Origin of the sequence: Terrisporobacter othiniensis, assembly GCF_000808015.1 — a bacterium.
Taxonomy (GTDB): domain Bacteria; phylum Bacillota; class Clostridia; order Peptostreptococcales; family Peptostreptococcaceae; genus Terrisporobacter; species Terrisporobacter muris.
In genome coordinates this window covers 1-57,671 of record NZ_JWHR01000050.1, presented here as the reverse complement: position 1 = coordinate 57,671, position 57,671 = coordinate 1, and the positions used below count along the sequence as shown (strand labels likewise).

55 protein-coding genes and 2 pseudogenes (1 of these 57 running past the window's edge) are annotated in these 57,671 nt (G+C 28.5%); 47 read left to right on the top strand and 10 right to left on the bottom strand.

Annotated elements, in window-relative coordinates; all coding sequences use genetic code 11:
* Positions 1-12 carry part of the coding region annotated (locus tag QX51_RS19865) for an IS3 family transposase (protein WP_039678777.1) on the bottom strand (this coding region is incomplete at its 3' end). 784 nt of the annotated region lie to the left of the window's left edge, so 12 of the 796 annotated nt are shown.
* A gap of 206 nt (positions 13-218) precedes the next feature.
* Here QX51_RS19865 and sfsA point away from each other — a divergent pair.
* The 5 genes and pseudogenes from sfsA to QX51_RS21895 all read left to right on the top strand — a co-directional run.
* On the top strand, positions 219-914 hold the full coding sequence (sfsA, locus tag QX51_RS04890) for a DNA/RNA nuclease SfsA (RefSeq protein ID WP_039678776.1): 696 nt from the start codon (positions 219-221) through the stop codon (positions 912-914).
* 206 nt (positions 915-1,120) lie between these two features.
* A complete protein-coding gene (locus QX51_RS04885; protein WP_039678775.1) occupies positions 1,121-2,386 on the top strand; it encodes a 30S ribosomal protein S1 in 1,266 nt (421 codons plus the stop codon).
* An 81-nt stretch (positions 2,387-2,467) separates the two neighbouring features.
* On the top strand, positions 2,468-3,181 hold the full coding sequence (locus QX51_RS04880; RefSeq protein WP_039678774.1) for a phosphatase: 714 nt from the start codon (positions 2,468-2,470) through the stop codon (positions 3,179-3,181).
* Between the two features lie 167 nt (positions 3,182-3,348).
* Positions 3,349-3,987 (top strand): annotated as a pseudogene (locus QX51_RS04875) (M15 family metallopeptidase); the annotation flags it as partial.
* Positions 3,964-4,051: pseudogene (locus tag QX51_RS21895) on the top strand (D-alanyl-D-alanine carboxypeptidase family protein); the annotation flags it as partial. The pseudogenes QX51_RS04875 and QX51_RS21895, both read left to right, overlap by 24 nt.
* 107 nt (positions 4,052-4,158) lie before the next feature.
* On the opposite strand, the gene QX51_RS04870 reads toward QX51_RS21895, so the two are convergent.
* Positions 4,159-5,034: a CPBP family intramembrane glutamic endopeptidase gene (locus QX51_RS04870; RefSeq protein WP_039678773.1), complete on the bottom strand. Its 876-nt coding sequence runs from the start codon at positions 5,032-5,034 to the stop codon at positions 4,159-4,161.
* A 266-nt stretch (positions 5,035-5,300) separates the two neighbouring features.
* On the opposite strand from QX51_RS04870, the gene ftsH reads away from it, so the two are divergent.
* The 5 genes from ftsH (at position 5,301) to QX51_RS04845 (ending at position 12,844) form a co-directional block, all read left to right on the top strand.
* Entirely contained in the window at positions 5,301-7,325 is a 2,025-nt protein-coding gene (gene ftsH, locus QX51_RS04865; RefSeq protein WP_039678772.1) for an ATP-dependent zinc metalloprotease FtsH, read from the top strand.
* A gap of 647 nt (positions 7,326-7,972) precedes the next feature.
* Positions 7,973-9,121, top strand: a complete 1,149-nt coding sequence (locus QX51_RS04860; RefSeq protein ID WP_039678771.1) for an AI-2E family transporter — start codon at positions 7,973-7,975, stop codon at positions 9,119-9,121.
* A gap of 186 nt (positions 9,122-9,307) precedes the next feature.
* Positions 9,308-10,378, top strand: a complete 1,071-nt coding sequence (locus tag QX51_RS04855) for a pyridoxal-phosphate-dependent aminotransferase family protein (protein WP_039678770.1) — start codon at positions 9,308-9,310, stop codon at positions 10,376-10,378.
* 213 nt (positions 10,379-10,591) lie between these two features.
* The gene (locus QX51_RS04850) at positions 10,592-11,542 is read left to right on the top strand and encodes a D-2-hydroxyacid dehydrogenase (RefSeq protein ID WP_039678769.1); all 951 of its coding nucleotides are present in this window, start codon (positions 10,592-10,594) and stop codon (positions 11,540-11,542) included.
* Positions 11,543-11,602: 60 nt separating this feature from the next.
* Positions 11,603-12,844 carry a DUF1015 domain-containing protein gene (locus QX51_RS04845; protein WP_039678768.1) on the top strand — a complete coding sequence of 414 codons (1,242 nt, stop codon included), beginning with the start codon at positions 11,603-11,605 and terminating at the stop codon, positions 12,842-12,844.
* Positions 12,845-13,068: 224 nt separating this feature from the next.
* On the opposite strand, the gene QX51_RS04840 is transcribed toward QX51_RS04845, so the two are convergent.
* Positions 13,069-13,998: a LysR family transcriptional regulator gene (locus tag QX51_RS04840; protein WP_039678767.1), complete on the bottom strand. Its 930-nt coding sequence runs from the start codon at positions 13,996-13,998 to the stop codon at positions 13,069-13,071.
* Positions 13,999-14,278: 280 nt separating this feature from the next.
* Here QX51_RS04840 and citD point away from each other — a divergent pair, with 280 nt between their 5' ends.
* From citD to citG, 7 genes are all read left to right on the top strand, one after another.
* Entirely contained in the window at positions 14,279-14,566 is a 288-nt protein-coding gene (gene citD, locus QX51_RS04835; RefSeq protein ID WP_039678766.1) for a citrate lyase acyl carrier protein, read from the top strand.
* Between the two features lie 11 nt (positions 14,567-14,577).
* Entirely contained in the window at positions 14,578-15,480 is a 903-nt protein-coding gene (locus QX51_RS04830) for an aldolase/citrate lyase family protein (protein WP_039678765.1), read from the top strand.
* Between the two features lies 1 nt (position 15,481).
* Positions 15,482-17,029 (top strand): citrate lyase subunit alpha, encoded by a 1,548-nt coding sequence (gene citF, locus QX51_RS04825; RefSeq protein WP_039678764.1) that lies wholly within the window; start codon positions 15,482-15,484, stop codon positions 17,027-17,029.
* Positions 17,030-17,236: 207 nt separating this feature from the next.
* Positions 17,237-18,592, top strand: coding sequence for a citrate/sodium symporter CitS (gene citS / locus QX51_RS04820; RefSeq protein ID WP_052232881.1), 1,356 nt, complete (start codon positions 17,237-17,239; stop codon positions 18,590-18,592).
* 116 nt (positions 18,593-18,708) lie between these two features.
* Complete coding sequence (locus tag QX51_RS04815) at positions 18,709-18,918, top strand: hypothetical protein (protein ID WP_039678763.1); 210 nt, start codon at positions 18,709-18,711, stop codon at positions 18,916-18,918.
* A 20-nt stretch (positions 18,919-18,938) separates the two neighbouring features.
* A complete protein-coding gene (gene citC / locus QX51_RS04810; RefSeq protein ID WP_039678762.1) occupies positions 18,939-19,955 on the top strand; it encodes a [citrate (pro-3S)-lyase] ligase in 1,017 nt (338 codons plus the stop codon).
* A gap of 28 nt (positions 19,956-19,983) precedes the next feature.
* Positions 19,984-21,339, top strand: coding sequence for a triphosphoribosyl-dephospho-CoA synthase CitG (gene citG, locus QX51_RS04805; protein WP_039678761.1), 1,356 nt, complete (start codon positions 19,984-19,986; stop codon positions 21,337-21,339).
* A gap of 98 nt (positions 21,340-21,437) precedes the next feature.
* Here the strand turns inward: citG and QX51_RS04800 are convergent, their stop codons facing one another.
* Complete coding sequence (locus QX51_RS04800) at positions 21,438-22,121, bottom strand: GntR family transcriptional regulator (protein ID WP_039678760.1); 684 nt, start codon at positions 22,119-22,121, stop codon at positions 21,438-21,440.
* A 678-nt stretch (positions 22,122-22,799) separates the two neighbouring features.
* On the opposite strand from QX51_RS04800, the gene QX51_RS04795 reads away from it, so the two are divergent.
* From QX51_RS04795 to QX51_RS04755, 10 genes are all read left to right on the top strand, one after another.
* Positions 22,800-24,203 carry an oxaloacetate decarboxylase subunit alpha gene (locus QX51_RS04795; protein ID WP_039678759.1) on the top strand — a complete coding sequence of 468 codons (1,404 nt, stop codon included), beginning with the start codon at positions 22,800-22,802 and terminating at the stop codon, positions 24,201-24,203.
* Positions 24,204-24,219: 16 nt separating this feature from the next.
* Positions 24,220-24,492: an OadG family protein gene (locus QX51_RS04790; protein ID WP_039678758.1), complete on the top strand. Its 273-nt coding sequence runs from the start codon at positions 24,220-24,222 to the stop codon at positions 24,490-24,492.
* A gap of 48 nt (positions 24,493-24,540) precedes the next feature.
* Positions 24,541-24,891, top strand: coding sequence for a biotin/lipoyl-containing protein (locus QX51_RS04785; protein WP_302466945.1), 351 nt, complete (start codon positions 24,541-24,543; stop codon positions 24,889-24,891).
* 28 nt (positions 24,892-24,919) lie between these two features.
* The gene (locus QX51_RS04780) at positions 24,920-26,053 is read left to right on the top strand and encodes a sodium ion-translocating decarboxylase subunit beta (RefSeq protein WP_039678757.1); all 1,134 of its coding nucleotides are present in this window, start codon (positions 24,920-24,922) and stop codon (positions 26,051-26,053) included.
* Positions 26,054-26,135: 82 nt separating this feature from the next.
* Positions 26,136-26,621 (top strand): phosphate-starvation-inducible PsiE family protein, encoded by a 486-nt coding sequence (locus QX51_RS04775; RefSeq protein WP_039678756.1) that lies wholly within the window; start codon positions 26,136-26,138, stop codon positions 26,619-26,621.
* A 232-nt stretch (positions 26,622-26,853) separates the two neighbouring features.
* The gene (locus tag QX51_RS04770; RefSeq protein ID WP_052232880.1) at positions 26,854-27,705 is read left to right on the top strand and encodes an isocitrate/isopropylmalate family dehydrogenase; all 852 of its coding nucleotides are present in this window, start codon (positions 26,854-26,856) and stop codon (positions 27,703-27,705) included.
* A gap of 5 nt (positions 27,706-27,710) precedes the next feature.
* On the top strand, positions 27,711-27,950 hold the full coding sequence (locus QX51_RS21420) for an isocitrate/isopropylmalate family dehydrogenase (RefSeq protein WP_052232879.1): 240 nt from the start codon (positions 27,711-27,713) through the stop codon (positions 27,948-27,950).
* Between the two features lie 165 nt (positions 27,951-28,115).
* On the top strand, positions 28,116-28,445 hold the full coding sequence (locus tag QX51_RS04765) for a PadR family transcriptional regulator (RefSeq protein ID WP_039678755.1): 330 nt from the start codon (positions 28,116-28,118) through the stop codon (positions 28,443-28,445).
* Between the two features lie 3 nt (positions 28,446-28,448).
* A complete protein-coding gene (locus QX51_RS04760) occupies positions 28,449-28,892 on the top strand; it encodes a permease prefix domain 1-containing protein (protein WP_039678754.1) in 444 nt (147 codons plus the stop codon).
* 26 nt (positions 28,893-28,918) lie between these two features.
* Positions 28,919-29,293, top strand: a complete 375-nt coding sequence (locus QX51_RS04755; protein ID WP_039678753.1) for a hypothetical protein — start codon at positions 28,919-28,921, stop codon at positions 29,291-29,293.
* A 109-nt stretch (positions 29,294-29,402) separates the two neighbouring features.
* Here the strand turns inward: QX51_RS04755 and QX51_RS04750 are convergent, their stop codons facing one another.
* Complete coding sequence (locus QX51_RS04750) at positions 29,403-30,332, bottom strand: DMT family transporter (protein ID WP_039678752.1); 930 nt, start codon at positions 30,330-30,332, stop codon at positions 29,403-29,405.
* 214 nt (positions 30,333-30,546) lie between these two features.
* On the opposite strand from QX51_RS04750, the gene QX51_RS04745 reads away from it, so the two are divergent.
* Positions 30,547-31,929 carry a GntP family permease gene (locus QX51_RS04745; RefSeq protein ID WP_039678751.1) on the top strand — a complete coding sequence of 461 codons (1,383 nt, stop codon included), beginning with the start codon at positions 30,547-30,549 and terminating at the stop codon, positions 31,927-31,929.
* Between the two features lie 316 nt (positions 31,930-32,245).
* Positions 32,246-33,037 carry an epoxyqueuosine reductase gene (locus QX51_RS04740; protein WP_039678750.1) on the top strand — a complete coding sequence of 264 codons (792 nt, stop codon included), beginning with the start codon at positions 32,246-32,248 and terminating at the stop codon, positions 33,035-33,037.
* Between the two features lie 101 nt (positions 33,038-33,138).
* On the opposite strand, the gene QX51_RS04735 is transcribed toward QX51_RS04740, so the two are convergent.
* Positions 33,139-34,641: an alanine/glycine:cation symporter family protein gene (locus tag QX51_RS04735; RefSeq protein ID WP_039678749.1), complete on the bottom strand. Its 1,503-nt coding sequence runs from the start codon at positions 34,639-34,641 to the stop codon at positions 33,139-33,141.
* 377 nt (positions 34,642-35,018) lie between these two features.
* Here QX51_RS04735 and QX51_RS04730 point away from each other — a divergent pair, with 377 nt between their 5' ends.
* Both QX51_RS04730 and QX51_RS19860 read left to right on the top strand, forming a co-directional pair.
* The gene (locus tag QX51_RS04730; protein ID WP_039678748.1) at positions 35,019-37,013 is read left to right on the top strand and encodes a YgiQ family radical SAM protein; all 1,995 of its coding nucleotides are present in this window, start codon (positions 35,019-35,021) and stop codon (positions 37,011-37,013) included.
* 90 nt (positions 37,014-37,103) lie between these two features.
* Complete coding sequence (locus tag QX51_RS19860) at positions 37,104-37,292, top strand: tyrosine-protein phosphatase (protein ID WP_320649308.1); 189 nt, start codon at positions 37,104-37,106, stop codon at positions 37,290-37,292.
* A gap of 77 nt (positions 37,293-37,369) precedes the next feature.
* Here the strand turns inward: QX51_RS19860 and gltS are convergent, their stop codons facing one another.
* Positions 37,370-38,572 carry a sodium/glutamate symporter gene (gene gltS, locus QX51_RS04725; protein ID WP_039678747.1) on the bottom strand — a complete coding sequence of 401 codons (1,203 nt, stop codon included), beginning with the start codon at positions 38,570-38,572 and terminating at the stop codon, positions 37,370-37,372.
* A gap of 197 nt (positions 38,573-38,769) precedes the next feature.
* Here gltS and QX51_RS04720 point away from each other — a divergent pair, with 197 nt between their 5' ends.
* The gene (locus tag QX51_RS04720; protein ID WP_039678746.1) at positions 38,770-39,432 is read left to right on the top strand and encodes a Bax inhibitor-1/YccA family protein; all 663 of its coding nucleotides are present in this window, start codon (positions 38,770-38,772) and stop codon (positions 39,430-39,432) included.
* A 165-nt stretch (positions 39,433-39,597) separates the two neighbouring features.
* A complete protein-coding gene (locus tag QX51_RS04715) occupies positions 39,598-40,773 on the top strand; it encodes a sensor domain-containing diguanylate cyclase (protein WP_039678745.1) in 1,176 nt (391 codons plus the stop codon).
* A gap of 28 nt (positions 40,774-40,801) precedes the next feature.
* Here QX51_RS04715 and QX51_RS20300 read toward each other — a convergent pair whose 3' ends face one another.
* Together QX51_RS20300 and QX51_RS04710 are read right to left on the bottom strand one after the other, a co-directional pair.
* The gene (locus QX51_RS20300; protein ID WP_139045056.1) at positions 40,802-41,011 is read right to left on the bottom strand and encodes a hypothetical protein; all 210 of its coding nucleotides are present in this window, start codon (positions 41,009-41,011) and stop codon (positions 40,802-40,804) included.
* Positions 40,990-41,295 (bottom strand): cyclic nucleotide-binding domain-containing protein, encoded by a 306-nt coding sequence (locus QX51_RS04710; protein ID WP_039678782.1) that lies wholly within the window; start codon positions 41,293-41,295, stop codon positions 40,990-40,992. Before QX51_RS04710 ends, QX51_RS20300 begins: the two co-directional genes overlap by 22 nt.
* Before the next feature lie 120 nt (positions 41,296-41,415).
* On the opposite strand from QX51_RS04710, the gene QX51_RS04705 reads away from it, so the two are divergent.
* From QX51_RS04705 to QX51_RS04640, 14 genes are all read left to right on the top strand, one after another.
* On the top strand, positions 41,416-42,411 hold the full coding sequence (locus QX51_RS04705; protein WP_302466944.1) for a BMP family lipoprotein: 996 nt from the start codon (positions 41,416-41,418) through the stop codon (positions 42,409-42,411).
* A gap of 363 nt (positions 42,412-42,774) precedes the next feature.
* Positions 42,775-43,353: a C40 family peptidase gene (locus QX51_RS04700; protein WP_242842692.1), complete on the top strand. Its 579-nt coding sequence runs from the start codon at positions 42,775-42,777 to the stop codon at positions 43,351-43,353.
* Between the two features lie 46 nt (positions 43,354-43,399).
* Positions 43,400-44,092 (top strand): ATP-binding cassette domain-containing protein, encoded by a 693-nt coding sequence (locus QX51_RS04695; protein WP_039678742.1) that lies wholly within the window; start codon positions 43,400-43,402, stop codon positions 44,090-44,092.
* Positions 44,085-44,912, top strand: a complete 828-nt coding sequence (locus QX51_RS04690) for a hypothetical protein (protein ID WP_039678741.1) — start codon at positions 44,085-44,087, stop codon at positions 44,910-44,912. Before QX51_RS04695 ends, QX51_RS04690 begins: the two co-directional genes overlap by 8 nt.
* Positions 44,913-44,922: 10 nt before the next feature.
* Positions 44,923-46,146 carry a hypothetical protein gene (locus tag QX51_RS04685; protein ID WP_039678740.1) on the top strand — a complete coding sequence of 408 codons (1,224 nt, stop codon included), beginning with the start codon at positions 44,923-44,925 and terminating at the stop codon, positions 46,144-46,146.
* 280 nt (positions 46,147-46,426) lie between these two features.
* A complete protein-coding gene (locus QX51_RS19350; RefSeq protein WP_052232878.1) occupies positions 46,427-47,020 on the top strand; it encodes a hypothetical protein in 594 nt (197 codons plus the stop codon).
* Between the two features lie 223 nt (positions 47,021-47,243).
* The gene (locus QX51_RS04675; RefSeq protein ID WP_039678739.1) at positions 47,244-48,956 is read left to right on the top strand and encodes a [Fe-Fe] hydrogenase large subunit C-terminal domain-containing protein; all 1,713 of its coding nucleotides are present in this window, start codon (positions 47,244-47,246) and stop codon (positions 48,954-48,956) included.
* Entirely contained in the window at positions 48,956-50,119 is a 1,164-nt protein-coding gene (locus QX51_RS04670; protein WP_039678738.1) for a SpoIIE family protein phosphatase, read from the top strand. Before QX51_RS04675 ends, QX51_RS04670 begins: the two co-directional genes overlap by 1 nt.
* A gap of 366 nt (positions 50,120-50,485) precedes the next feature.
* Positions 50,486-52,264 carry a hypothetical protein gene (locus tag QX51_RS04665; RefSeq protein WP_152607210.1) on the top strand — a complete coding sequence of 593 codons (1,779 nt, stop codon included), beginning with the start codon at positions 50,486-50,488 and terminating at the stop codon, positions 52,262-52,264.
* Between the two features lie 5 nt (positions 52,265-52,269).
* Positions 52,270-52,911, top strand: coding sequence for a hypothetical protein (locus QX51_RS04660; RefSeq protein ID WP_039678736.1), 642 nt, complete (start codon positions 52,270-52,272; stop codon positions 52,909-52,911).
* 12 nt (positions 52,912-52,923) lie between these two features.
* Entirely contained in the window at positions 52,924-53,583 is a 660-nt protein-coding gene (locus QX51_RS04655) for a hypothetical protein (protein WP_039678735.1), read from the top strand.
* A 115-nt stretch (positions 53,584-53,698) separates the two neighbouring features.
* Positions 53,699-54,661, top strand: a complete 963-nt coding sequence (locus QX51_RS04650; RefSeq protein WP_052232877.1) for an ABC transporter substrate-binding protein — start codon at positions 53,699-53,701, stop codon at positions 54,659-54,661.
* Positions 54,639-55,421, top strand: a complete 783-nt coding sequence (locus tag QX51_RS04645; protein WP_052232876.1) for an ABC transporter permease — start codon at positions 54,639-54,641, stop codon at positions 55,419-55,421. Before QX51_RS04650 ends, QX51_RS04645 begins: the two co-directional genes overlap by 23 nt.
* A complete protein-coding gene (locus tag QX51_RS04640; RefSeq protein WP_139045053.1) occupies positions 55,409-56,095 on the top strand; it encodes an ABC transporter ATP-binding protein in 687 nt (228 codons plus the stop codon). Before QX51_RS04645 ends, QX51_RS04640 begins: the two co-directional genes overlap by 13 nt.
* 85 nt (positions 56,096-56,180) lie before the next feature.
* Here QX51_RS04640 and QX51_RS04635 read toward each other — a convergent pair whose 3' ends face one another.
* Complete coding sequence (locus QX51_RS04635; protein ID WP_039678734.1) at positions 56,181-57,632, bottom strand: NlpC/P60 family protein; 1,452 nt, start codon at positions 57,630-57,632, stop codon at positions 56,181-56,183.
* Positions 57,633-57,671 lie beyond the last annotated feature (39 nt).

Below are 57,671 nucleotides of genomic sequence, written 5' to 3'. Positions count from 1 at the left end.
TTTTTTACTCATAATAATTCAACTCCTTTATAACTATTTTACATAAAAATAAATCCTATACAAGTAGACACGTTTTTTTCTCTTGTCCACTGTATAGTATCCACTTTAAATTATAGGATAGTTTTTATTTTATGCTTTAATAAAATTCACTTTAAATTAGGAATAAAGGGTATAATATTTTTAAATAGAAAAATTAATCAGAAAAATAGGAGAAATAAATGAAATATAATAAGATGATTAAAGCTAAGTTTATAGAAAGGCCTAATAGATTTGTAGCTTATTGTGATATAAATGGGGAAGTTGAAAAGATTCATGTGAAAAATACAGGTAAATGTAAAGAGTTACTAGTACCTGGATATGAAGTATACTTAGAAGAAAGTAATAATCCTGCTAGATCAACGAAATATTCTTTAATAGCTGTAAAAAAGGGAGACAGGCTAATTAATATGGATTCACAAGTAACAAATAAAATTGTCTATGAATCATTAGAAGACAAATCATTAATACTGCCAGGATTTGATGAAGATATAACTTTGATAAAGCCAGAAAAAACTTATGGCAATTCTAGGTTTGATGTTTATATAGAAGGAAAAACTAAAAAAGCATTTATTGAAGTTAAAGGATGTACTCTAGAAATAGATGGAGTAGTAAAATTTCCAGATGCAAAAACAGAAAGAGGAGTAAAACATGTTAAAGAATTAATTAAAGCTAGAGAAGAAGGATATTTAGCTTATATAATTCTTGTTATTCAAATGGAAGATGTACTTTACTTTACTCCAAATGTAGATATGCACAAAGAGTTTGGAGATGTATTAAAGGAAGCTGACGAAAAAGGAGTAAAAGTTTTAGCATATGATTCAAAAGTAGAAATAGATAATATAGTACTTAATAACCCTGTAAAAGTAATACTATAAAAAGAACGCTAATCTTACTAAAATAAACAAAAATCATAATAATACAATTGATAAATTTACTAAATAAAGTTAAGATACTATTATAAAGAAAAAAATTTGAAAATAATTGAAAAATACTGATAAAATATTGTATAAATCTGTAAGTATTTGAAATTTTAATGGTATAATATAAAAAGTAAGATTATTAGGTGAAAGGATGTAGAACAATGACTAAAGAACTATCTATGCAAGAGCTGTTAGACCAACAAGAACAACTACTTAGTTCAATAAAAGTTGGAGAGACTATAACAGGAGCTATAACTAAAATAAATAATGATGAAGTAACTGTGGGCCTTAATGTAGGTTTTGACGGAGTAATTCCAACAAGTGAATTAAACTTACAAAAAAATCAAGAAGTTTCTGATGTATATAAAGTAGGAGATGAAATATCTGCTGTCATAACTAAAGTATCAGAAAAAGACTGTACATTAAAACTATCTAAGTTAAGATTAGATATGGTAAGTGATAAAAAAGAATTAGAGCAAGCACATGCTGATCATAAAATAATAACAGTAAATGTAGTAAAAACTATACAAAGAGGAGTATTTGCTGCATATAAATCAGTTGAAATATTTATACCAATATCTCAACTAAACACTAAATTTGTAAACGATACAAAAGAATACCAAGATGCTAACTTAGAAGTTTATATAATAGAATTCAATGAAAAAGCTAATAAAATAGTAGGTTCTCACAGAGAAGTATTACAAGAACGTTTAGACCAAGAAAGAAAAGCTAGAAAAGAAAGAATTCAAGCTGAAAGAGATGCAGAGAGACAAAGAGTAAGAGAAGAAAGAGCAGCTGAAAAAGCTAGAGTTAAAGCTGAAAAAGAAGCTTTAATAGATTCTTTAGAAGTTGGACAAAAAAGACATGGTAAAGTAACTAACATAGTAAGTTACGGAGCTTTCATCGATTTAGGTGGAGTAGAAGGTTTAGCTCACATAAACAACTTATCTTGGAAGAGAGTAGAATCTGTAGAAGATATGTTACAATCTGGACAAGAAGTTGATGTTTATGTATTAGATGTAAATAAAGAAACTGGAAGAATAGGATTAGCTTTAAAAGACATAAACAACGATCCATGGGACTTAATAGCTAAAGAAGTAAATGTTGATGATATAATAACTGGCAAAGTTGTTAGAATAATAGACAGAGGTGCTTTTGTTGAAATAAAAGAAGGTGTAGAAGCATACTTACCAATATCTCACTTAAAAGAAGAAAGAGTTGCTAACGTAAGTAGTGTTGTAAACCCTGGAGATGAAATAACAGTTAGAGTATTAACTTTCGATCCATCTCACAAAAGAATGTCTGTATCTATAAAAGACGTTAATAAAGAGCCAGAAGAAGATTACAGTGAATTCTTAAATAAAGAAGAAGATTTAGGAGCGACTATAGGAGATTTATTAAGAGGAAAATTAAATAATCAAGAATAATAAATAAATTTTTAAGCCATATTGCCAAAGCTCTATGGCTTTTAACATATTATAAATTTAGCAATAAAGGAGAAGACATATATGAAAGCTATAATAGATTTACACACACACGCCTTAGCTAGTGGGCACGCATATAGTACAGTAAAAGAAAATATAGAATATGCTAAAATTAATGGGCTAAAATATTATGGTCTATCAGATCATGGTATAGATATGCCAGGGGGACCACATTTATTTTATTTCCACAATTTAAAAGTAATACCTAATGAAGTTGATGGTGTTAGAATATTAAAAGGAATGGAAGCTAATATTATAGATTACGATGGAAATATAGATGTAGAAGTAGATAAATATATAAGTGGACTAGATTATGTAATAGCAAGTCTTCACACTGTATGTTTAGAACCTGGAACCAAGGAAGAAAATACAAGGGCAACTCTAAATGCAATGGATCATAAATTAGTAAAAATTATAGGACATCCAGATGATGGTAGATATGAATTAGATTATGAAGCTGTTGTTAAAAAAGCTAAAGAAAAAAACATCTTATTAGAATTAAATAATTCATCATTAAACTCAGGTTCATTTAGACCAAATGCTCGTGAAAACTATATAGAGTTATTGAGTTTATGTAAAGAGCATAAGGTAAGAATTATTTTAGGTAGTGATGCTCATATTTGTTATCAGGTTGGTATATTTGACAATGCTCAAAGCTTACTTGAAGAGCTAGATTTCCCAAAAGAGCTAGTTATTAACTACCATGAAGATGATATAATAGAATTTTTCCAACTTTAAAAATTAAATTTGCACTTAAATTCAAACCATATTATAAAATAATATGGTTTTTTATGTTGCATTTTTGACACATAAATAAAAAGGTAAAAAATATAAAATAATACAAAAAATAGTCGAAAAATGTTATAATATAAAATGATTTTGAGAATTAATATTAAGAGGGAGTTATGGCAATGAATCAAAAGAAAGTATATAGTACGATTGGAGTTATACTTTTATTTGGTGGTTTTTTATTATTTTGTGGGGCAAAAAATTTAACACAGGCTAAAGAGCTAGCTGCCAAAAATCAAGTATTAGACTATGATATGTCTAACTATAGTGATGATACTGAAGTAGACAGTCAATTAAAAAATGTTCAAGAGTTGGTATATAAATACAAAAATGGAATAGCAAAATTAGTGAATAAAGAAAATGGACTAAAATCAAGTTATGAACCAGATGATTTAGTTATACCAAAAGTTAATACTATAAAAAGCGATATTTATTTAAGTGAGTGTGCTTCTAATAATTTGGAAAAAATGTTTAAGGATGCAAAAGAAGAAGGGATAAATCTTTATTTAATAAGTGGATATAGATCTAGTAGTTACCAGGAAGAATTATATTCAAATTCTTTAATACGCAAAGGAAAAGAATATACCCAAAAATATGTGGCTAAAGCTAATCAAAGTGAACATCAAACTGGTTTAGCAGTTGATATATCTTCAAAATCCATAGGATATAAATTAATACAGTCTTTTGAAATGACAGAAGAAGGCAAGTGGTTGGAAAAAAATGCTCATAAATATGGATTTATATTAAGATATAAAAAAGATAGAGTAGAGGATACAGGTTATGGTTTTGAGCCATGGCATTTTAGATATGTGGGACATAATATAGCTAAATATATTTATGAGAATGATTTGATACTTGAAGATTTATATAAATTGCCTTAGCGCAAAGAGCATCTAAATAAATAGATGCTTTTATGCTAGGCAATTTTAATTTTTATTTTCTATTATAAACCTAGTGTCAATTCTAGGAGAAAATCCGCTCTTTAGATGTTTCTTATTTTTTAGTATAAACTTAATAAAAAAGAACATTCCTATTAAAAATAATAGTAAACCAAAGGATAAAGAAACTATGGCATCAGTATTAGTAATTGGAGAAGTATTAACAGATGCATTAATATCTAACTGAGGCAAAAATGCAATTAAGTTATTTAAAAAATGAACAGTCATTGGAATTAGTATATTTTTATACTTGATGTATAAGATACAACAAGCAATACCAAAAATAAAAGCACCTATAACTGCTAATTCAATATGTAAAAGTCCAAATACTAAAGAGGAAATTACAATTCCTATGTAGATATTGAATTTTCTACTAATTCTTTTAAATATGATGGCTCTAAAAAATAATTCTTCCATGATAGGGGCACTAACAACGGTAATTAGCATGGATATGAATAGTCCACCATAAGTAGAAACTTCTGATACAGATGATTCGGATAAAAGATTATTTAGCATATTTGGTAAAGTAAAATAAACTATACCTATTAATAATAGACTGATGCCCATAGAAAGGCATAGCTGAGTAGCAACAACACCGCCTAATTCTTTTATATTTATTTTTTTTATATAATCCTTAATCATTAATAATAACTTATTTTTATTAACCCTAAATTTATATAAAAGTATTATAATAAATAAAACTGTTGATATTAAAGATAATAAATTATCATTATCTATTAAATTAATATCACTACTTAAGTAAATAATAAATGCTCCTAAAATCACAATAATCATAGTGAAAATATACCAAAATACTGCTGGTATAATTTTAACTTCTTTAAACTCTTTTGTAAAATCCAACATATTAAACCTCCTCATATTTGCATACTAATAATTCATAATAAATTCATATTAACACTATATAATTATTTATTATAAAAATGTGAAAAATACACAAAATCAATATAAGTATAAAAATATAGTATCAGAAACATTGACAAAATACCTTATTAAATTTACTATTTTATATAAGTCATTTTATAACTTTATAACATTATATTTAATGTTAAAGACATATATGATGGGTATATATAGTAATAAATACAGAATAATTATTTAGGAGATATCTTATGAAGGAAAAAAAACCTCAAAAAAAATCATGGTTATATTATTATGGGATAATACTTCTTTTACTAGTAGTACTTAATTCGTTTATTTTTCCAGCTCTATATAATATGAGTGGAAAAGTAGAGAATGTGGACTATGGAACATTCCTTACAATGGTTGATGAAGGAAAAGTAAACCAAGTAGACATTGACAACTCAAAACAAATTACTTTTACTGTTAAAGATGAAAAAGAAAAAGTTTATGTAACTGGTCAAATGAATGATGATGATTTAGTAAATCGTTTATATAAAGCAGGCGTAAAAAAATTCAACCAAGAAATACCAAAGCAAGATTCACCAATAGTTGAGTTTATTCTTTATTGGGTTTTACCAACAATATTAATGATTGCTTTACTAAACTTTATGATGAAAAAAATGACAAATAGAATGGGTGGCAGAGGCGGCCCAATGCAATTTGGTAAGAGTAATGCAAAAATATATGTAGAAGCACAAACAGGAAAGACTTTTGAAGATGTGGCAGGACAAGACGAAGCCAAAGAATCATTAACTGAAATAGTTGATTTCTTACACAATCCTAAAAAGTACGAAGAAATAGGTGCATCAATGCCAAAAGGTGCATTGCTTGTTGGACCTCCGGGTACAGGAAAAACTTTACTTGCAAAAGCAGTTGCAGGGGAAGCAAAAGTACCATTCTTCTCAATCTCAGGCTCTGAGTTTGTGGAAATGTTTGTTGGTATGGGTGCTGCAAAAGTTAGAGATTTATTCAAACAAGCTCAAGAAAAAGCTCCATGTATCGTATTTATAGATGAGATAGACACTATAGGTAAAAAACGTGATGGCGGAGGAATGGGTGGTAATGACGAAAGAGAACAAACGCTTAATCAGTTACTTACTGAAATGGATGGATTTGATGGTAAAAAAGGTGTTGTAATACTTGCAGCAACTAATAGACCAGAATCTCTAGACAAAGCACTACTTAGACCAGGACGTTTTGACAGAAGAGTACCAGTAGAACTTCCTGACTTAAAAGGTCGTGAAGATATACTAAAAGTTCATGCTAAAAAAGTTAAAATGGACGAAGATGTTGATTTCAACGGAATAGCAAGAGCAACAGCTGGAGCTAGTGGTGCAGAACTTGCAAATATAGTAAATGAAGCAGCACTTAGAGCAGTTAGACTAGGAAGACATAAAGCTACACAAGCTGACTTAGAAGAATCTGTAGAAGTAATAATAGCAGGATACCAAAGAAAAGCTGCAGTTATTTCTCCAAGAGAAAAGAAAATAGTAGCATATCACGAAATAGGTCATGCATTAGTTGCAGCTAAACAAACAGAATCTGCACCAGTGCACAAGATTACGATTATCCCTCGTACATCTGGGGCTCTAGGGTACACTATGCAGGTAGAAGAAGGCGAAAGAGTACTTATGTCTAAGGAAGAAGCTTTCAACAAAATAGCAACATTTACAGGAGGTCGTGCTGCGGAAGAAATTATCTTTAATTCTTTCACAACAGGTGCCTCTAATGATATAGAACAAGCAACAAGAATAGCAAGAGCAATGGTTACTCGTTACGGAATGAGTGAAGAGTTCGATATGATGGCTCTAGAAACAGTAAATAATCAATATTTAGGTGGAGATGCATCGCTAATGTGTTCACCAGAAGCATCAGCTAAGATTGATAAAGAAGTATTAAGTATAATAAAATCAGCTCATGATAAAGCTACAAAAATACTTGAAGAAAATATTGATAAATTACACGAGCTTTCTGATTTCTTATTAGAAAAAGAAACTATTACAGGTGAAGAGTTTATGGAAATCTTAAACGGAAAATCTGTGGCAGAAGTTAAAGAAGAACATGATGCTAAAGAAGCAGCTAAGAAAGAAGCAGAAAGACTTGAGATTGAAGAAGCAAAAGAGCAAGAAAAAAGAGCAGAAGAACAACAAAAACGCATAGAGCAAGAACTTGAAAAAGTTGAAGGAAATGTTGTAATAGAAGATGTTAAGACTACTGATGATGAAGAAAAGTAGAATTAAATAAAAAAAGCATCAACGTTTAAGTTGGTGCTTTTTTTAGAGAATAAATATGTTATATATTTAAAGAGAATCCTAGTTGATGCAGTCTCTTTTTGATAAAAGTAAATGATAAATATATATGGATAAGTTGTGATATATAATGTTATCAGAAAATTTGTTAATGAAAAAACTATGCCGAAGTGGTGTTCAAAAGATTTAAGAAACCATTACGTGCGCATATACGTGCACTAGTACCTATTATACCTATAATTACCGTATATATAAGCTCAATATAGATTATAGGAACAGTAGGAATGCACATAGGTGAAAGCATCTGAATTGATTTAATTCAAGGTGTGTCTAAGAGGCGTTCTTAGAGTTGTATAGGTTACAGTAGGAACAGAAAAAATGGTATTTAGTGTGCCCAAGAAGTTTTTGTGTTTTTGAGAAATAAAGCTAACCTCTCATCTTATGTATGAGTTTTATAGAAAACTTGGAAGTTTGATATATAAAGATATATAGAAGATTAGTTAATTTTTTACATAAAAAATTAACTAATTTACTTCTAAGAGATGTACAATTTATATTATAAAAATAGATAATTAAAGTTAAAATTGTAAAATATAAATGTAAGTAGAATATGGATTTTCATGGAGGAAATGATGAATAAACTAAAAGATATAAAATTAAAAAATCAACTTATAATATCTACATATATAATGCTTTTTATTTTATTTATATTTAAGCCAACCCTAATACCAGGTATAATTAGTAAATTTATAACAGCATTTAAACCATTTATAATTGGTGGAGTAATTGCATTTTTATTAAACTTGCCAATGAAACTTATAGAAGAAAAAATTGTAAGGCCTTTATGTAAAAAGAATAAAAGTTTATCAAAAATGTCAAGGATTATATCCCTAGTATGTACCATTGTAATAGTAGTAATCTTAATGTGGATATTTATTAGCTATATAGTACCTCAGTTAGCTGATAGTTTAAGATCTTTGACTAATGATATTCCCAAATATATAAGTGGTCTTCAAAATGAAATAATGAATAAAGTAGACCAGCTTGATATGTTGAAAAATACATCTTTTGATATACAAGCTATGATACAAAAATTGCTATCTTTTGTTCAAAATTTTATTAATATGTTTATTTCTAATGTATTTAATTTCACTATAGGAATAACAAATTTCTTTATGAATTTATTCTTGGGAATAATAATATCCATGTATATTTTACTTAGCAAAGAAAAGCTAATTTTACAATTCAAAAAGCTTATATATGCATTTTTAAATGAGAAAAAATGTGAAAGAATAATGTATATTTTAAAGTTAACAAATAATAAGTTTTCTAAATTTATATTGGGTCAATCAATGGATGGATTAATATTAGGGACAGCATTTTTTATAGTTTTTTCTTTACTTAAAATACCTTTTGCATTGTTAATAAGTATAATGATACCTATTCTAAATTTTATACCTATATTTGGAACTTATGTAGGTATTGGAATATCAGCATTTATAATTTTGATGGTGGAACCAAGAACTGTATTGTTATTTTTATTTTTAGTATTTACAATACAACAATTAGATGGAAAGTTTGTTTATCCTTTTGTAGTAGGAAACTCCTTAGGTCTTTCTCCTTTATGGATATTATTGGCTATTGTTGTGGGAGGAAATTTATTTGGTGTAGTAGGTATGATTCTTGGAATGCCTCTTACTAGCGTAGTTTATGAATTATCATCAAAAGCAATAAATGATAGAATTAAAAAGAAAGATATTACATTTAAAAAGAATGAGTAAAAATAAATTTATGTTAAAAATATTTTTTATAGTTGACAAATATAAATAAAATGCATAGTATAAATATTAACTAAAATAATCATAAAATTAAAATATAAAATATAAATAATTTATAATATTATTTATTAAAAATATGGTTATAATAATAATTAATTTATTTCAATAAATAAGAAAGGAGGTAAAATTATGAGCAAAAAACTATTTATACCAGGACCAATAGATGTAAGTGAAGATGTTTTAGTACAAATGGCTAACCAAGTTATAAGTCATAGAGGAAGTGAAGCATCAGCTTTACAAGAAGCTATAACAGAAAAACTTCAAGATTTATTCTATACAAAAAATAATATTTTATTATCAACATCCTCCGGTAGTGGCCTAATGGAAGGCTCCATTCGCTCCTGTACATTAAAGAGAGCAGCAGTACTGTCCTGTGGTTCATTTGGAAATAGATGGCACAAGATGGGTGTATTAAATGGTGTTCCAGCAGATTTATTTAAAGTCGAATTAGGAAAAGCTATTGAGCCAGAAATGGTTGATAAGGTATTATCTACGAATAAATATGATACAGTCATGGTAACTCATAATGAGACCTCAACGGGAATTGCTAATCCAATCAAAGAAATTGGAGAAGTAATTAAAAAATATGATGATGTTGTTTATTGTGTAGATGCTGTTAGTTCAGCAGGTGGTATAAAAATCGAAGTAGATGAATCAAATATAGATATTTGTTTAACTTCGCTACAAAAGGCTTTAGGATTACCACCAGGAATGTCTCTTTGCACCTTCTCAGAAAAGGCAAAGAAAAGAGCAGAAAAAGTACCTAATCGGGGTTATTATTTTGATTTACTCGCTATCTATGAGTACATCAATAATAAAAATTATCAATACCCTTCAACACCTTCCCTTTCACATATGTTCGCTTTAAATTTCCAACTTGAAAAAATCTTAAAAGAAGGCCTAGATAACAGATTTAGACGTCATGAAGAAATGGCAAATCTAGTTAGAAAATGGGCTCAGGAACACTTCCAAATTTTTACCGATGTAAATTATTTGTCTAATACCCTTACCGTTATCGAAAACACACAAGGAATCAGTGTATCAAATCTCAATGAAAAATTACAGGAAAGAGGCTTTTTAATAGCCAATGGATATGGAGACCTTAAGGAGAAAACATTTAGAATTTCTCACATGGGCGATTATACAGTACAAGATGTAAATGAATTATTAATTAATATTAATGAAATTCTAGGATTTTAATATTAAAAATTTTAATTTGTGTTATTTGTTGTACAAAATTTTAATTTCAAAATAATAATTTGAATATTGAGAAATTTCTTGATATTTATGAGGTTAAAAATTAGAAGGGTAAAGCTCAGGCAAAGTGAATTTTAAGCAACGGAGTTTTCTGAAGCGCTAGTGAAGAAATCTCGTTGGCGTCACGAACGCAGTGAGTTTTTGGAGGTAATCAATATGTGTAAGATATTAGTAACAGATGGAATGAACAGAAATGCTATTAATAACTTGAGAAAGTTTAATATAGATGTTGAACATAAATTTTATGATGGTTTGGAACTTGGCGAAAAATTAAAAGATAAAGATATACTAGTTATTCGTTCAAAAAATGTGATAACTAAAGAAATTATAGATAAAGCATGTGAAGGCAATACTTTAAAACTAATAATTAGAAGTGGTGTAGGACTTGATAATATAGATGTTGAATATGCAAATAAAAAGGGCATCAAAGTTATGAATACTCCTAATGCCAGCACGAGATCTGTAGCAGAACTTACAATAGGTCAGATAATAACTTTATCAAGATTTATAAATATTTCAAATATAACTATGAGAGATGGTCAGTGGAACAAAAAACAATATGTAGGGACTGAAATACATGGAAAAACACTTGGAATTATAGGCCTTGGTAGAATTGGAAAAACTGTTGCAAAAATGGCTCATGCAGTAGGAATGAATGTAATATATTACGACATACTTGGAGAAATGAAGTGTTGTAATGATTATACTTTCTGTACTTTTGAAGAAGTATTAAAAAATGCAGATTTCTTAACTATTCATATTCCTTTGGAGAGAAATCAAGGATATTTAATAGGTGAAAAAGAGTTCAATATGATGAAAGATAGAGTTTATTTTATCAATCATGCTAGAGGTGGACTAGTTTGTGAGGAAGCTTTAATAAAAGCATTAGATAGTGGAAAAGTTGAGGCAGCCGCTTTAGATGTTTATGAAGAAGAGCCAAAAGTCAACTTAGAACTTGTAAATCATCCGATGGTTTCTCCAACACCTCATCTTGGAGCTTCTACAGTAGAAGCACAAGAAAGAATAAATAAAGAGATTATAAAAATAATATATAACTTTTTAGTAGAAGAAGAAATAATTGATGATGATATGAAAATTGCACTATAAGAATAGATATTAATAAACGAATATATAAATTTAATTTTATAATACTGGGGAGGAAGAACAATGGCAAATATAAAACCTTTTAGAGCAGTGAGACCTGCAAATGAATATGTAAAGATGGTGGCAGAACTACCTTATGATGTGATGAATAGAGAAGAGGCTAAAAAAATAGCAAAGGACAATAAATATTCTTATTTACACATAGATAGAGCAGAAATAGATTTAGATGATAATATAAATGAACATGATGAACAAGTATATTTAAAAGCTAAAGAAAATTTAGATAAGTTTATGCAAAATAATGTATTTGTAAAAGATCAACAAGACGCAATTTATATTTACAGAGAAATAGTGAATGATAGATCTCAAACTGGTATAGTTGCTTGTGTAGCAGTTGATGACAACATAAATGGAGTAGTAAAAAAACATGAGTACACTAAACCAGATAAAGAATTAGATAGAACTAATCATATAAAATACTGTAATGCAAACACAGGAACTGTACTTTTAACTTATAAAAATCAAGAAGAAATAGAAAAAATAATAGATTATTATGTTTATTTTATGACACCAATATATGACTTCAAAACAGAAGATGATGTTATTCATACTATCTGGAAAGTTGAAAAAGAAAGAGATATAATAGACTTAATAAATGAATTTGCTAAGATAGATAATTTATATATAGCTGATGGTCATCATAGATGTGCAGCAGCAGAAAATATAGCTTTGGAAGAAAGAAGAAAAAATCCAAACTATACTGGAGAAGAAGAATTTAACTATTATACAGCTATGATAGCTCCAGATAATAACTTAAAAGTTATGGATTATAACAGAGTTGTAAAAGATTTAAATGGATTTACTGAAGAGGAATTTTTAAATAAAGTAAAAGAAAAATTTATTGTTAGAGAAGTGAAGAAAAATTACAAACCAGCTCAAAAGGGGAAAGTTGGAATGTACTTAAATAATAAGTGGTATGAAATAGAATTTGGGAAAGAGTACTTAGAAGGTGAAGATGTAGTTGAAACTCTAGATATTTCTATACTACAAAATCATATTTTGGATGAGATACTGGGAATAAAAAATCCAAGAGTAGATAAGAGAATTGATTTTATTGGGGGAATTAGAGGAGCGGAAGAAATAGAAAGAAGAGTAGATGATGATATGCAAGTTGGATTTTTAATGCACCCAACACACATAGAGGAATTAATTTCTGTGGCAGATGATAATAAGATTATGCCAGCGAAATCTACTTGGTTCGAACCAAAGGTAAGATGTGGACTTTTCTTACATGAATTAAATTAGTATAAACTATTGGTTGCATAAAGAAGAAAAAGCAAATAAAATTAACAAAAAAACAGAAGTATAATAATTATACTTCTGTTTTTTGATTAAAGAAATTTATAATTTACCTAGTTTATGGATAGGTTATAAACTCAAACATATTTAAATGAAAAAATGTTACTCAAGCAACTTATATATCTAAAGTGAATTGCTCACATAGTAGTTCGAGTGAATCAAATTTTTTATTAGATTATTGAATTATTTTTAGCATTTTCTTTTAATACTGTTTTAGCAAAATCAATAAAAGATCTTTCCACATTACTTAGGTAAGAACTATTCAAATATGAAATAGAAATATTCCATTTTACTGGAGAATTTTCTATATTAAATAAATCAAATTCATTCATAGGTTTCGTAGTATTTAATATCATTTCAGAAACAAAACAAACTCCAATTCCAGATGTTGCTAATCTAAAAGCCGTAGCAGTATTAGAAGTCTCTAAAATAATTTTTGGTTTGAAATTAAATAAATCAAAAACATATTCTGTAAGTTTTCTGATTCTATGATTTTTTTTAGTAAGTATAAAATCTACATCTTTAAGGCTATTTAAATTAACTATATTTGAATTTATATCGAGCAAATGTTGTGAATTAAGATAACCTTTTTTGCATGCAAGCATAATCTTTTCTTCATACAAAAGCTCACAAGTAATCCTTTTATCAGTACTTGGTAAAGATGTTAAAACCAAATCAACTTTACCAGATAAAAGGCATTCTTCTAAATAATTAGAATCCCCCTCAATAACATGAATATCTATGCCAGGATATTCTTTTTTAAATTTAGGTAATATTAATGGTAATACATGAGTACCTCTAACGGAGGGGATACCAATTGTTATCTTACCCTTTTTCATAGTAGAAATGTCGATAAGTTCCTTCTTTAGATTACTTTCCAAACTAAGTATTTTTTTTGCTGTTTCTACGTATTTTTCACCAGCATAAGTAAGAGATATTGGATTGGTACTTCTATCGAAAAGGGAAACTCCTAAATCCTTTTCCATATTAGAAAGTATGCTACTAAGTGAAGGTTGTGATATAAAAAGTTCACAAGCTGCCTTAGAAATACTTCTACATTCGGCGATAGTTATAATGTATTTTAGTTTTTTAAAACTCATAAAAAGCTCCTTAAATTTAGAGTTAAATATTTATATATTATTTATTATAACATAGAAATAGATACGTGAATAAAGCATAAAAATTAATAAAAAAGATGCGAAAAATGTAGAAGAACATCAAAAGAACACCTGGAGGAAATGTTGAAAAATAAATGCTTACACCATATTTCACATATTTATTACTGTTGAATTTTATTGAATATAAAAAAATAAGAATATATAATGGTTATTGAATTGGACAGATAATACATTTCCAAAATAAAACGGAGGAGCACAGTATATGAAATTATTAGAAATAGCAAATGCTGGTACACTAGAATCAAGTGATATACAAGTTATAATAGAACCAAATGAAAATAATGGCATAGTGATAGAACTTGAAAGTGTAGTTAAAAATCAGTTTGGTGATCAAATAATAGATGTAATGATGAAAACGTTACAAGAGTTAGATGTAAAAGATGCAAAAATATTTGCAAATGATAAAGGCGCAATAGATGCAGTAATAAAGAGTAGGGTTCAAACTGCAGTATATCGTTCTGCAAAATCTAATGATTACAAATGGATGTAGGGGGAAAAAAGATGAAACTAAGACGTTCGATGTTATTTGTGCCTGGTAATAATCCTGGTGTAATAAGAGATGTTCACATATATAAACCAGATTCAGTTATGTTTGACTTAGAGGATGCTATAGCAATAACTGAAAAGGATTCTGCAAGATTTTTATTACATAACATGCTAAAAAACTTTGGAAGCTACTATAAAGAGTTAGGTATAGAAACTGTAGTTCGTATAAATGGTCTTGCTACAGAGTTCTGGCAACAAGACTTAGCTGCTGTAGTAAGTGCAGGAGTTGAAGTTATAAGAATACCTATGACAGAATCTGTAGAAGATGTTATGACTGTTGATGCAGAGATAGAAAAAATAGAAAAAGAATGTGGAATGGAAGTTGGTAGCACTAAAATAATGGTTGCTATAGAAACTGCTTTAGGTGTTATGAATTGTTTCAATATAGCTAAGTCACCTACCAAGAGATTGATAGGTATGGCGCTAAGTGGAGAAGATTTTGTAACAAGTATGAAAACTACAAGAACTCCAGAAGGAGATGAGTTATATGTTGCTAGAGGAATGATAGCTATGGCAGGTAGAGCTTGTGGTCTTGAAGTATTAGATACAGTTTATGCTGATGTAAACAACGATGAAGGATTTTTAAAAGAAGCTAACTTAATAAAAAGAATGGGATTCGGTGGGAAATCGCTTATACATCCAAGACAAGTTGAACTTATACACGATGTATTCACTCCAAGTGAAAAAGAGATAGCTAAAGCACAAAAAATAGTAGATGCAACTGCTGAAGCTCTAAAACAAAACTTAGGTGTATTCACTGTAGACGGAAAAATGGTAGACAAACCAATAATAGAAAGAGCTCAAAGAGTATTACAGTTGGCTGAAGCTGCTGGTGTTATAGTTGGAGGTGAAAATTAATATGCAAACTAAAAGAGTAAACGCAGAGATGTTAAAAAACATAAAAGGTTACGAAAATAGACAAGCTTACAATGCTCCATATTCTTCATTAACTGGAGATGATAAAGTAAATAGTGATAGTTCTAACATAAAAGAACAAGTAAGAAGAGATAAATTAGTATCTTCTCTAAGAGAAGCTATAGAAAAATGTGAAATAAAAGATGGAATGACAATATCTTTTCACCACCACTTTAGAGCTGGTGACAAACTTTTAATGCAAGTTGTTGATATATTAGCTGAAATGGGGATAAAAAATCTAAGAATAGCAGCGTCATCATTAACAAGTGCTCATAATGGACTTGTTGCTCATATAGAAAATGGTGTTGTAAATAGAATAGAAACTTCAGGACTTAGAGGTAAATTAGCTCAAGCTGTTTCTGAAGGTGTGCTTGAATACCCAGCTGTTATACGTTCTCATGGAGGTAGAGCAAGAGCTATAACTTCAGGTGACCTAAAAATAGATGTTGCATTTTTAGCAGCTTCATCTGCTGACTGCATGGGAAATGCAAATGGAGTTAAAGGAAAATCAATATGTGGATCTATGGGATATGCTAAAGTTGATGCAGCTCATGCTAAAAAAGTTGTAGTTGTGACTGATACATTAGTTCCATATCCAAACTTCCCACAAAGTATACCACAAACTCAAGTTGACTATGTATGTGTAGTGGATGAGGTTGGTGATCCTTCAGGAATAATGTCTGGAGCTACTAGATTTACAAATAACCCAAAAGAGTTATTAATGGCTAAAAGGGTTGTTGAAGTAATGAAAGCTTCTGGATTATTTGTAGATGGATTCTCAATGCAAACAGGTTCTGGTGGAGCAGCACTTGCTGTTACTAGATTTGTTAAAGATGAGATATTAAAAAGAGATATAAAATTAAGTTATGCACTTGGTGGAATAACTGCACCAATGGTTGATTTATTAGAAAATGGATTAGTTGATCAATTATTCGATACACAAAGTTTCGATTTAACTGCAGCTGAATCTGTAGGAAGAAATGAAAAGCATGTTGAAGTAAGTGCAGATTTCTATGCTTCAATAGGAAATAAAAGTGCAGCAGTAAATAAATTAGACTTCGTTATATTATCAGCCTTAGAAATAGATACAGATTTCAATGTTAACGTTATATCTGGTTCTGATGGTGTAATAAGAGCTGCATCTGGGGGACATAGTGATACCGCTGCAATGGCTAAAATGTCTATACTTACAGCACCGCTTACAAGAGGTAGATTATCTACAATAATAGATAAAGTAACTACAGTTGTAACTCCAGGAAGTACAGTAGACGTAGTTGTTACTGACTATGGTGTAATAGTTAATCCAACTAGAACAGACTTAATAGAGAGATTCTCTAAAGCTAGAATCCAAATGTTAACAATGGAGGAAGCAAGAGCTATGGCTACAAGACTTCTTGGAACTCCAAAAGATATAGAGTTTACTGATGAGGTAGTAGCAGTAGTTGAATATAGAGATGGAAGTATCATAGATACTATAAAAAAAGTTAAATAAGAAGTTAGAGAATGATTTCCTTAACATATATTAATTAAAAAATGATTAAGTTATTAAGATAAAAATTAATAACTTAATCAACTTAATCAACTTTCCTTAGCACCTACAATGGTGGGAAAAGGATTTTTATGTTTTGTATGTTGGCTAAAGTTTTAGCTTTACAGAAATATTATAATAATTATATTAGAAGATGGGAGAAACACGAAAATGGCAACAATGACGGCAACACAAGAAAGGGTTAATAAAGAAACTCTGAAAATTTTCGGTATGGCTTGGTATGTATTTGCGGCAGTAGCAGGAATTGCATTATTAGCTATGTTTGGTGGTTATTTACCAAATAATACAGTAGGAGCATTTGCTATACTTTATACTCTAGGTATAATTTTAGGATGGATAGGTGACAGAATACCAATATGGAATACTTACATAGGTGGTGGGTCTATACTTGCATTCTTAGGATCTGCGTTTTTAGTTTATAAAGGTATAATACCAGAAGCAACAATAGAAACTGTACAAATATTCATGGATACTACAGATTTCTTAGATTTATTTATAGCAGTACTTATAACAGGTTCTATATTATCAGTTAACAGAAAATTATTATTAAAAGCTTTCGCGGGATACTTACCAGCAATATTAGCAGGTATAGTAGGAGCTATTGTTTTAGGAATTGCTGGTGGTATGTTAGTAGGAGTTTCTCCAAGTGATATAGCAACTAAATATGTATTACCTATAATGGGGGGTGGTACTGGTGCAGGTGCTATACCAATGGCAGATATATACGCTAAAGCGACTGGAAATGATCCAGCACAATGGTTATCATTTGGTTTATCAATATTAACAATAGCTAATATAATTGCTATCATGTCAGCTGGAGTATTAAACAAAATTGGGGAATTAAAATTCGGTAAAAAATTAACTGGTAATGGTGAGTTAATAAGAAATGCTGAAGATTTATCTAAATTAGAAGATAAAGAAGAAGTAAAAGTAACTCAAAGAGATATAGCTTGTGGTTTAATATTAGCTTGTGCATTCTATGTTGCAGGTAATATATTATCTAAAGTTATAGTTATACCTCAATTTGAAGTATTTGGTTCAGTTGTAAAATTAGACATACATAGATTTGCTTGGATGGTTCTATTAGTTGCAGCTGCTAATGTTACAGGTGTAATACCAGCGGAATTAAGAGTTGGAGCTAATAAATTACAAGGATACTTCTCTAAACAATTCTTACTAGTTATAATGTGTGGTGTTGGTATAGCTTTAACTGACTTAGGTGAGCTAATAGCTGCATTCACTTTCGGAAATGTATTAATAGCTGCTTTCATAGTTTTTGGAGCTATAATAGGATCTGGTTTAGTAGGTTGGTTAGTTGGATTCTATCCAATAGAAACTGCTATAACAGCAGGGCTTTGCATGGCAAATAGAGGTGGTTCAGGAGATTTAGCAGTTCTTGGAGCAGCTAAAAGAATGGAACTTATATCATTTGCACAAATATCTTCTCGTTTAGGTGGAGGATTAATGCTTATAATAGCATCAGTAGTATTCGGTATTTTTGCTTAATACTTACTTGGGGTTTAAATTTTAAAATAATATAATAAGAAAACATTTTTAGATAGAAAAGGGTATTGTACTTCACAATACCTTTTTCGCTTAATTTATGACTATAGGGGTGTAATATGAGCAAGAAAAATAAAAAAGCTAGAAAAACTAATAAAGAGTTATTAGAAGAAATAAGAGAAGAAGGAATGTTTAAAGAAGCTAGTGATTTTACCAATAAAAAGAAAAAATATGTGGCAGCTACTAATAAAGATCAGTTTATGATGTATGTACTTTTAATTGTAGCGCTATTAGTATTTGTATTTATAAACAGAATATTTGGAGTATAAAATTAAGGACGGTGTAGATCATGTATTATAATGTAGAAAGTATAAATCTAAAATCAAAGTATGAAACTAAAGAAGTATGTAAATTTTTAGAAAAATTTAGCTTAAAATATGAAGATGTTGATTACACTGTGGTAATAAGAGAAAATGATGATATTATAGCAACATGTTCTAAAAAAGAAAACGTATTAAAATGTTTTGCTATAAATGAAAATTATCAAGGATTAGGTTTATCTAATAACCTAATATCAAAAGTAACAGAGAAATTATTCTTAGAAGGTAGATATCACAGTTTTATATTTACAAAACCAGAAAACCAATTTTTATTTGAAGGTTTAGGATATAAAAATATATTTACAACAAATAAAGTAAGTTTATTAGAAAGTGGAAATAAAAATATAAATTCATCTTTAGAGAAATTGAAAAATGATTATAATATAGATGATAGTAAAGAATATGCTGCTTTAGTTATGAATTGTAATCCATTTACTTTGGGTCATAGATATATAGTAGAAACAGCAGCAAAAGAAAATGAAAATGTAATAATATTTGTAGTAGAAGAAGATAAATCCGTTTTCCCTTTTAAAACAAGATATAAACTTATAAAAGAAGGAACAAAAGATTTAAAAAACGTAACTGTGATACCAGCAGGAGAGTATGTAATATCATCAGCAACTTTCCCAAATTATTTCTTAAAGAAAAATGATGATGCATTAAAAGAATATACAAAATTAGATTGTAATATATTTGGAAAATATTTTGTACCTAAATTTAATATAACTATAAGATATGTAGGTACGGAACCTCATTGTGAAGTAACAAATACTTATAATGAAAGCATGGAAGAAATATTGCCAAAATACAATGTGGAAGTTAAACGTATAAGCAGAAAAGAAGCACAAGAAGATGTTATCAGTGCATCTAGAGTTAGAAAATTATTAAAAGAAGGTAATATAGAAAAAGTAAAAAACTTACTACCTAAAGCAAGCTTTGATTTTTTACTTAGTAAGGAAGGTGAATTGGTAATAAATCAACTATAATAATAGTTTATATTTTACCTAAGACAATATGGAATTAATAGCAGAATTTTTATTTGATAGAGATAAAAGAGTATCTTATCAAGAACAATTACTAAAAGAAAATAGAGATAAAACTCTAGTTACAATTAGAATAAATTATCCTGGAATAGAAAAATCAAACTATATAACTGATGATATTGTTAATATTATTTATAATGATATAGAAACTTATTATGGAAAATATATAGTTTTTAAACATAAATATAAAAATAAAGAGGGCATAATAGCTCATTTATTATTTGATTTAGACTTTGTAAATGTAAAGAAAATAATGATAAATATAGAAGAAGAACACATATTAGGTAGATGTCTAGACATAGATGTATATGCTATGAAAAATGAAAAGGTAATAGGCATATCTAGAGCTGATCTGTTTAAAAAGCCAAGAAGATGTTTTATATGTGAATTAGATGCAAAAATTTGCTCCAGAGCTCAAACTCATAGTATAGAAGAAATAAAAGTTTATTTTGAAGATGTATATAAAAAGTATAAAAAAGTAGAAAAAAAAACTGAGCTTTTATCATATGAAGTATCACAAATAGCACTTAAATCAATGATAAGTGAAGTATCTACTTTTCCATCCTTTGGGTTAGTATCTCCAATTAGTTCTGGCTCACATAAAGATATGGATTACTATACTTTTTTAGATAGTGCATTGGCTATAACACCTTACTTAAAAGAAATGTTTAAAATAGGGTATAGCTATCATAATCCGGAATATATATTTGATGCTATTAGAAACACTGGAAAAACATGCGAAGAAAAAATGTTTGAAGCAACAAATAATATTAATACTCATAAGGGTATGATATTTTTAATGGGAATTACAATAGCTGCTATGGGAAAAGTATTGTATGAAGATATGAAATTTAGTGAAATACAATCTATAATAAAACTTATGGTTAAAGATATCTTAGATGATTTTAAAGAATTGAATAAAAAAGAATGTTTAACTCACGGAGAAAAACTATATTTAGAATATGGATTTACAGGGATAAGAGGACAAATTAAAGATGGTCTTGCTGTATTATTTGACAATATAATAGAGAAGTATAGTTATAGTGAACTAAAGGAAAATGATCTATATACTCAAATATTAATAGAGTTAATGTCAAGAGTTGAAGATAGTACAATAGTTTATAGACATGATATAAATACATTAAGGAAGGTACAATTAGATGCTAAAGAATTATTAAACCTGGGTGGAGTATTCACTGATGCTGGTAAGAAAAGGTGTGAAGAGCTGGAAGAGATTTATATAGAAAAAAATATAAGCCCTGGGGGCTGTGCAGATTTACTTGCTATAAGTATACTTCTACTTAATGTGAAAAAGTTAATGTTTTAAATCATAAATATAAAAATCCCATTGTAGATTAACAAAATCTACAATGGGATTTTTACATCCACATGAATTTAAATTCTAAAGTAATGATTAGATAAATATTATTTATTGATTTCTTGTAAAACAACATCCAATGAATCATATAAATGTTTTTTGATTATCATTTCTGACAAGTCTCTATCGCGCTCAACTATAGATTTTATAATTTGTCTATGTTCTAGTATTGCTCTTTCTCTTCTTACAGGATCTTCAATAGAGATAGTTCTAAATCTATGAAGATAATTATTCAAATTAGATATCATATTAGGTAAAATTTTCATTTTGCTTAAATTATAAAGCTGAGAATTAAATTCGCTGAATAATTTTACTACCTCATCAATATTATTTTCTAAGCTCTCCTTTTGCGTATCATCTAATAATTTTGTGATTCTATCCACATCTGATTGAGTAATATGCTTCATAGCTTCTGTGGCTACAAGTAACTCTAGAGAACTTCTTATTTTATAAATTTCTATAACATCTTCTCTAGTTATTCTATTAACAACAACACCTAGTCTAGGAACATATTTTACTAAACCTTCGACTTCCAGTTGTTTTAGAGATTCTCTAACAGGAGTTCTACTTATATTAAGTCGGTCAGAGTATTCTTTTTCTATGAAGCGTTCTCCTACAGGAACTTTATGCTCAATTAATGTTTTTCTTATGCTTTCATAAACTACATCTTTTATAGGTCTATTTTGTGATAAATCAGTATTATATACAAATTCATCCATCCAATTTTTCATAACTGTTTCCTTTCAAATAAATATATATACTGCAATATAATTTTAGTTGGGTAAACGATTTTATATGAGAATCGAACTATTACCAACTTATACTAGAAAATGAGAATGTTTGTGTGAATTCTAGTTTATATCCATTAATAAATGGAGGTTAACATATGCATAATATATAGTTTTAATACATAAAAATTAATTTAAATTTTAACGATTTATTTTAAGAATATAATACAATAAAAAACAAATTTAGACAAGTAAAAAAAGAAAACGTTATTTAGATAGTAGAATAAAAAAATAGATATATATATATGATTTTTCTTATGACAAGTATATAAATTTATGTATTTTACAGTATAACTGATTGTAGTTATTATTAATATGCAAGTAAATAGCTTATTAATGATATAACAAATTCTATATATTTAAAAGATATTATGAAAATCTATGCATATTAGATATATAGAAGGCTTGTATATAAATTACTTATATAGATATTTATTAAGCTTACAATTAAATAAAATTTAAAAAAGAACTTTATATATTAAAAGAACACTAAAAAAACTTGGTATAAGATAATTTGATATATATAATAAATTATGCATAAGAAACAAGGAATAACTTAAAGGAACATTATAGATGATGAAAATGTTATTCCTAATATATTTATGGGAGGATTATGATAAGATGAGTAAGTTAAAAATAACTGAAACGGCACTAAGAGATGGACATCAATCCTTAATGGCTACTAGGCTTAGGACAGATGAAATAATACCTATCTTAGAAACTATGGATAAAGTAGGATATTACTCAATGGAAGTTTGGGGAGGGGCTACATTTGATTCATGTATACGTTTCTTAAATGAAGATCCTTGGGAAAGACTTAGACTTATAAGAAAACATGTAAAAAATACGAAGTTACAAATGCTACTTAGAGGTCAAAATTTATTAGGATATAGACACTATGGAGATGATACTGTAGAGCGATTTATAGAGTTATCTATAAAAAACGGAATAGATATAATAAGAGTTTTCGACGCTTTAAATGATGTTAGAAACTTAGAAGAATCTATGAAAGCGATAAAAAAATACAAAGGACATTGCCAATGTGCAATATCTTATACAACAAGCCCAGTTCATACAACTGAGTACTATGTAGAATTAGTTAAAACTATGGAAAGAATGGGTGCGGATTCTATATGTATAAAAGATATGGCAGGGGTACTTACTCCATACAATGCATATGACTTAGTTAAAAAATTAAAAGATGCGACTAAATTACCAATAGAATTACATACTCACTGTACAGGTGGAATAGCAGAAATGACATATATGAAAGCTGTTGAAGCTGGTGTAGATATAATAGATACAGCTATATCACCACTTAGCGGTGGAACAAGTCAGCCACCAACAGAGTCAATGTCGGTAACTTTAGCAGAAATGAATAGAAATCCAGAGTTAAATATGGAAGCTCTTTTAGAAGTAGCTGAATATTTCAAACCAGTTAGAGATAAATACATGGAAGAAGGAATATTAAATCCAAAAGTATTATTAACAGATCCTCAAACTTTAAAATACCAAGTTCCAGGAGGAATGTTATCTAATTTATTATCTCAAATGAAGCAACAAGGTGCAGAAAGTAAATACGAAGAAGTATTAAATGAAGTACCAAGAGTTAGAAAAGACTTAGGATACCCTCCACTAGTTACTCCACTTAGTCAAATGGTTGGGACGCAAGCATTATTCAATGTTTTAACTGGACAAAGATACAAAATGGTTCCAAAAGAAATCAAGGACTATGTAAAAGGACTATATGGACAAGCTCCAGCTGAGTTAGATCCAGAAGTTAAAAAGTTAATAATCGGAGACGAAGAAGTAATAACAGTAAGACCTGCAGATTTAATAGGTGCAGAATTTGAAGCTATGAAAGAAGAAGTAAAAAATTTAGCTAAAAATGATGAAGACGTATTGGCTTACGCTTTGTTCCCACAAATCGCTCCAAAATATTTAGAATCTAAATACAACAAATCTACAGTAGTAGAAGAAGAAAAAGCAGAAAGTAATATAACATACATAGAAGTTACTATGTAGAGAATAGGTGGTTAATATGCAAACAACATTTATGGAAGCTATCTCTATCACTGTATCAAGTATGGTTATAGTTTTAGCTACTTTATCATTAATAGCAATAATATTAAGCTCATTTAAATTTATATTTAAATCAGAAAAGCATAAGGCTAAAACGACGCCAGTGATAAATAAAGTGATAGAAGATGATGGCGAAGAAAAAATAGTTGCAGCTTTAGTAACATCTATAATAGCTGCAGAACAAGCTCAACACACTAACTTCCATGTTAGAAGTATAAAAAGAGTTAAATAATTTTAATTAAAAATAATTTAAACATTAAGTAAAAGGGAGATTAATAAAATGAGTATAAAAACATACAACGTTAAATTAAATGGAAAAGTTTATGAAGTAGAAATAGAAGAGGTAAAATCAGGGAAACAACCAACTATGTCAGCTACTCCAGCGGCAGCTGCTACACCAGCAGTGGTAACAGGTACAGGAGAAGAAGTAGTAGCACCTTTACAAGGAAGTATGTTCAACATATTAGTAAAAGAAGGACAATCAGTTAAAAAAGGTGATGTATTAGCAGTATTAGAAGCTATGAAAATGGAAAACGAAATAATAGCTCCAGTAGATGGACAAATATCAGCTATACATGTAGAAAAAGGACAAAACGTAAATCTTGGAGATGTAATATTAAACATAGCATAAGTAAAAACAGTTTAAGGAGGTACATGACATGGGTCAAATGATATTAGATTTCATAATGGAATCAGGATTCGCACAAATGGACATTAAACAAGTAATAGTTATAGCCTTAGCTTGCTTTTTCTTATACTTAGCCATAGCAAAGGGGTATGAACCTTATTTATTAATACCAATAGCAACTGGAATGTTATTAGCAAATATGCCAGGTGTAGATTTAATGAAAGCAGCAACAGATAGTGATAAAGGTGGATTATTTTACTATCTATACCAAGGGGTAAAGCTGGGAATTTATCCACCATTAATATTCTTATGTATAGGAGCAGGAACGGACTTTGGACCAATGATTGCAAATCCTAAAACAATGTTACTTGGAGGGGCTGCACAGTTTGGGGTATTCTTCGCATTCCTTGGAGCAATAGCTTTAGGATTCACAGGTCCAGAAGCAGCATCAATAGGTATAATCGGCGGAGCAGATGGACCAACTGCTATACAAACAACAGGTGCTCTAGCACCACATTTATTAGGAACTATAGCTCTAGCAGCATATTCATATATGGCGTTAGTACCAGTTATCCAACCACCAATAATAAAAGCTCTTACAACTAAAGAAGAAAGAGCAATAAAAATGGAACAAACTAGACCAGTTTCTCAAAAAGAAAAAATAATATTCCCAATAGTAGTTATGATAGTTGTTATAGGATTACTTCCAACAGCTGCACCACTTGTGGGAATGCTAATGTTCGGAAATTTAATAAAAGAATCTGGGCTTGTTCCTAAGTTAGTAGAAACTGCTCAAAGTTCTCTTATGTATATAGTAACTATTTTATTAGGATTAACAGTTGGAGCAACAACTAATGCAGAGACTTTACTAAGCGTACAAACTCTTGGTATAATAGCAATGGGGCTTGCAGCATTTTCTGTAGGAACTGCTTCGGGAGTATTAGGTGGAAAACTAATGTGTAAATTAACTGGAGGAAAAGTAAATCCAATGATAGGTGCAGCTGGAGTTTCAGCAGTACCAATGGCATCGAGAGTTGTTCAAAGGGTTGGACAAGAAGAAAATCCTTCAAACTTCTTATTAATGCATGCCATGTCTCCAAACGTTGCGGGAGTTATAGGATCAGCAGTAGCTGCAGGTGTACTACTTAAAGTATTTGGAGCATAATTTAATAAAATAAAAAGCTTTAAATATGTTTTAATTATCAGTATTAATAAAAATAAATTTATTTTAAAAAGGAAGATTTATAATGATAAAAAAACATGAAAAAGCGTTGTTAAAGACGTCAAAGTATTTTGAAACAGCACTATCAGTAATTATATTAATTCTTGTATTATTAGGCATGCTTGATTTATTGAGAACCATCTATGAAGCATATATAGTGAATTTTGAAACGCCAGTTCAATATGAGCAATTAAATAGTTTTTTAGCACAAGGATTGCTATTAGTAATAGGTGTAGAACTTGTTGTTATGCTTAGTTTACATATACCAGGTGTACTGATAGAAGTATTATTATGTGCAATAGCTAGAAAACTTATACTACTTCCAAAAACATCAAGTATGGTTGATTTATTCCTTGGAGTTCTTTCAATAGGCTTAATATTTGGCATAAGAAAATATCTGTTAAGTACAGATGAAAAACGTTGGAGCTTAAGTAAATTGTATAGTTTCAAACATGTAGAGATAGAAACTAGCAGAATAGAAAATGATACTAAAAATGTAGTTAATATGTAGTAAAAATATTATAACTTTGATTACTTAATAAAATAGCGACCTTTGAGTAGGTCGCTATTTTATTATTTATAATTAATTCATAGTATACACTTTTATCTATGGTAAATATATAAAAATATATATTTTACATTATATGTGACTCCATTTATTATATATTGTGAACAAAAATTAATCGTTAATAAGATTTAATTATAATTTTGACATAGGTATTAAATAATAGAGGAGTGGAATTATGAATTATAATATAGCTTTAATAAAAGGTGACGGAATTGGACCAGAAATAAGTAAGGAAGCAGTTAAAGTTTTAAAAGCAATAGAAAAAATATATGGACATAATTTTGAGATAAATGAAGTATGTGGTGCAGGAGATGCTGTTGATAAGTTTGGAAATCCTATTCCAACAGAAACTTTAGATGTTTGTATAGAAAGTGATGCAGTTTTAATAGGAAATATTGGCGGAAGTAAGTGGAACAATGAACCCCTTGATAAAAAACCTGTTAAAGCTATTTTAAAGATAAGAAAGGCATTAAATGTAACTTCAAATTTAAGACCAATAACTTTAAATCAAAATCTAAGAGAATTTTCACCATTAAAAGAAAGTATAATATCAAAGGGTATCGATATACTTGTAGTTAGAGATTTAGCTGGAAGCGTAATTTGTGGCGAAAAAAGATTAGGTGTTGGGGAGTTCGGTAGAGAATGTAGTGATTTAGAATATTACAATGAAGAAATAGTAAAAAGGTCAGCTAATAGAGCCTTTAGAGCAGCGTCTACTAGAAGAAATTTAGTATCAAGTGTTGATAAATCAAATGTACTTGCAAGCTCTATGCTTTGGAAAGAGGTTGTAAATGAAACGTCTATAAATTATCCAGATGTTAAAGTTAAGCATCATTTAGTTGATACAGCAGCTATGGAAGTTATATTAAATCCAGAAAAGTTTGATGTTATAGTTACTACAAACATGTTTGGAGATATATTAGCAGATGAACTTAGTCAAATAACAGGAACAGCATGTATGTTACCTTCAGCAGAACTAGATGTTAATGGCAAAGGATTATTCTACACCATCCAGATGAAAGTATAATAGGAATGGACAAAGCAAATCCTATAGGGCTTATATCTTCTGTAGCTTTAATGCTTAGATACTCATTTAACTTACATAAAGAGGCCGGTATCATAGAAAGAGCTATAGATTTGGCCATAGAAAAAGGATATAGAACGGAAGATATATTTAGTAAAGGTACAAAATTAATTGGGACTCAAATGATGGGGAATGTGATTTGTGATTGTATAAATGAATTATCAAGTGTAAATAAAATTGCTATCTAATAATTTAATAATATAATATGAAAAAAATAACATTCTATATAAAATGAAGGTTATTTTTTCATTGTTTTATAATTTATAGTTGCAAATCTAAGAATGATAAATTACCATTAAATCATAAAGTACCTTATATAACGAGGTATTTCATAAAGAGAGGTGAATGGACTTGTGGATTTAAATAAGGAATTACTAAAAGGTCATATCGATACTTTAATTTTATCCATATTAAATCAAGAGGATTCTTATGGATATGAAATAGCTAAAATAGTTAAAGATGAAACAACATTTGAACTAAAAGAAAGTACCATGTATGTTTCATTAAAAAGATTGGAGTCTAAAGGATTGATAAAATCTTATTGGGGTGATAATCAAGATTCGGGGGGGAGAAGAAAGTATTATAACATAACAGAAGACGGAAAAGAAAATTTAGATCTGAAGATTCAAGAATGGAATTTTATACAAGAAGTTATGAATAAATTTTTAAATAAGGGGAAATAGGTTATGAAGATAATAGAAGAATATTTAAATAGATTGTATAAAGATGATGACAGTAAAGATGCAGAAGAGATAAAAGAAGAGATAAAAGGACATTTAATTACTTCTGCAAGAGAGTATATGAATCAAGGATATTTAGAAGATGAAGCGCAAAATAAGGCAATTGAACAATTTGATGGTGGCAATGATGAAGATGCATCTATAGAATTACGATCAATTTATACGAAAAAAACAGATGTAAGAAAAGAAAGAGTGAAAAAACTGGCAGGTATAAGGCTTAAGATACTTAATATATTTGGTTGGTTTTTCGGTGCAGCTTGCTTATCTGCAGCTTTGAGCTTTTATAATACAGTTCCTAAATGGTTAATTGTATTGTTAGTAATTTTAATTATTATATTAATTATTTTGAGCATTGTAATCTCTACTTTAAAAATAAATATGGAAAAGTAATTAATAATAGAATAGGGGGGCTAGGAATGAAAGAAAAATCGTTATCAGAAGAGAATAAAGATAATGTAGAAGAATCAAAAGTAAATAAAAAGATTCGATTATTTAAAGATACAAAATGGGTATCTTTTGGAACTTATATAATGACAGTAGAGTGTTTTTGTTCTTCTAAGGGGGTAGCTAGTTATGTACCATTTATAAATAAAGTGGAATATGAAGAAACTAACATGATTAAGGCATCTTACAACAATGAAAGCTACTATATAGAGAATAAAGAGCTGTGCAAAAATGTATCTATAGGAGATAGAATAGTAGTAACTATTAAATATTCTTATGACAAAGATGATAATTTAATACACACTAATGTTCATCATAGTCATCCATATCCATTATCTTATAATTAAATAAATAGTATAAAAAGCCTTTAATAAATAAATTTATATTATTTAATGAAGGCTTTTTATATGCTATAAAATTATAATATTTTTTAATAGTATTATTATAAGTAAGCTTTTACTCTGTAAAATTATCATCTGTGCAGCTAACGCATTCAACAGATGATAATTTTTTATTTCTAAAAGGCTCTAAAAAGCTTTCTTTATTGAAAATAAACAATCCAATTAAAATAATTGTACCACCTAAAATAGTAGCTTTATCAGGTATTTCACCCATCATAACAAAACCTAAAATCGTAGTTAAAAATGGAGTGACAAACATATAATTGCTAACATAAGTAGTTTTTTCTGCCATGGAAATTGCCTTTGCCCAGGCAATATAAGCAAGTGCAGAAGAAAAAATTCCAAGTATTAAAACATATATAATATGTTCAATAGGAGCATGTATAGTAGGCTCTATAGCTGAAGGTAAGAAAATACATAAAAATAAAGTTCCTATAAAAATACTATAGGTACTTGCCTCTATTGCTGAATATTTCTTAGTTAGTTTCCTTTGAAGTAAATTATAAGTAGCAAGACAAAGAGCTGCTACTAAAAGCCAAAGCACACCTTCATTAATAGAAAAAGTACCATTCATTAAAGTTAAAACTAAAATTCCTATAAATTCAATTCCTATTGCAAACCATTGATATGTTTTAAGTTTTTCTTTATAAAAGAAAGATGCTAGAAAAGCCGTAAACACTGGAACCATAGCAATAACTATACTACCTGTAGCAGATGTAACCATACCAGTTCCCTTTGTAAATAAAATTACATAGATAAAGAAACCAATGCAACCAGAAAGTAGATAAGTAATAAAATCTTCTTTTTTAGGTTTGTTAATTTTCATAAAACAAATTATAACAAGTAAAGTTAATGATGCTGATAAATATCTTAAAAAACTTAAAGTATATACGTCAAAATATTGAAGGGCTAGCCTAGTAAAGACAAAGGCCATTGCCCAAAATATTATAGTTATAATTGCATAAAAATGATAGTTTTTATTCATAATATTTTACCTCCCACAATTTTTATATTTAATAAACGTATTAATAAGTGAATTATAACAGTTAATTAATCATCGTTGGAAAATTATTTAAATATTTTTAAGAATATAAATAAATACTATAGATAAAATTAATTTTAAATTTAAGTAAATATATAACTTGTAATTTATATAAAATTGAAAGGAGATGTGTTGGTAATTCAACACTAGGTAAATTATGTTTAGCATCATAGGATTAATTTTATCACTATTCCTTATTATGTTTTTGGCGTACAAAGGATATTCAACAATAATTACAGCCCCAATTATAGCTTTGTTAACATTGATTGTAACTTCAGGATTTAATAGTCACTTGATGGCAAATTACACAGAAGTTTATATGGCTGGCTTTGCAAGTTTTGTAAAAAATTATTTTCCTCTATTTATGACGGGCGCTTTATTTGCAATTTTAATGGAAAAAGCAAATTATGCTAAGTCAATATCACACTTTATAACAGAAAAATTAGGAAAAGAAAAAGCTATATTATCTATAGTTTTATCAGGTTCATTACTTACTTATGGTGGAGTTTCGTTATTTGTAGTAGCATTTATTTCTTATCCCATAGCAAGAACTTTATTTAAACAGGCAGACATCCCGAAGAGATTAATACCGGGTTGTATTGCCCTAGGTTCATTTACATTTACTATGACAGCTTTACCAGGATCACCAGAAATTCAAAATGTTATTCCTATGAAATACTTTGGAACAGACGCTTTTGCAGCTCCTTTGATTGGGATAATAGCCAGCTTACTTATGCTTGGATTGGGAATGTTTTATTTAACTAGGGAGGCCCAAAAAGCTAGAACAAATGGAGAAGGATATGGAAATCATATTGAAAAAGATGATGAAGAATTGATTAAGGATGAATTACCAAATATATTTGTGTCAATTTTTCCTATATTAATAATATTTGCAGCAAATTTATTTTTCTCAAAGATTTATTATCCTACAATTGATGGCAGCTATTTAGAAGGTTATAACACAGTTTTAAGTAATGTATCAGGAACCTGGAGTGTAATAATTTCTATTGTGATAGCTGATATTTTTTTAGTTTTAACTAATTTTAAAAAAATAAAAAATTTAAAAGTTGTTCTTGATGAAGGTGTAACTAATTCTTTTAGACCTTTATTAAATTCTTCTGCCATAGTAGGCTATGGAAGTGTTATTAAATCATTGGCTGTTTTTGCAGTAATACAAAATTTTGTGTTTAATATTTCTTCTAATCCAATAATATCAGAAGCTTTATCAGTAAACTTGATTTGTGGACTTACAGCCTCTGCATCTGGAGGTCTTACTATTACTTTAGATGCTTTGGCACCAGCTTATTTACAAATGGCCCATGCTCTAAATATATCTCCACAAATTCTTCATAGAATTGCATCATTAGCATGTGGAGGTCTAGACACATTACCGCATAATGGGGCAGTAATTACAACTTTAGCTATTTGTGGACTTACTCATAAGCAGTCTTACAAAGATATATTTGTGACCTCTGTAGTAATTCCAATAGTGGTAACATCAATTATTGTAATAGGTGTGAGTCTTTTTATAGTAATGTAAAATAAATGATAAATAAATCAATGAAAGTAGTATATAATTTAAGTACAAGATAAAATTAGAAGAGGAGTATAATTGGGGGGAAAAATATGGTTCAAACTATAATAAGAGTAGGAAGTCTTATTTTATTATTCGTAATAATAGCTAATATTTGGGCGCAAAAAAGAACAAAAGATGAAGCACAAAATAAAAATAATAAGAAAAAATAGCAATCGGATATTATAGCATCTTTGAAAAAAGGTGCTTTTTTAGATGTGATCTAATGAGATTGTAGCGCATAAAAAAGTATATATTTTAATAGAATAAGGGGGAAGATTCTATGAAAGATTTAATTAAGAACTATATAGTAGATTTTGTAAAAGAATATGAAAAAAGAGACGACATAAGTACAAGTTGGAGATTACCATTAGTTGGTTTTGCTGATGCTAATCATGAAGATATTATGCATATAAGAGATTGTACTTTTGAAGAACATTTAATGCCAACTGATGTATTAGAAGATCCCACTATTATTATTGCTTATTTTGTTCCTTTTACTAAAGATATAGCAGACTCCAATATAGATGGAGATTTAGCATCAGAAAAATGGACTTTAGCTTATCAAGAAACTAACGAAATGTTTATTAAGTTAAATAATCATGTTATTAAAAGAATAGAAGAGATGGGCTATAAGGCAGAAGTATGCAAGGAAGCAGGTAATTTTAAAAAAGATATATTAAAAAGTAAATGGTCTCATAGGCATATAGCTAGAGTAGCGGGATTGGGAACTTTTGGTATTAATAATATGTTAATTACTGAAGAGGGATGTTGTGGAAGATATTTTACTATAGTTACAAATTTACCTGTAAGTCCAGATAAACCATTAGAAGAAGAAAATTGTTTATATAAAAGAAGTGGAAGTTGCTTAGTATGTGTAAAACGCTGTTTTAGTGGGGCATTAAACGAGAATAATTATGATAGATTTAAATGTTATGAAACTTGTATGAAAAGTTTTAATAAGTATGAAAAATTATATGGCAATAATAAATATAAAATTGGAAATCCAAAAGGAGGAAGTGAAGTCTGTGGTAAATGTGTAGTAAATTTACCATGTTCATTTAAACAACCTTAAATATATTTTTTTACGCGAAAAAGAGCTAAGCGGCCTTAGCTCTTTTTCTGGTACATTTTTTAGGGTTTTATTTTACTATCAAATCATTGATTAATTACAAATTAAGATTGAGGGTTATTTTCACCACTTGTAACTCTTTCCTCCCAGAATGTAGCACCTTTTATACCAAGTGGAGTAGGGTCAAATGTTATATTATCCCTAGGAATTCCAAGTTTCATTTGTCTTTCATAATCTTTAAAACACTTAATAACTGTATTAGATAAAAGAACTATAGCAACTAAGTTTAGCCAAGCCATAAGTCCAACACCTATGTCACCCATTGCCCATGCAAGACCTGCACTCTTAATACATCCAAATGCAGTCATAGCAAGGATTGTAAATCTTAGAACATTAATTGCAGTTTTGCTTCCTTGGCCTTTTTTGAATTTTTTAACTAAATAAGTTAAGTTAACTTCTGCTATATAGTAATAGGCCATCAAAGTAGTAAATGCAAAGAAGAATAATGCTACAGCAACGAAGGCAGAACCAAATCCAGGGACTAAAGTATCTACAGCGTTTTGAGTATAAGCTGGGCCTATTTCTGGAATACCCAACTTAGGCATATTTTCAACGATTACTTTACCTGAAGCTTCATAATAAGTGTTGTAGCAGCCAGTCATCATAATCATAAATCCAGTAGCTGAGCAAACGAATAATGTGTCAACATAAACTGAAAATGCTTGAACGAAACCTTGTTTTGCAGGGTGAGAAACTTCAGCAGCTGAAGAAGCTTGTGGTCCAGTACCTTGACCAGCTTCATTTGAGTATACACTACGTTTTACACCCCAAGCTATTGTAGAGCCAATTATACCACCAAATGTTGCTTCTGCACCAAATGCAGACTTGAATATTAATACTAATACGTTTGGTAAGTCAGCTATATTAACTGCGATAATTATAAGTGCCATTAATATATATGCGCCTCCCATAAAAGGAACGATATATTCTGCAGCCGAACCAATTCTTTTTATTCCACCGAAAATTATAAGAGCAAGAATAACTACTAATATGATAGCTGTAATGCTTACATTAAGACCAAAAGCATTATTTACAGATATAGCTATTGAGTTAGCTTGAACACCAGGAAGTAATATACCTATGGCGATAAGTGTAACTACTGCAAAAGTACAACCATATATTTTGGAGAATTTAGTACTTCCAAATCCTTTTTCTATATAATAAGCAGGTCCACCACGATATTCACCTTCATGTTCTTCTTTATACAATTGACCCAAAGTTGATTCAGCAAAAGCTGATCCTGCGCCAAGGAATGCTGCAAGCCACATCCAAAATAGTGCTCCAGGACCTCCCCAGGCTATAGCTGTAGCAACGCCGGCGATATTACCAGTTCCTATACGACCAGCAAGTGCTGTACAAAATCCTTGGAAAGAAGAAATGCCCTTTTCAGATTTTTGTCCACTAAATAATAAAGCAACCATTTCCTTAATATTTCTAATCTGTGAAAATCTAGTTCTAATGCTAAAATAAATACCAACGCCAAGACAAGTCCATACAAGTGCGACACTCCAAACTACGGAGTTAATACTACTAACTATGTTTTCCATAAAATTCCCTCCTAAATTATAGTAAAAGAAACTGTATAAGAAAAATGATATGTTAAATATTTCTTTGATTTATTATAGTCCAATTAGGGTATAAATTTGTGTTAAAAGTGTGTAATGTTAATTTAAAGAAAATTAACAAAAATATACAAATTTAACATAAAGAAGGCAACAAAATATAATATAAAATTTAATTACTTTAAAAAATGTTATTATCTTTGTGATATAATAGTTAATCAGAGTTAATAATTAAAGATAAGAAAATAAAAATCTTGAGCGAAACGAATTTTAAGCAACGTATTTGTCTGAAGCTAAGCAAAGGCACATCGTTGGCAATATGAACGAAGTGAATTTTAAATATAGATTGAGCAGGTGATAAAATGGAAAATAAATTTTTACCAATTTGTAAAGAAGATATGATTGAAAGAGGATGGGACCAGTGTGACTTTATAATTGTTACGGGAGATGCTTATGTTGACCATCACAGTTTTGGGACAGCCATTATATCAAGGGTGTTAGAACACGCTGGATATAAAGTAGGAATAATTGCTCAACCTAACTGGAAAACAACTGAAGATTTTATGAAACTTGGAAAACCAAGACTTGGATTCTTAGTTAATGGAGGAAATATGGACCCTATGGTTAACCATTACTCTGTTAGTAAAAGACAAAGAGATAAGGACCTTTACTCACCAGGTGGAGAAATGGGTCATAGACCAGATAGAGCTACAATAGTTTATTGTAATAGAATAAGAGAAGCATATGGAGATATTCCACTAGTAATAGGGGGGATAGAGGCATCTCTTAGAAGATTTGCTCACTATGATTACTGGAGTGATCAAGTAAGAAAATCTATATTAGTAGATAGTGGTGCTGATCTATTGGTTTACGGAATGAGTGAAAGACAAATAGTAAGAGTTGCAGATGCTATAAATGATGGATTTGATCCTAAATATATAAGCTTCATAGACGGAACTTGTTATATGGCTGACAGCTTAGATGAAGTGTATGTAGATTATGTGTTAACACCTTCATTTGAAGAAATAAAAAAAGATAAAGTAAAATTTGCAGAGGCTTTTAAAATACAAGAAGCTGAACAAGATCCATTTAGAGGTAAGGCTGTAGTTCAACCTCATGGAAATAAATTTATGGTTCAAAATAAACCAGAACCACCTCTAAATAGAGAAGAATTAGATGAGGTATATGCACTTCCATATACTAAAAACTATCATCCTTCTTACGAAGCAAAGGGTGGTATACCGGCATTGAACGAAGTAAAATTCTCAATAGTAAGTTCTAGAGGATGTTTCGGAAGTTGTTCGTTCTGCGCTATAACTTTCCACCAAGGTAGAGCTGTACAAAGTAGAAGTCATGAATCAATACTAGAAGAAGCTAAGGAAATTACACATTTACCGGACTTCAAAGGATATATACATGATGTGGGAGGACCTACAGCAAACTTCAGACAAGAAGCTTGTAAAAAACAAATTACAGAAGGTAAAGGTGGATGTAAACATAGACAGTGTCTAGATCCGTCACCATGTAAAAACTTAAATGTTGATCATACAGATTTTATCAGTCTTCTTAGAAAAGTTAGACAAATACCAGGAGTTAAAAAAGCTTTCGTACGTTCAGGTATCAGATATGATTATGTAATGGCTGACAAAGATAATACATTTATGAGAGAACTAGTTAAACATCACGTAAGTGGACAATTAAAAGTTGCTCCAGAGCACGTAGCAGAAGAGGTGCTTTACTACATGCAAAAACCTGCTGGAGATACTTACGAAAGATTTAGACAAAAATTCTTTGCTATGAATGAACAAGTAGGATTAAAACAATATTTAATACCATACTTAATGTCTTCACATCCAGGTTCTACATTAAATAGTGCCATAGAGCTAGCAGAATATTTAAGAGATATTAAATATCAACCAGAGCAAGTTCAAGATTTCTACCCAACACCAGGAACATCATCAACAACAATGTTCTACACAGGATTAGATCCAAGAACTATGAAAGAAGTTTATGTACCAAAATCTAAACGTGAAAAAGCAATGCAAAGAGCTTTACTTCAATATTCTGCACCAAGAAATTATGATTTAGTTCATGCAGCATTGGTTGAAGCAGGTAGAGAAGATTTAATAGGATTTGGGCCAAGATGTTTAATAAAACCTAGAGAGGCTAGAGGGGCACTAAACAGACAATTTGATAAAAATAAAAAGAATAGTAAATCAAATGATAGAAATTCTAAAGGTGGAAGAAACAATAAGAGTACTGATAGAAGAAATTCTAATAGCAAAGATAGTAGAAATACTAATACTAGAGAGAATAGAAACTCTAACTCAAAAGGCAAAAAAAGAACTAAAAGATAGATTATAAAAATAGTAGCGATACCTATTGGTATAACTGCTATTTTTATGCTTAAAAAATTATATATGTATTAAAAATGAACAGAGCTTTTTATTAAATTTATAGATGATGAACAGGTAATTGAAATAATAAAAGGTGTATTTATGGTAAAAAGAGAGTATTTAATGATTACTTTAGATAAAATAAAGGAAAGCTATTCTTCATATGTAGAATATATAATTAATGATTTGGGTGTCAGTGAGAAGAAATTGGAAATTTTCAGGGAAAAATATTTGGCTTAAAATAAATATAAAACTCACAGCAAAATTGTTGTGAGTTTTATTAAGTGTGCCTCGCATATATACTAACCCATTTATAACTATCCTATAAAGTTTATAAACATTGTAATAATAGCAGAATTTACAAAGTCTATAAATAAACATCCTATTATTGGAACAACAAAATATGGAGTATGAACAAATCCATATCGGTTAGTTAACTCATCCATATTTGCTATTGCATTTGGAGTAGCTCCCATTCCAAATCCACAAGTTGCAGATGCAAATACAACTGCTTCGTAGTTTTTACCCATAACTCTATAAGTTATGATATAAGCAAAGCACCCAACAAGGATTACTTGAGCAATTAACATAACAATAAGAGGTAAAGCTAAGTCAAATAATTGCCAAAGTTTTAGTCCCATTAGGGCCATGGTTAAAAAGAATGATAAACTAAGTGAACCTAAAGTTTCAATTTCTTTTTCTGTGATTTCTTTTCCTGCAAGGTCATATATATTTCTTATTATGGCAGCAGCAATCATTGCTCCTATATATGAAGGGAAAGTTAATCCTGAGTTTTGTATAAAGTCAGAAATTATAGAACCAAGTCCCATCGCAATAAATAAGAAAGATGCACCAGTCATAAGTTTCTTTAAGCATAAAATATTTTGATTTTCCTCGTTAAAATCTCCGACTTCTTTTGGAGGAACTTTAGAGTTTTCATCATGAACTGTTTTTATTTTATGGTTGTGAATAAGGTTTCTAGCAACTAATCCCCCAATTATACTACCCATAATTAATCCAAATGTAGCTGAAGCTATAGACACTGTTGTAGCACCAGTTATACCCATACTTTCAAGTAATGGACCGAAAGATCCAGCAGTACCATGACCACCTATCATAGGTATGGACGCAGTGCAAAGACCAAGCAATGGCTGCAAGTTAAATAATGATGCAAGTGTTACACCAACTACATTTTGTAATACAACAAGTAAAATTGCAAGTCCAAGGAAGGTAATAACTTTAATACCACCTTGTTTTAATATTTTAAAGCTGGCAGTAAATCCTATACTTGTAAAAAATGTTGTCATGAAAATTTCTTGTAACGTTGTATCTAAGTTTATAGTAGCGATATCTGTAACTTTTAATATAAGAATTAATATTGCAAATATAAATCCACCGACTACAGAAGGAGGGATGCAATATTTTGAAAGTATAGAAAATTTATTTCTAATATATTTACCAATATAAAACACAATGGAAACTAAAGCCATGGTCTCATAGATGTTTAAATTAAATTCCATTTATTGTTTTAGTCCTTTCTTTAGTAAGATTTTGTATAAATTATATAATATATATATGATATATTATATAATTTTTCATGTAAAGATAAAACAATACATAAATAAATCTTAAAATATATTTAACTATATAGACATAGGATTAAAATATATGTATAATTATTCATTAACTAATAACAAGGATTGGAAGGAGAAATACTATGTTAAAAAGTATGTACAACCCAATGTCACAAGTTTTTAAATACTTATCAATATCTATAGTATTTATGTTTATAGGATATTTATTTGGATTATTTTTACCAACTAGCTTTATTTATATGGCAAATACGTTGGTAGTAGTATTAATGATTGGATTATTGATAATGGCTTTATTCTCTAGAAAAAGCATAATACCAAGAAGGTTTTCTATGAATTTTGTTTATCTGTTTACATTTATAGATGGAATATTAATGTCACCAATCATAAGATACTATGTAGGTAGTATGGGAACTGATATGGTAATAAGCATATTGTTAGCAACATCGGCTATATTTGGAGGACTTGCTTTTGTAGCAAATAGGAGTGAAAGTGGAAAGTTCTTAAGATTTGGCCCCTCATTGTTTATTGCACTAATTGTTTTACTAATAATGTCGGTAATAAACATATTTATAAGTGGAAGTATGTATAACATAATAATAAGTATATTCGGTATTGTAATTTTCTCTGGTTATATCTTGTATGATGTAAGTTTAATAAAAGCAGAGATAGAATACGGAGGAATAAATGATAGAGATGATTTATCAATTCATGTTTTAAATTTATATCTTGATTTTATAAATATATTCCTTGATTTACTTAGACTTGTAAAAGAATTAAATGATTAATAAATTAAAAAATCCCATGATACAAAAATTGTGTTGAGGGATTTTTTGTTATATATTATAATATGATCTCTTATAGTTTTTGTAAAACATATATATAATATAGATAAGTTTTATTTAAATATATAGTATAATCATATTATAAAGAATTATACAAAGGGGACAAAAATGGAGGAAGTTATTTTATCGAGACTAATAGATGAGCAATCCAATGGATTGATAGTACTAAATAAAGACTTAGTAGTATTATATGCAAATAAAAAGGTAAGAGAATTTTTCTCATCAGATATAAATCAATTACTAGGTAATTATATTAAATGTAATAATACTATTGTTGAAAATTCATATTGTCAACAAACTTCTAAATGCGAAGAATGTATTTTAAGTAATGCAATAAAACAATTAAAACAAACAAGTGATAATCAAGATCTAGAAAACCTTAAGTTTAATTCAGAAGGCGAATATATTAATATATCTTTGAAAATATCATATATGTGTGATTTTATAATTTTAGAATTTACTGACTTATGTAATTTATATGAAGAAATAAATTTTTTATCGAGAATGATGGATAAGTCTAAGGATATAATGTTTTTTAAAGATAGTAACCTAAAATATAAATATGTAAATCAAAGTTGTGCCGAATTATTTAATTGTGAAAAAAATAAATTAATAAATAAAAATGATGAAGAATTATTGAGACAAAAACATATTGATGAATCATTGTATAAAGGGCTAATAAAAGGATGTATAAATACACTGGAAAAAGGATACTCTAAGCAAGTTATATCTTATAATAAAAGACATTTTAATGTATCAATGGAAAAAATCGAAGATGGTATTTTATGTATAGGTAGAGATATAACTGAAGAAATAAATGCTAATAAAAGAGCTGAAACGGATGTATTAACAGGTTTATTTAATAGAAGAAAATTTATTAATGATATGGATAGAATATTAAAGTATAGTGGATACGGTTTTTATTTAGCTCTTATAGATATAGATAATTTAAAAGATCTAAATAATAACTATGGGCACTTAAAAGGGGATAAATATTTAGAAAAATTAGGTCAAATATTTAATAATGCTAACAAAGGAAGGTTTTATAGAACTGGAGGAGATGAATTCGCAGGGATTGTCAGATTGAATAAAAAAGATATTAAATTTATGTTTGATGATATTTTTAAAGAATTAGAGAATTTAAATTATAATCCACCGTTAACTATAAGTGTTGGGATTAATAAGATAGACATAAAAAAAACATATATTGAAAATTATAAAGAAGCAGATACTTTATTATATAAAGCGAAGAAAAATGGTAAAAATAGTTTCATACTAAATTAAAAAGCATGTTGAATACTCAACATGCTTTTTAATTATATAAATCTACAGCAATCTCACTTAGAGCTGACCTATCTAAGATTACCAAAGATTGTTTTTCCTTTTTAATAGTATTTTTTGAGCAAAGTTTATCTACTATTCTTAAAAAATGTCTGTAATTTGCTCCAAGTAGTTCTGATAATTGTGTGAAATTATCTGTAATCACCTTATCCTCAGGATTCAAATCACTTGGATATTGCAATTAGCATTTTCATCACAAGTTACTTCTACGTCCCAAATTACTTGAACTGGAGAGTAAAATCTAATAAGTAGAGACTTTCCGTTTGGTGTCGATATATATACCTTTGCTCTACCTTTTACAAAGAAGTAAAAATAATCTAAGGTATTTTCCTTTATACAAACATGAGAACCTTTCTTAAAATAATGAAGCTCCATATGGTGTTCTATATTTTCGGTAAAAATTTCATTAATTTGAAATTTTTTTATATAATAACTTAATTTACTTTTATCATTTAGTTTTATCATGTTTATATACTCAAAAAAATCAAAAAATATGTCATATACCATAATATCTAGTAATAATTTTTTGATACTATAGTTAAGCTAAGAGAAAAGTATTATATCACATAGGAGGATAAAATAACATTGAAAAAAATTGTATGCTTAATAACGGTACTTATAATGACAGCATCTTCATTAGTAGGGTGTGGAGGAAATAAAGATAATGCAACTAATAATGATGCATTAAAAGTTACAATGGTTACAAGTGTTGGTGGAGTTACAGATGGTAGTTTCAACCAAAGTGCTTGGGAAGGGCTTGAAAAGGCACAAAAAGACTTAGGAATTAAAGCAAGTTATATAGAATCAAAACAAGAAGCGGATTATGTAACAAATTTAGAACAAGCAGTAGATGGAGATAATGATTTAATCCTTGCAACAGGATTTCCAATGCAACAAGCATTACTTGATGCAGCTAAACATTATCCAGATCAAAAGTTTGCTATAGTTGACGTAGATTATGGAGATGAAACACCTGACAACGTTACTTGTATATCATTTAATGAGGAACAATCAGGATATGTAGCAGGTTTAGTTGCAGGAAAAATGACTAAAACCAATAAAGTTGGATTTGTTGGCGGAATGGATAATGTTGTAATCAGAAAATTCCAAATTGGATATGAAGCTGGTGTGAAAGAAGCTAATCCAGATGCAAAAGTTTTATCTCAATATGTTAACTCATTTGCTGATCAAGCAAAAGGTAAATCAATAGCTACACAGATGTACAATAATGGTGCAGATATAATATTTGCATGTGCAGGAGATAGTGGTTTAGGAGTACTTGAATGTGCTAAAGAAACTGGAAAATATGCTATAGGTGTTGATAGAGACCAATATGATATTGCACCAGACAATATACTTACTTCAGCAATGAAAAAAGTAAATGAAGGTGTATATAGCGTAGTTAAAACTTTAAAAGATGGCACATTTGCAGGCGGAAAAACTTTAGTATTTGGTTTAAAAGAAGAAGGTATAGGACTTGCACCATCAACTGATAAAAATGTTCCACAAGATGTAATAGATTACGTTAATAAAAAAGTGGAAAAAATAATAAGTGGTGATATAGTAGTTCCAAATAAATAAGTATATGTGAAAGAAAGTGGCTGAAATTTAGGCCACTTTTTATATGAATTTATTTTTATTGATGTATTTTTTCAAAAAGATGGAGTATTAATTATACTTCAACCTTTTTATGTGAAAAATAAATGATATAGATTTAAATTAGATAAAATTTTATAAAAATAAATGAAACTTTTTACGACTTTTATGCGTCTAATATATAGGAGATAGCCTTCTCTATATGACAGATTTGTAAGTTGAAATACAGAAGTTTTAGTGTGATAATGAAATAAAGAAGTTATGATTTTATAATCGTAAATATGAAGGGAGTTAATAGCTATAAAAAAATTTTTAAAGAAACTTTTAATATTAATATTAGTTGTACTTATGGGAGTATATGGGTATAAGTTTTTAAAAGAAAAATATATACAACAACTAAATGAAAAATATGAACAAGAAACTAAAAATATGAGTGAAGAAGATTTAAAAATAGTAGATGAAGTTATCTCTCTAGCAAAAGAAAAAGAAGGCCAGGAATATACTTGGGGTGGTAAGGGAGAAATAATAACTAAAGAAAGATTAGAAGAACTTATAAGTTATTATGGAGAAAGTTACTATCCTTTAGATAAAAAAGATTATATAGGAAAACAAGGATTTGATTGTTCGGGACTTACTTATTGGACGTACAAAACTGTAACAAACGTAAATATTGGATATTCTACAACTGAACAAAAAGAAGTACTAAAGGATTATAAAGTTCAAATGAAAAATATTCAACCAGGAGACCTTATTTTTACAACTAGACATGTAGTTATGTATATTGGTAAAGGAAAAGTAATTAACTCAGCTAGTAGGAATCCATATCCTACAGGAGGTATAAAGATAGATTCTGTTTTGCCCTACAAAAAAGGAAAAGTATATCGCCCAATAGATTATATTAATTCATATCTACGAAATAAAGGTTAGGAATCTAAATTCTAGTAGGTTAAATATTTTAGAGGGAGTTTTGTAAATGATAGATATAATAAATTTGAGTAAAAAATATGGAAAAGTACATGCATTGGATGATGTGTCTTTTCAAATAAAAGAAGGAAAAATCATAGGCATATTTGGAATAAATGGAGTAGGTAAATCAACCATATTAAAATCTATAGCTGGAGTAATTAGACCAGATAAGGGGAAAATCCTTATAGATGGTGAAGAAATTAACCATAAATTATATAATAAAATAGCATTTATACCTGATGTAGATACTTACTTTCCACATCTAACTATAAAAGAAAGTTTGGCATTTATGAAAGAATTTTATATAAATTGGGACGAAGAAAAAGCATATAATATGCTGAAAATTTTCAATCTTACTGATGATCAGATGATAAGTAATTTATCAAAAGGAAATAGAGCCAGGGTTAAGATTATTCTTGGATTTGCACAAAATGCCAAATATATTTTACTAGATGAACCTTTTTCTGGTATAGATATTTTTAAAAGAGAAGAGTTTATTAAAGCTATGGTTGAATATATTTCTCCTAATCAAAGTATTATAATAACCACTCATGAAATTGCTGAGATAGAAGAAATAGTAGAAGAGGTAATAATACTTCATGATGGGAAAGTAGCATTTAACTTCAATGTGGAAGAAGTTAGACAGAATGAAAATAAGTCTATTATAGATAAGATGAGGGAGGTATATAGGGGTGAGTAAGATCTTAATGCTCTATGAGATAGAGTTTAAAAGAATTAAAAAGGTTTATTTCTCTATCTTAAGCTTAATTATTATAAGTAATCTTATTTGGTTTATTTACAATTTAAATTTGGTAGCAAAAGAAGTTCAAAGAATATTGAATATAAGAGGTGGATTAGGTCTACTTAAATCAGAAGAGGTATATATGATTATAAAAAATGGAGGATTTATTTACTCATTATATAGTTTATCGTTCTTTTTTATGATTTTAGGGCTTATATGGTGTTTATATTATACCTTACTAACTTGGTATAAAGACTTTTCAAGTAAGACAACGGTGGCTTATACTTTGTTCACTCTTCCTTGTAATAAGTTTAATATATTTTTATCGAAGTTATTAATAGTACTATCATTTATATATGGTGTATTAGCAACACAGCATATATTGTGGATTCTAGAGATACTCATAATGAAAAGTATTACAAGTATTAATATTAGTGAAATTATTTATATTATAAATTATAATAGCTTAAAAAGTTTTTTATCTATGGGGATATCTATTTATCCATTGGAAATTCTTATGTATTATGTATTTAGCCCAATTTTAGCAGTTATAGTTTTGTTTACTGGAGTATTAATTCATAAATCTTTTGACAAGATAGGTGGGTTTTTAGGCTTATTTTATATGGCAATAGTTATATTTATGTATTTATATATTTCAAGTATCTCTATGATATTTACAGATGAACTATTAAGAAATCATATACTATACTATATAGTTACAGGAGTTTTATCTCTTATTATTTCTTATAACTTATTAAATAAAAAAATACATATTTAAGGGGGATATTATGGATAAAAGCTTTTCAAAAATATTTTTAATTACGGTATCATTAGCTATGATATTAATTATTTTCTCCTTAAACTTTATTGTAGAGGATGATTTAGATATAGAAGATATATCTGGGGATAGAAGTGCTCTTGGAAATATGAATATTGTTTATCAAAAGAGAAAAGGAATGTATGAAGCAGATAATATTATTATTTCTAAAGATGATGAAAAAATTAAAAAATATGTAAAAGAAGGTGTTACAAACTTTTCCATATCAAAAGAAAATGTTGATAACAGAGAATTATTAAAATTTTCAAATGATAAAAATAGTATATGTGAAACAGAGGATGAGATTGCAAGTGTATCTCTTTTAAGTACTTATTCACCTTATAATGGTGATGAAATGAAAGTATATATTGATATAAAAAATAAAAAAAGCTCAAAAATTAAAAATTATGAGATTCCCATAGATGATAGTATTGACGCAAATGGAGCAAGTATTTATCAGGCCTTACCAATAAGGGATAAGGATAATATTTATTTGGCTATTATTTCATCAGTCTATAAAGATGACAATATAGAAGAAAATAAATCATTGGATAATGAAGTTGATATGTATAAGCAAACTTACTTAAGTTTATTTAAATTAAATTTATCATCACAACAATCTAAGTGTATATTAACTAAATCATATGAACCTAGTGAAATGTATATTGATGGTGATGTTGGATTTGTAAGGGATAATGTTGCATACTTTGGTGTTAAGATAAAGGATGAAAAAAGCAAAGTAATAAATACATGTTTGTTTGGTTTTAATATTATTACTAAAGATATAAATATTATGAACTTAGGAGTTGGGAATAAAAATATAACCAATTATTATATTGATAATGATGAAGTTTTACTTTGTTGTGATGCAGATCCAATAAGTAAAAAAATAAATACTTTATTAGTAAATCTTAATAATAAAAAAATAGTGAGTGCAAATGAAATAGATTTAAAAGTTAAAGATGAGTACAGTACAGATATATTAGAAATGAGGCGAGATAATAATAAAACATACTTTATAATAGGTAATTATAAATATGATGATTATTTAGGTTATGATAATAGCTCTTCAGATATAGATTACTATATTTATGTTATAAATGAAAAGAATAATGCAATTTTATATAGTGGAAAAATAAAAGAAAAAAATATATATAATGTATCTTTTGGAATTGAAAAAGATGATGAATTGTAACAAAAACCCCCTTGGATTGTCTAAGGGGTTTTATTTTATTAAATTTGGATATAAAATATATGGCTAATATATCTTCTTGGAGATATAAAGTGAGCGAATTTTACATAATATTGAAATTTGGTAACATTCTTGTAATTATCTATGTTACTATTTTGTAATTCAAAGTAACAAGTGTGTAACTGTAATTTTTCAAGGGGTAATGATATTATAATAATATAAACAAAAGAAAAAAGACAGAAACTAAGAAATCTTAAAATAAATTACAAGGAAGTGTTGAAAAATGAAAAAAGGAATTATAGCGATAACATTATTATTAAGTGGAGCATTATTAATAACTCCAATTGCAAATGCAATCTCACAAAAAGATGAACAAGTAAATACAAAACCAGTAAAAGTTGAGCAAACTACAAATACTGAAAATACACACGTAATAAAAGATAATGAAGATAAAACAACACAAAGTGAAAATACTACTAAACCAGTTAAAGTTGAAACTACAGTTGTAGAAAATAAAGAACCTGCAAAAGAAGAAGTAAAAGTAGACGATAAGAAAGAAGAAAGTAAAAAAGAAGAATCTACTAAACCAGCTGATGAAGCAGTTGTAAAAGATGATAAAGAAAAAGAAGAAGTTCAAAGTGGAATGACAAAATCAGAAGCTGAAGCAGTTTTAAATAAATATATAAAAGACGTTGAAAAAGTTGATTTTACTTATACATATCAAGGTGATGAAAATACTTTTGAAACAATGAAAGAAAAAGGAATAAGAGGATATGTGTTTTTACCAAATATAGAAACTGACATGGCTTACTTAGTAGATAAAGATACTGGATCAATATACTTCTTCCATCCATCAGGATATCTTGAATTATTATAATAAAATATGATTTATATAAAAAGAACTTAATACTATAGAAAGTATGTATTGCACCCCAATTGTTGGACCAAAAATCTAATGATTGGGGTGTTTTGTATGACAAAATATAATTATAACTCTAAATTGAAAGTGATTATGATTTAATAGATGAAAACATATATATATGTTTGCTATAATTTTAGTAAAGATTTTAGACTACTATTAATCAAGGGGGGGAGTACGTATGTGGTTTGATAATTTTAGCAAGAAGAATTGTAAAAACTGTTATGCTTGTATAAGAGTATGTCCAGTTAATGCTATAGAAATAAAAAATGAACAAGCAAGAATTATAGAAGAAAGATGTATAGTTTGTGATGAATGCTATAGAGCATGTCCACAAAAAAATAGATTAAGTAAATCAGAGGTACCAGTTGTAAAACATTACATAAATAATAAAGAAGTAGTAGTAGCATCTATAGCTCCTAGTTTTGCAGCAGTTTTTGGAGAAAATAGTCATAAAATACCTAGTGTATTAAAACACTTAGGATTTTCTTATGTAGAAGAAACTTTAGTAGCAGCCCAACCTATAATTGATGAATATTTTAAATATATTAATAAAGATGATGATAAAAACTATATAACAACTCTCTGTCCATCCATAATCAACTTAGTAGAAAAACATTATCCAGATTTAATTGAAAATTTAATACCAGTAATATCAGCATTTGCTTGTCATGGAAGAATTATAAAGAAAAAATATGGTGAAGGCGCAAAGGTTGTATTTATAGGACCTTGCCTTGGGAAAAAAGATGAATCTAGATTTGAAAATAGTGTGGATGCTGTGATTACATTGGAGGAACTTCAAAGATGGATTCAACAAGAGAATATCTCTTTTGAGGATTTCGAAGAAAGTTCATTTGATGCTATTAGTCATTATAATAGGGTTTTTCCATTTGTATCTGAAAATACAGATTATTTTTTTGATTCAACTAAAAATAAAGAAGTAGTATCTGTAGATGGATCAAATGATTGCATAAAGACTATAAATGCAATTTTAAATAATAGAGTGAGTAATGTAATATTTGATATGAATTTCTGTGAAAGTGGTTGCCTTAGAGGATCTGGAATTGTAGACGATGGAGCTAGTTCATATGAAAGAAGAAAGAATATAGAATGCTATAGTAAAAAATGTGAAAAATTATATAGTGATAAAACAGATAATTCTTATGATGAAATACTATCAAAAGTAGACTTACAAAGAAATTTTGAATCAAAATATATTCCTTTAAAAGAACCAAGTGAAGTTGAGCTTAGGGAAATTTTAAAATCCATGGGTAAATTTGCAAGAATGGACGAAATTAACTGTAAAGCTTGTGGATATAAAACATGTAGAGATAAAGCAAAAGCAGTGTTTAATGGGTATGCAGATACAAGTATGTGCCTTCCTTATGTGAGACAAAAGGCAGAGAATAAAGCAAATGTAATTATATCGGCTACACCTAATTTAATTGGAATAGTGGACAAGGACTTATGTATAGTAGAGTTTAACCCAGCAGCACAAAACTTCTTCCAAGTTAGTAATGATGAGGCAAGGGGAGTACCAGTTATCATGTATTTAGATGAAGATAAATTTCAGCAAGTAAGAGATACAAGAAAAAATATTATTAGAGATAAAATAGAACTTTATGATTATGATGGTGTATTAGAGCAGAATATTATATGGTTAGAGGAAAATCAGATTTATATATGGATAGCTAATAATATTACTAAAGAAGAAAAGAAGGAAAAAGAATTACAGAAAATGAAGATAAATTCTATAAATATGGCTCAAGATGTTATCAATAAGCAAATGATGGTGGCTCAAGAAATTGCAAGTCTTCTTGGAGAAACAACAGCAGAAACGAAGGTTACCTTGACTAAGTTAAAAAAACTTATTGAGGAAGAGGGTCAGAGATAATGAAGTATTATATAGATTTTGCCTATGGGAGTTTATTGAAATTTGGGGAAGAACTATGCGGAGATATGGTGGAGTTTTATGCTGATGATGATCAGTTTATTGCAGTACTTTCAGATGGAATGGGTAGTGGTGTAAAGGCAAATATTTTAGCAACTCTTACTTCAAAAATAGCTCTTACCATGTTAAAAGAGGGAATGAAAATAGAAGATGTAGTTGATACTGTTAGCCAGACCTTACCTATTTGTGCCCAAAATAAAATAGCCTATTCTACTTTTACGATGGTGAAAGTGGCTAAGGATGGTATAGCTTATATTGTTGAATTTGATAATCCTACAGTATTTTTTATGAGGAGGGAAAAAATACTATCTTTGGATTGGAATGAGAGAATTATTCATAATAAAAAGGTAAGGGAATGCAAGATACAACTAGCAGAAAGAGATAGAATAGTTATGGTTAGTGATGGTGTAGAATTTGCAGGAGGAAGACAAACTTTAAACTATTCTTGGCAATGGAAAGATATTGCAAAACATCTATTGAAATTTACTAATGAAAATATGAATGCAAAAGCTATAACAAATAATCTTCTTGGAGTTTGTAATCAACTTTATTTCTTTGAGCCAGGAGATGATACTACTGTAGCAACTATAAAAGTAAGTCATGATAGTAAGGCAGTTTTATTTTCTGGTCCACCTATAAATAAAAATAAAGACAAAGAAGTAGTATATAAAATTATGGGAAGTGCAGGTAAGAAAATAGTATGTGGTGGAACTACAGCACATATTGTAGCCAGAGAGTTGAATGTAGAGTATAAATCTAGTACAGAAATCATTGATGAAAATGTACCGCCGCGAGGATATATAGAAGGAATAGATTTGGTAACCGAAGGAGTTCTTACTTTGAGAAAAGCATGTGAAATATTAAGAAAATTATTAACTACTAATGATGATAGTTTTTTACATAAAAAGAAGGATGCGGCAACTTTGTTATCGAGAATGTTATATGAAGACTGTATTCATATAAAAATGATAATAGGAAGGTGTATAAATCCTGAGAATATGATGTTAGACATTCCAGATGATTTAAGTGCAAGAATTTATGTTTTAAATGAAATGAAAAATATTTTAGTTAAACTTGGGAAAATTGTAGAGGTTGAATATTACTAGTAACTTAAGAATATGTAGTATTTATAAATCCTTTAAATGATAAAAGTTAAATAACATAAAAAAGTGATAGACTTAATGAGTTAATATGACTGAATCTATCACTTTTTATTTATAATAAGATTGTAGAATTGATTAATCTATACTTTTGAATTGCATAAATTGATAAGTGAAAAAATTTGAAAATAATTAAAAAATAAGTAATATTAGGCATATCTATTAAATATAAATTAGTATGTGTGTGGTGTTAGCTTAAAAAGTGTAACGACCTCCATGGACATATTTACACCATGCACGCCTATTATTCAGGAGGTGATAATAATAAGGAAATTACTAAAGATAAGTGTAGTGGTTTTGTGTTTATTAATGATGAACTTAGTTTATGTAAAAAAAAGTGATGCTCTTCCTACGGGGGTGGATAGAGTTGAAATTGGTAACTGGACTAAGACGAGAGAAATTAATGAAATAAAGGGGGAGGAAAAGAAACTTAACAGTGAGAGGTTTGACAATATTAGAAATATTAATTTTGAAGATAGTTTGAATCAGATAGAGGAGTTTACTAATTTATATACTTCCACATCTAAGTCAATGAGAACAGTAAAGCAGGTAAATGACGATAGTAAGAATATAATTAAGGAAAATAAAGTTCTAAGGACGAGAGTGAGAACTTTTGAACCAATTTATTCATTTACCTATGATACAATAAAAACTTGGATTGGGAGTGAGGAAAGTCCAACTTGGGGAGAGGGATACTTGGGAAGTAAAATTATAACATGGCCATGTTATGTAGAAGTTTTAAAATACGATATAAATGGCGTCGCACCAATAGAATGGAGAATGCTAGAAGGGGAATTTAAATTAAATAAGGAGCAATTAGAAGCAATAAAGTTAAAAAAAGTACAACCTGTCATAGGCATAGAAAGTGAAGAAGGGGATCAACTTATACTGCCTTTTTGTGACCTCCTAAGTATTTTTATTAATGGTGAAATAACCGATATAAACTACAGAGCATCATCAGAGCCTTATAAATTTAAGATAGATAAAGTTATAGGTAATTATAGCCTTGTAAATCTTATGGAAAATAATAAATATTGTAACAAAGAGATGGATAATAAGTTATCACAACATACACGTAATAAACATATTGACTGTAATATTTTAACGAAAACTATTAGTGATAATTATTATAAGATGGTGGGGGATGTATCTCAATACATAAAACCAGAAATTAGTGATTATAAAATATCATTATTAATAGGACAACTTGGTAGGATGGGAGAAGGTATTCTTAATTACAATGGTGGGATAAGCAAGATTACATTATTTTTAATTGAAAATCCTAAATTCAATGTGAATATTAAACCCTATACAATAAATGATAATGGTAAGAAGTTATACATAAACTCGGATTATAAGTTTTCATATAATGAAAAAATATTATTTGATGTGGAGATTATAAATGAAAGTAGTAGTTATGATTATAGTAATTTAGATCTTCGTATAGATTTAATAAAAGAACTAAAAGAGGGTAGTGTAAAAATTCGTGATGTTTTTCAATTTAACAAAAGTACTGGTAAGTATAATGATACTAGTATAAAAGATAATGTTAATGTATATGTAAATGATGATAATACACCTTGCTCAATTAATGAATTATCAAATTTAGATAAAGGTGATAAGCTAACAATAAGTAGTAATAAACTTGCTTATACTGTTACAGAGTATAACGCTTTGAAAGAACAAATAGATTATGATTACACACTTCAAGTAAATTATCTTAATGATCATATTTTTTATAAATATACAAACACAAATCGTCTACAAGCAAATCTCATAGAAGGTAGGTTAACAGTTACAGTAAATGGTAATGATGAAGATTATTTTTATTTAAAGTTAAAGGGAGAAGATAATTCTGCAAATATAAAAGTTAAAAGTAATGAGCCATATACTGTGTTGAATTTAGATTATGACAAGGAGTATGAATTGTCATTGATAAATTCGTTGTCTTACAAATCAGTAAGTAGTCAGAATTTTGTCCTAAAAAACGCTTCAGGCTATAATACAAAATCCATAACAATAAATGCAAATACAAAACCAAATAATTATTTTACACAAAGGAAGATTGATGAAATTATTATAAACAGGTGATAAATATGAGTAGGATTAATAAAAGAAAAAATAAGAGGAAAAATAAAGTTAAGAAATTATTATTAAGTGTTATAATTGGAGTATTTTTTTGTTCTATTATTGTTTATGGAGAGAATGTTTTTTATGCTATGAAAATTTTTCTTTATGAAGATAAAGCCCTGGAGATAAAAATTAGAGTAGAGAAGAATAATGATTTAGCAAATATAAATTTGAATTTTGATAATGAAGGTAGCTGTGACGTTTATCTGAGAGGTTTTGTTTTTGTTTATCCCAATAATAACGGTAATAATGGGACAACCTTAAGTAATTCATCAGTTAAAATTAATTATGGAGACGAGGATTGTTGGTTTGTTGGTGAGGATAACTATGTTTATTATACTAAACCATTGAAGATTGGAAATAGAACGGAAAAGCCTATGGTTGAAAGTATGGAGATTAATTTGAGTGAAGAAGATAAGATGATGTTAGGGAGTGGGGAATTGGGGATGGATATTGTGATGGAAGCGGTGCAGGTAAATAATTTCGCATATAAGTATGAATGGGATATGGGAAATATAGGTTTGAAAGATTTATTTGATAATAGGAGTAAACAGGAAGAAAGTAAAGTTATTGAGAAGAAAGAAGTAATAAAATTAAATTTTAACTAGGAGGAGATTAATATGAGTAAGAAAAAAACGAGGAAAGTAGCTATAATATTAGTGTGTATATTAATGCCATTTGGAGCGTTTGGATTTGGGTATTTTTGGAATGGAGATAGTGAAGATAATCAAGTTGCTAATACACTAAGTGTAAATGGAGATATTACAGGAAGTATTACTAAAGATGCAGATGTTGATACAACAGGAATGGTACCAGGAGACGAGGTTAAATCGACTATAAATATTAATCCTACGTCTACTACTGATAGTTTACTTAGGGTAAAAGTAAAGCCTTATTGGAAAAATAGTGAGGGAAAAGAAGATTCTAAATTATCTAGTAATAATTTAGAATTAATTACAGAAGGGGTAGCTGATTCTATAACAGATAACAAATGGTATAAAGAAGGTGAATATTATTATTATATTGGAAAAGTTAATAGTAAAATGAATGAAATAAATCTTATTAAAGGAATTAAATTTTTAGTTTTAAATAATGAGAGTGAAAGTTATAAAGTTAATGACTATCAAGATAGACAGGTAGGAATAGAAGTGACTATGGAAATGGTACAATGTAGCAGTAAAGCATATAGTGGAAAGTGGAACTCAGGTGGAAATATTTTATCGGAAGATTTAAATAATCAATTAGACAAACTTTCACCGGAAGGGAAAAAGATAAATTAAGTAATATAACTTATAATAAAACTAAATATCATGACTAAAACAAGCCTTATTGAATAATACTACCAATTGTAGTACTATGAAAATAAGGCTTAATACGTTTTTGAGGAGTGATACATTGAAGAAGATTTTAACGTTAATGCTCACTATAATTTTAGGAGTAAACATAGCAGGATGTAACATAAATCTTTCATCTAAGGATATAAAAATAATAAGTGCCAGCGGACTTGTATCAGTAAGCATGTGCAAGCTGGCAAAGGAAGAAGATCAAATAGAAAAAGGATATAAAACAACATACACATTTGGAAGTGATGGAGAAGTCGAAAAAGCTTTATACAATGAAGAGTATGAGATTGCTTTAATACCAACAGATATGGCAGCTAAAGCTTATAATAAAAATTCCAACTATGAAATCAGTGCAAGTATAGGTCAGGGGTCATATTATTTAGTTACAACAGACCCAAGCATAACAGGATTTAATCATACATTAATAAATAAAGAAGTAGCTATTATTGGGAAAAATTCCATGATAGATAATACAGTAAAATCTATATTGAAGGAAAATAATGTGAATGAATCTTTGGTAAACTATAAATACTCAGATACTGAGCCAGAACTTGTTACAGCACTTGCATCAGGCAAGGTGAAAACGGGTATTGTACCAGAAACATCTTTAACGACTTTACTATACAAACATAGTGGATTAAAAATCTTAACTTCAACAAATGATGCTTATGAGGAAGTTTTCAACATACCAGAAGGATATCCTCAGTTTAGTATAATAATTAGAAAAGATTTTGCTAAAGATAACCAAGAGTATGTGAACAAATTTTTATCAAAAATGAAAGAAAGTATAGATTTTGTAAATACAAACCCATTGCAAGCAGGAGCTTATGGAGAAGAGTTTAAAATACCTGTAAAGCCACAGGTATTATCAAAAGCTATAGAAAGGTGTAATCTGAGATTTATACCAGTGAATGAATTTAAAAAGAATTATGAAGAATTTTTTTATATACTATATAACTACAATAATGAAGCTGTAGGGGGAGCAGTTCCAGATGAGTCAATTTACCACAAATAAAAAAATAAAAATATTTCAAGATAAAAATAAAATGCAGGTAGCACTTTCATGTGTTATCCTGTTATTTTTATGGCAAATAATAGCTATAAAAATAAATAATGAGATATATTTACCTACCTTGGGACAAGTTTTTATCAGTATAAAGGAAATTGTATTAGAAGATAGATTTATTTTAGATATATTTTCAACTATATCAAGATGTATACTAAGCTTTATTATAGCCTTAGTTGTAGCCTTTGTATTGGCAATAATTTCTTATAGCTTTAATATGTTCAAAAACTTTCTAACACCAATAACATCTTTAGCTAGATCTATTCCAAATATGGTATTAATAGTTTTAACATTAATTTGGTTTAATAAAGAAAGCGCACCTTATATTGTTGTATTTATAATGGTGTTTCCTGTTTTATATGACGCAGTCTTAGGGTCTATGAAAAATATAGATAAAAGTATTTTGGAAATGGCTGAATTATATAAAATTAGTAGAAAAGATAAAATTATTAAAATATATTTACCAGCTATAAAATTCTCATTAATATCAATTTTATCATCAACTATATCTCTTGGATTTAAAATCGTAATAGCAGGGGAGGTTTATGGACAACCTTTATATGGCATAGGGGCAATGATACAAAGTGAAAAAGTAAACTTCAATACTACAGCTATTTTTGCTTGGATAATAATTATTGTAATAATTTCATCATTATTAAATATTATTGAAAAATTATTGTTAAGGAGAGCTTTTGTATGGAGACGATGAATAAAGAAGAAGTCATATCAATTAAAAATATAAATAAAAAGTTTAATGAAAAAATCATATTTAAGGATTTTGATATAAATTTTTATAAAAATGAAGTTAACTGTATTATTGGTAAATCAGGGTGTGGTAAGAGTACATTATTAAATATAATTAGTGGTATTATACCTAATGATAGTGAAAATTTTGAAACTATAGAAAAGTATGGAGTAAGTTATATATTTCAAGATGATAGGTTAATTGACTGGTTAACAGTAGGCGAGAATATAAAGCTTATAGTAAAAAAACTTTATAATAAAAAAAAATTAGATGAACTATGTGATAAATATCTAGATTTAGTTGGGATAAAAGAGTACAAAAATTACTATCCACAAATGCTAAGTGGAGGACTTAGACAAAGAGTGAATATTGCAAGAGCTTTTATTTATCCATCAAAAATTGTAATAATGGATGAGCCTTTCAAATCTATTGATGTAATTAATAAAAAAATAATAATGAATAATTTTAAAAAAATATTAGAAAAAGAGAAAAGAACTGTACTGTTTGTAACACACGATATAGATGAAGCTCTTTTATTATCGGATAAAATTTATGTCCTAGGAAATTCTCCTGTAGAAATTAAGAAAGTGTTCATAAATCTAAATATTATTAAATCAGAGATATATAAGCTAATTTAGAGAAAGAGACAAATAAAAAACTTCTACATTTAAATAAAGTATGCACTGTAGAAGTTTTTTATTTGTATTAAGTTATATAATTTAATTAATCTAAAATATTAGCATATAAGATAGGATAATAAGTTTTACTTGTTGTATCTGGATTAAAATCAGTAACTTTTACACGTCCAAAACCTTCTGAAACAGTTTGAGTAGAATCTAACATTTTGCCTTTACCTATATATATACCAACATGATGAACATGTAGTCGAATATTATTGATTATCTCAACTCTACCACAAGAACCTTTAGACTCTACTGAGTCACAATTTTCACTATTGTAGAAAATCAAATCACCAGGTTTTAACTTTTCGAAAGGTATATCTTTATTATTTCTTAATAGATATTTAGCTTGTCTACTAGAAGTCAAGTTTTGAAGAGTATCTATGTTTACAGTTTTATAGCAATAATCAACAAAAGTATTACATCTAAATTCACAGTCAGATGTACCATAAGGAGCCCCTAATTTTTTTAAACCATTAAAAATTAATTTAGTTCGAGCATCTTTTTCAAATTCTTTAGACACACTTTGTTTAATAGATATTCCAGCATTGTTAAAAGTAAATTCAATATTCGCATAAGTTATGGTATCATTTTTTAACATTTTACAATTATCTTCTTTAAAATAATATAATTTATCTCCAAATGATTGTAGTCCAGTTAAAGCATAATTATATTTATTATGGAAGTAATATGTATCATTATTTATAGTTTTGAAACCTACAATTGCCTTATAAGTCACTTTATCGTAATAATATAATTTATCGTTTCTTTTTTTTAGTCCTGAGATGGCAGCTCCTGTATCTAAATCAAAGTAATATTTTGAATTATTAACTGTTTTTGCACCTTTAGCTATAGATCCATCTTTTTCAAATAAATAAAGTTGATTATTTATAGTAGCAAGTTGGTCTTTTAATGCGTGACCATCTCTATGAAAATAATATTTTTTATTATTCACAGTTCTAAAACCAGTTAACATTTTACCAGTAGTTTTTGAAAAATAGTATTTTTTATCGCCGATTTCTTTTAATCCGCCTTTAAATACTTTACCATCGCTTAAGAAATAGTAGCTAGTATTATCATTTACTTTTCTAAGACCAGTTAACATTTTACCAGTAGTTTTTGAAAAATAGTATTTTTTATCACCAATTTCTTTTAATCCGCTTTTAAAGACATCCCCATTTTTTAAAAAATAATAAGTATGCTTTTCGCCATTGATTGTTACAGATCTAATTCCACTTAACATAGCTCCAGAAGTAGTTGAAAAATAATACTTTTTGCCATCTATAACTCTATATCCAGTAAGTTTTTTTCCAGTTTTTTTGCTATAATAATAGGTTTTTCCATCTATATTTACTAGACCAGAGTATGATTTTGTAAAAGACGGATTAGATTTTGAAGCAAAACTAGTTATAGTATTTACTGTTATAAAAGAGTAGATAGTAATAAAAAGACATGTTCCTAGTATTATTACATTCTTCTTGGAAAGATTAATCATATAGTACCCCCCTCGTATTTTATATATTTTTGAATAAAG

What these genes read in the sequence shown, in the direction of transcription:
- sfsA (WP_039678776.1), top strand. Translation starts at nt 219, where the DNA reads ATGAAATATAATAAGATGATTAAAGCTAAGTTTATAGAAAGGCCTAAT.
- QX51_RS04885 (WP_039678775.1), top strand. Translation starts at nt 1,121, where the DNA reads ATGACTAAAGAACTATCTATGCAAGAGCTGTTAGACCAACAAGAACAA.
- QX51_RS04880 (WP_039678774.1), top strand. Translation starts at nt 2,468, where the DNA reads ATGAAAGCTATAATAGATTTACACACACACGCCTTAGCTAGTGGGCAC.
- QX51_RS04870 (WP_039678773.1), bottom strand. Translation starts at nt 5,034, where the DNA reads ATGTTGGATTTTACAAAAGAGTTTAAAGAAGTTAAAATTATACCAGCA.
- ftsH (WP_039678772.1), top strand. Translation starts at nt 5,301, where the DNA reads ATGAAGGAAAAAAAACCTCAAAAAAAATCATGGTTATATTATTATGGG.
- QX51_RS04860 (WP_039678771.1), top strand. Translation starts at nt 7,973, where the DNA reads ATGAATAAACTAAAAGATATAAAATTAAAAAATCAACTTATAATATCT.
- QX51_RS04855 (WP_039678770.1), top strand. Translation starts at nt 9,308, where the DNA reads ATGAGCAAAAAACTATTTATACCAGGACCAATAGATGTAAGTGAAGAT.
- QX51_RS04850 (WP_039678769.1), top strand. Translation starts at nt 10,592, where the DNA reads ATGTGTAAGATATTAGTAACAGATGGAATGAACAGAAATGCTATTAAT.
- QX51_RS04845 (WP_039678768.1), top strand. Translation starts at nt 11,603, where the DNA reads ATGGCAAATATAAAACCTTTTAGAGCAGTGAGACCTGCAAATGAATAT.
- QX51_RS04840 (WP_039678767.1), bottom strand. Translation starts at nt 13,998, where the DNA reads ATGAGTTTTAAAAAACTAAAATACATTATAACTATCGCCGAATGTAGA.
- citD (WP_039678766.1), top strand. Translation starts at nt 14,279, where the DNA reads ATGAAATTATTAGAAATAGCAAATGCTGGTACACTAGAATCAAGTGAT.
- QX51_RS04830 (WP_039678765.1), top strand. Translation starts at nt 14,578, where the DNA reads ATGAAACTAAGACGTTCGATGTTATTTGTGCCTGGTAATAATCCTGGT.
- citF (WP_039678764.1), top strand. Translation starts at nt 15,482, where the DNA reads ATGCAAACTAAAAGAGTAAACGCAGAGATGTTAAAAAACATAAAAGGT.
- citS (WP_052232881.1), top strand. Translation starts at nt 17,237, where the DNA reads ATGGCAACAATGACGGCAACACAAGAAAGGGTTAATAAAGAAACTCTG.
- QX51_RS04815 (WP_039678763.1), top strand. Translation starts at nt 18,709, where the DNA reads ATGAGCAAGAAAAATAAAAAAGCTAGAAAAACTAATAAAGAGTTATTA.
- citC (WP_039678762.1), top strand. Translation starts at nt 18,939, where the DNA reads ATGTATTATAATGTAGAAAGTATAAATCTAAAATCAAAGTATGAAACT.
- citG (WP_039678761.1), top strand. Translation starts at nt 19,984, where the DNA reads ATGGAATTAATAGCAGAATTTTTATTTGATAGAGATAAAAGAGTATCT.
- QX51_RS04800 (WP_039678760.1), bottom strand. Translation starts at nt 22,121, where the DNA reads ATGAAAAATTGGATGGATGAATTTGTATATAATACTGATTTATCACAA.
- QX51_RS04795 (WP_039678759.1), top strand. Translation starts at nt 22,800, where the DNA reads ATGAGTAAGTTAAAAATAACTGAAACGGCACTAAGAGATGGACATCAA.
- QX51_RS04790 (WP_039678758.1), top strand. Translation starts at nt 24,220, where the DNA reads ATGCAAACAACATTTATGGAAGCTATCTCTATCACTGTATCAAGTATG.
- QX51_RS04785 (WP_302466945.1), top strand. Translation starts at nt 24,541, where the DNA reads ATGAGTATAAAAACATACAACGTTAAATTAAATGGAAAAGTTTATGAA.
- QX51_RS04780 (WP_039678757.1), top strand. Translation starts at nt 24,920, where the DNA reads ATGGGTCAAATGATATTAGATTTCATAATGGAATCAGGATTCGCACAA.
- QX51_RS04775 (WP_039678756.1), top strand. Translation starts at nt 26,136, where the DNA reads ATGATAAAAAAACATGAAAAAGCGTTGTTAAAGACGTCAAAGTATTTT.
- QX51_RS04770 (WP_052232880.1), top strand. Translation starts at nt 26,854, where the DNA reads ATGAATTATAATATAGCTTTAATAAAAGGTGACGGAATTGGACCAGAA.
- QX51_RS21420 (WP_052232879.1), top strand. Translation starts at nt 27,711, where the DNA reads ATGGACAAAGCAAATCCTATAGGGCTTATATCTTCTGTAGCTTTAATG.
- QX51_RS04760 (WP_039678754.1), top strand. Translation starts at nt 28,449, where the DNA reads ATGAAGATAATAGAAGAATATTTAAATAGATTGTATAAAGATGATGAC.
- QX51_RS04755 (WP_039678753.1), top strand. Translation starts at nt 28,919, where the DNA reads ATGAAAGAAAAATCGTTATCAGAAGAGAATAAAGATAATGTAGAAGAA.
- QX51_RS04750 (WP_039678752.1), bottom strand. Translation starts at nt 30,332, where the DNA reads ATGAATAAAAACTATCATTTTTATGCAATTATAACTATAATATTTTGG.
- QX51_RS04745 (WP_039678751.1), top strand. Translation starts at nt 30,547, where the DNA reads ATGTTTAGCATCATAGGATTAATTTTATCACTATTCCTTATTATGTTT.
- QX51_RS04740 (WP_039678750.1), top strand. Translation starts at nt 32,246, where the DNA reads ATGAAAGATTTAATTAAGAACTATATAGTAGATTTTGTAAAAGAATAT.
- QX51_RS04735 (WP_039678749.1), bottom strand. Translation starts at nt 34,641, where the DNA reads ATGGAAAACATAGTTAGTAGTATTAACTCCGTAGTTTGGAGTGTCGCA.
- QX51_RS04730 (WP_039678748.1), top strand. Translation starts at nt 35,019, where the DNA reads ATGGAAAATAAATTTTTACCAATTTGTAAAGAAGATATGATTGAAAGA.
- gltS (WP_039678747.1), bottom strand. Translation starts at nt 38,572, where the DNA reads ATGGAATTTAATTTAAACATCTATGAGACCATGGCTTTAGTTTCCATT.
- QX51_RS04720 (WP_039678746.1), top strand. Translation starts at nt 38,770, where the DNA reads ATGTTAAAAAGTATGTACAACCCAATGTCACAAGTTTTTAAATACTTA.
- QX51_RS04715 (WP_039678745.1), top strand. Translation starts at nt 39,598, where the DNA reads ATGGAGGAAGTTATTTTATCGAGACTAATAGATGAGCAATCCAATGGA.
- QX51_RS04710 (WP_039678782.1), bottom strand. Translation starts at nt 41,295, where the DNA reads ATGATAAAACTAAATGATAAAAGTAAATTAAGTTATTATATAAAAAAA.
- QX51_RS04700 (WP_242842692.1), top strand. Translation starts at nt 42,775, where the DNA reads ATGGGAGTATATGGGTATAAGTTTTTAAAAGAAAAATATATACAACAA.
- QX51_RS04695 (WP_039678742.1), top strand. Translation starts at nt 43,400, where the DNA reads ATGATAGATATAATAAATTTGAGTAAAAAATATGGAAAAGTACATGCA.
- QX51_RS04685 (WP_039678740.1), top strand. Translation starts at nt 44,923, where the DNA reads ATGGATAAAAGCTTTTCAAAAATATTTTTAATTACGGTATCATTAGCT.
- QX51_RS19350 (WP_052232878.1), top strand. Translation starts at nt 46,427, where the DNA reads ATGAAAAAAGGAATTATAGCGATAACATTATTATTAAGTGGAGCATTA.
- QX51_RS04675 (WP_039678739.1), top strand. Translation starts at nt 47,244, where the DNA reads ATGTGGTTTGATAATTTTAGCAAGAAGAATTGTAAAAACTGTTATGCT.
- QX51_RS04670 (WP_039678738.1), top strand. Translation starts at nt 48,956, where the DNA reads ATGAAGTATTATATAGATTTTGCCTATGGGAGTTTATTGAAATTTGGG.
- QX51_RS04665 (WP_152607210.1), top strand. Translation starts at nt 50,486, where the DNA reads ATGAACTTAGTTTATGTAAAAAAAAGTGATGCTCTTCCTACGGGGGTG.
- QX51_RS04660 (WP_039678736.1), top strand. Translation starts at nt 52,270, where the DNA reads ATGAGTAGGATTAATAAAAGAAAAAATAAGAGGAAAAATAAAGTTAAG.
- QX51_RS04655 (WP_039678735.1), top strand. Translation starts at nt 52,924, where the DNA reads ATGAGTAAGAAAAAAACGAGGAAAGTAGCTATAATATTAGTGTGTATA.
- QX51_RS04645 (WP_052232876.1), top strand. Translation starts at nt 54,639, where the DNA reads ATGAGTCAATTTACCACAAATAAAAAAATAAAAATATTTCAAGATAAA.
- QX51_RS04640 (WP_139045053.1), top strand. Translation starts at nt 55,409, where the DNA reads ATGGAGACGATGAATAAAGAAGAAGTCATATCAATTAAAAATATAAAT.
- QX51_RS04635 (WP_039678734.1), bottom strand. Translation starts at nt 57,632, where the DNA reads ATGATTAATCTTTCCAAGAAGAATGTAATAATACTAGGAACATGTCTT.